This window comes from Exilibacterium tricleocarpae (assembly GCF_007004655.1).
GTDB classification, from domain to species: domain Bacteria; phylum Pseudomonadota; class Gammaproteobacteria; order Pseudomonadales; family Cellvibrionaceae; genus Exilibacterium; species Exilibacterium tricleocarpae.
The window spans coordinates 57672-115342 of record NZ_ML660098.1 but is presented as its reverse complement, the minus strand read 5'-3'; the positions used below and the strand labels follow the sequence as shown (position 1 = coordinate 115342).

Below are 57671 nucleotides of genomic sequence, written 5' to 3'. Positions count from 1 at the left end.
AGCCGTGGGGCTGGCCGAGGAAGTGGTGGACCTGTGTTTCGAAGGCACGCCCAGCCGCATCCAGGGGGCCCGCTTCGCCGACCTCCAGGACGATCAGGCGCGCCTCGCGGCAACGGCTTTCAAGGCCCGCAAACCGGTGAGTCCGGGCGGTCTGTTGAAGTTTGTGCACGGGCAGGAATACCACGCATTTAACCCCGATGTCGTGCAGGCGCTGCACAAGGCGGTCCAGGGCGGCGACTACGGCGCCTGGCGCGACTACGCGGCGCTGGTCAACGAGCGTCCGGTGGCAACGCTGCGCGACCTGCTGGCGCTGCGCGCCGATGTAACGCCGGTGGCGCTGGACCAGGTGGAGCCGGTGGATGTCATCGTCAAGCGCTTCGATTCGGCCGGCATGTCGCTCGGCGCCCTCTCCCCCGAGGCCCACGAGGCCCTGGCCGAAGCGATGAACCGTCTCGGCGGCCGCTCCAACAGCGGTGAGGGCGGCGAGGACCCGGCCCGCTACGGCACCGCCAAAGTCTCCAAGATCAAACAGGTGGCCTCCGGCCGCTTCGGCGTGACACCGGCCTATCTGGTCAATGCCGAAGTGCTGCAGATCAAGATTGCCCAGGGGGCCAAACCCGGTGAGGGCGGCCAATTGCCCGGCGGCAAGGTCAACGGCCTGATCGCCCGGTTGCGATACTCGGTGCCCGGTGTCACCCTGATTTCACCGCCGCCCCACCACGATATTTACTCCATCGAAGATCTGGCGCAGTTGATTTTCGATCTCAAACAGGTCAATCCCGATGCCCTGGTATCGGTGAAGTTGGTATCCCGGCCCGGTGTCGGCACTATCGCCGCCGGCGTCGCCAAGGCCTATGCCGACCTGATTACCATCTCCGGCTACGACGGCGGTACGGCGGCCAGCCCGCTCACCTCGATTCGCTACGCCGGTTCGCCCTGGGAGCTGGGGCTGGCGGAGACCCACCAGACCCTGCGCGCCAATGATTTGCGCGACAAGGTGAGAGTGCAGACCGATGGCGGTTTGAAAAGTGGTCTCGATGTGATCAAGGCGGCGATCCTCGGCGCCGAGAGCTTCGGCTTCGGCACCGCGCCCATGGTCGCACTTGGATGTAAGTACTTACGTATCTGTCACCTCAACAACTGCGCTACAGGTGTGGCGACACAGAATGATGGACTGCGCCGTGACCACTATATCGGCACAGTGGAAATGGCGATGAATTTTTTCCGCTTCGTGGCCGAGGAAACCCGTGAGTGGATGGCGCGACTCGGCGTGCGGCACCTTAGCGAACTGATCGGCCGCGTGGATTTGCTGCAGGTGCTCGAGGGTGAAACCCCCAAACAGCGCAATATCGACCTCAGCCCGCTGCTGCACACCGATGCGCTGCTGGCCGCCAAGCCGCAGCACTGCACTGTGCCGCGCAATGAGCCGTTCGACAAGGGGGAGACCGCCGAGCGTATGGTGGCGGCGGTACTGCCGGCGATCGAGGGCAAAACCGGCGGTGAGTTTGCGTTCACCATTACCAACTGCGATCGCTCCATCGGTGCCCGTATCAGTGGTGAAATCGCCAAGCGCCATGGCAATACCGGTATGAGCACAAGGCCGATCAAGCTCAAGTTGACCGGTATCGCCGGGCAGAGTTTCGGTGTCTGGAATGCCGGCGGCCTGGAAATGTACCTGCACGGCGACGCCAACGATTACGTCGGCAAGGGCATGGCCGGCGGCAAACTGGTGTTGCGGCCGCCGCCGGGCTCCAGCTTCAAGTCCAACGCCACCAGTATCATGGGTAATACCTGCCTTTACGGCGCTACCGGCGGCAAGCTGTTTGCCGCCGGGCGCGCCGGCGAGCGCTGCGGTGTGCGCAACTCGGGCGCCCACGTGGTGGTGGAGGGGGCCGGTGATCACTGCTGTGAATACATGACCGGCGGGATAGTGACGGTGCTCGGCCCCACCGGTGTCAACTTTGGCGCCGGCATGACCGGTGGCTTTGCCTATGTGCTGGATTTCGACAACAGCTTCGTCGATAAATACAACCGCGAGCTGGTGGAAATCTGCCGGGTTAACAATGAGTCCATGGAGGCTTACCGCAACCACCTGCGCGGGGTTATCGACGAGTTTGCGGTCGAAACCGAAAGCGCCTGGGGGCGCCAGTTGCTGGAGGACTTCAGCGATTACGTCGGCAGATTCTGGCTGGTCAAACCCAAGGCCGCCAATCTGGCCGGCCTGCTAAACAGCGTCACGCGGCGCGGCGAGTAAGCTCGCCGGTTGCGGTGTCTGCCATTGAATTGAGGCCATGCTATGACCGAACGCCTGCACAATGATTTTCAGTTTATCGACGTCGGCCGGCAGGACCCGGATAAAAAAAGTATCGATGTCCGGCGCCGGGATTTTGGGGAAATTTACGAGCCGTACACCGAAGACCAGGTGAAGAACCAGTCGCACCGTTGTCTGGAGTGCGGCAACCCCTATTGCGAGTGGAAGTGCCCGGTGCACAACTACATACCCAACTGGCTGAAGCTGGTGGCCGAGGGCAATATCATGGAGGCGGCCGACCTCTGCCACCAGACCAATACCCTGCCGGAAGTCTGCGGCCGGGTTTGCCCCCAGGACCGTCTCTGCGAGGGTGCCTGTACCCTCAATGACGGCTTTGGTGCGGTGACCATCGGCAGCACTGAAAAGTACATTACCGATACCGCTTTTGCGCTTGGCTGGAAGCCGGACATGTCGAAGGTGGTGTGGACGGACAAGAAAGTGGCCGTTATCGGCGCCGGTCCTGCCGGTCTCGGCTGCGCGGATGTGCTGGCGCGCAACGGCGTGCGGCCGGTGGTATTTGATCGCTACCCGGAGATCGGCGGCCTGCTGACTTTCGGTATCCCCGAATTCAAGCTGGAAAAGTCGGTGATGACGCGGCGCCGGGAAATATTTACCGCTATGGGTATCGAGTTCCGCCTCAACACGGAGGTGGGCACCGACATCACCATGGCGCAATTGATGGCGGATTACGACGCGGTGTTTATGGGTATGGGCACCTACACCTATATGAAGGGCGGCTTTCCCGGCGAAGACTTGCCGGGCGTATTCGATGCGCTGCCGTTTTTGGTGTCCAGCGTCAACCGCAACCTCGGCTTTGAAAAGGACCCCGGTGACTTTATCAGTGTGGCCGGCCAGCGCGTGGTGGTGCTTGGCGGCGGCGACACGGCGATGGACTGCAACCGCACCTCGATCCGCCAGGGTGCCGCCAGTGTCACCTGCGCCTATCGCCGCGACGAAGAGAATATGCCCGGCTCGCGTCGCGAAGTCGCCAACGCCAAGGAGGAGGGCGTACAGTTCCTGTTTAACCGCCAGCCCATTGCCATTGTCGGCGACAATCGGGTCGAGGGCGTCAAGGTGGTCACCACGCAACTGGGCGATGCGGATGAAAACGGCCGCCGCCGTCCCGAGCCGATACCCGGCAGCGAGGAAATCCTCCCGGCCGATCGGGTGCTGATTGCGTTCGGCTTTCGCCCGAGCCCGGCATCCTGGTTCGGGCAGCACGAGATTCGAATCAACGACTGGGGCGGTGTCGAGGCGCCGGAGCAGCAGCAATATAAATTCCAGACCAGTAACCCCAAGGTATTTGCCGGCGGCGACATGGTACGCGGCTCGGACCTGGTGGTGACCGCCATCTGGGAAGGGCGCGAGGCCGCTGACGGTATTTTGGACTATTTGGATGTTTAATCCGACATTTAAACTTGACGAGTGGTCAGGGTGACTCTTACTTTAGCGGAGGCGGACGAATTAACCGGTCCGGCTCCAATGGCGCTTCCTTAAGCAGCTATGTGCTAATTGACCGGTCTGGCTCTGGCTGAAGCCTTCAGAAACACGGGCTAGGCGCCCCCCTGATAAACCCATCCCTGGGAGCTTCCCGACAGCATCCCTGCTGTCGAGAGTTTCTGAAGGCTTCAGCCAGAGCCAGGCCCCCCTTCAGTACGCTTAATCGAGATTGATGTGACTTGGAAGGGATCGATAAACTGATGTAAATACACTTACGGAAGTGACATTGCGGTCTGCCGCCGGTATCTTTAATCAGGATCAATTTTGCTGCCAGCTCCTCTAACCAGGTTGTAACTATTGCTATGTCTGAATTAAAAAATGATCGGTTTCTGCGCGCGCTCCTGCGTCAACCCGTTGATGTTACACCGGTCTGGATGATGCGCCAGGCCGGTCGCTACCTGCCGGAGTACCGCGCGTCCCGGGAGCGGGCCGGCGACTTTATGGGTCTTTGCACCAACCCCGAGTTGGCCTGCGAGGTTACCCTGCAACCGCTGCAACGCTACCCGCTGGATGCCGCTATTTTATTTTCCGACATACTGACGATTCCCGACGCCATGGGCCTGGGCCTCTATTTCGAGGCCGGCGAGGGGCCGCGCTTTCGCAAAACCGTTAGCACCGAGGCGGATATCGAGGCCCTGCCGGTGGTAAAGCCCGAGCAGGATTTGCCTTACGTGGTGGACGCAGTCGCGACGATTCGCCGCGAACTCAACGGGCGGGTGCCCTTGATAGGCTTCTCCGGCAGCCCCTGGACACTGGCCACCTATATGGTGGAAGGTGGCTCCAGCAAAGACTTCCGGCGCACCAAACAGCTCGCCTACAATCAGCCCGAGCTGATGCACCGGCTGTTGGGCAAGCTGGCGGTGTCGGTAACCGACTACCTGAACGCCCAGATACGGGCCGGGGCGCAGGCCGTGCAAATCTTCGATACCTGGGGCGGGGCCCTGTCTCACGCCGCTTACGGGGAGTTTTCGCTGGCCTACATGGAGAAGATCGTCAGCGGCCTGATCGGCGAAAACGACGGTCGCCAGGTGCCGGTCATCCTGTTTACCAAAGGCGGCGGGCAGTGGCTGCCGCGTCTGGCCGCCACCGGTGCCCACTGCCTGGGGTTGGATTGGACCACTGACATAGGCGCGGCCCGCAGCCTGGTCGGTGACCGGGTCGCTTTGCAGGGCAATATGGACCCCGCCGTGCTCTACGCCGCGCCGGCGCGCATTCGCGCGGAGGTGGCGGCCATCCTCGCCAGTTACGGTAGAGGGCCGGGGCATATCTTCAATCTCGGACACGGTATCACGCCGCAAGTGGACCCGGCCCACGCCGGTGTGTTTATCGAGGCCGTCCACGAGCTTTCCGCCGCCTATCACGACAACGTTTAAATAGCTCCTGACCCGCTGCGGCGGGCCCGTATCAGCGGGCCTGCCGGCCCACCGTATTTGTGGAAAGAGCTAGAATTAGGTATAAGTAAGCGGTTATTTCGCGACCGGGCCCACTATTTTACGAACCGGACAATTATTTTTATGACTGGGATAACTCTTTTTTTTACGACCGGGATAACCATCTTACGATCGGGACAGCCATTTCGTGGCCGGGAAAATGTCGCAGCCTAGGGCCTGTCAGCACTGTTTCAGTTAGCTCTGTTGGGCCTGACAAAGCGCCAATCCAGTGGTGCGGCATCCCGACGCGAGGAGCGTGGTTTGGCAGAGCCAACTAAAATAGTGCTGACAGGCCCCGGTTATAATAAGCGACGGAGACTGTAAATTTGGGAATTAAGCAAGTTAAACTGGATGTCAACGAAGTGGCGATCGGCATGTTTGTGTCGGGGTTGGATCGCCCTTGGACGCAGACGCCCTTCCCGTTGCAGGGGTTCTATGTCAGGGACATGGAAGAAATAAAACAACTGAAGGCCCATTGCAGTCATGTCTACATCGATGTAATCAAAGGCCGCGGTCCGGTGGCCGCCAAATTAAATCCGCTCAGTAAACCGGGGCTCAAAGCCAAAGTGGCGGCCCGGGCGGCGAGGTCGGCGTCTGCCAATGTCGATGTGGCGCCGCTGAAAATCCGCCGCGATGTCTATAACGAAAAAGAACCGCTGCGCAAAGAAGTCAAAAAAGCCCAGCAGTTGCACCAGCAGGTGTATCGCGCCGTGGGCGAGGTCATGGATCAGCTCGAGCGCAGCGACAATGTGCCGGTCCACGCCACCAAGCGGGCGGCCAGCGATATGGTCGACAGCGTGGTGCGCAACCCCGACGCTTTCACCTGGTTGTCGCGAGTGCGGGAAAAGGATGAGTACACCTATAGCCACGCGGTGCGCTCTGCGGTCTGGGCAATTCTGTACGGCCGCCATATCGGGCTCACCAAAAAAGAGATGGACACTCTGGCGCTGGGCGTGTTGCTGAAGGATATCGGCAAGGCCCGCCTCGAAACCCAGGTGATCATCAAAAAAGACCGCACTGCGGCGCAGCAGCGGGAGTATGAAAAGTTTGTTGAATACAGTGTCGAATTGCTGCGCGCCACGCCCGGCGTCGAGGCGCGGGTCATTGCCGTGGTCAAGAGTCACTGCGAACGTTTGAACGGCAGTGGTTTTCCGCAACACCTCAAGGGCGATAAGATTCCGCTGTTGGCAAAAATCGCCGGTATCGTGACTTACTACGATGAAACCACCAATCCCCGCGGTGAGCAACACCCGCTGGCGCCGTCCAAGGCGGTGGCGAAACTCTACGAACTGCGCAATATAGAGTTTCAGGAAGAGTTGGTGGTCGAATTTATCCGGGCCATCGGGCTCTACCCGACCGGTACCCTGGTGGAGTTGAATACCGGCGAAGTGGGGGTGGTGGTCGAGCAGAATTTCGAGCGCCGTTTAAAGCCCAAGGTCATGCTGGTGTTGGATGCCTGCAAAAACCATTTGCGCAAACCGCTGCTGCTGGACCTGGCGGAAGACGAGAAGCGCAAGCAGGCGATGGTCGATTCCGGCAAGCGCCGCCCCGATGAAATAGAAAAAATTGAAATTGCCCAGGACCTCGAACCCGGGCGTTACGATGTTGATATCGGCGAAGTTCGCGATAACTACCTGTTTAAGAGCGAAAAGAAAAGTTTGCTGTCGATTCTGGGGTTGAACCGGGACTAGCCGAGTTTCAATGGCAGTTGCTTCGGGTGCTGTTCCTAATGGTAATTGCTTAAGAAAAACTGTGCCGGTTGATCGGCCTGCCGCTAGGTGGGGCTGTCAGAAACACGTCGTAGACCCCTCCCTGGGGACTTCCCGGCAGCATCCCTGCTGCCGAGAGTTTCTGACAGCCCCACCTAGCGGCAGGCCTACCCGCGGTATTCTTAAACTGGTTCGAGAGTGCTTGGAGGCTGATTAATTGCTCACATTTTCTTGAGTAAGCGCCATAGGTTACCAGCCCTGAATACCCCTACACCTCACCACCCAGTTTTTCCCCCATCCGTGTGGCTGCCCCGGTCCGGTAATCGTCGTCCCAGGCAATTTTTCCCGGACCAAAAAGTACTATCGCTGTAGAGCCCAGTTTGAAGCGCCCCATCTCGTCGCCCTTGGCAAACGAAAATTCCCGCAGATCCGGGTAGTGACTGGTGCGAATCTGCCTGCGGGTCGGTGCCACCACGCCCGCCCAGGTGGTTTCTATGCTGGCCACGATCATCGCGCCCACCAATACCACCGCCATCGGGCCGTGCTCGGTATCGAACAGCGCCGCCACCCGTTCGTTGCGGGCGAACAGGCGCGGCACCTGGTTGGCGGTGGCCTCGTTGACCGAAAACAGATCGCCGGGGATATGCACCATGGTTTTCAGCGTGCCGGCGGCGGGCATATGCACGCGGTGATAATCCTTCGGCGACAGGTAGATGGTGGCAAACTTGCCGCCCATAAAGGGCTCGGCCAGGGCGGTGTCGCCGCCGAGCAGTTCGATAGCGCTGAAGTCCTGCCCCTTGGCCTGGAAAATACGCCCGTGTTCGATATCGCCGATTTGGCTGATGGCGCCGTCGGCCGGGCAGACGACGCTGCCTTTCTCAGTGGCAACAGTCCTGGCGCCGGGCTTCAGGGCGCGGGTAAAAAAGGCGTTGAAGTTTTTATAGTGACTGGGGTCTTCCTGTTCCGCCTCGCTCATATCCACTTCATAGCGCTCGGCGAACCAGCGAATGAAAGAATCCTTGAGCCAGGCGGTCTCCGTTTCCGCCAGCCAGCCGGCCGCCCGCGACAGGGCGTGTTGCGGGAGCAGGTATTGCAAAGCGGCAAATAATTTTTCATTCATAGGGGCTGTGACTTTTTGTTGAAAGTGGTTGTGTTGTTGCAAGTGACCTTGGCGGCAAACAAACGTTAGCTAGGTTTCCACCGGAGTATCCGGGTGGTTGCCCCATTCGGCCCAGGAGCCGTCGTAGGCGCGAATGTCGAAGCCGAGGGTTTTCCCCACCAGGTAAGTCAGACCGGAGCGATGGTGGGTTTGGCAATGGGTGACAATGCGTTTGTCGCCGGTTAACCCGCGCGCCGCCAGATAGGCTTTGGCGTCGGCGCGGATGCGCAGTTGGCGCTGGTGATCCATCAGCTCGGTCCATTCGCAGTGAACGGCGCCGGGGATATGCCCGCCCTTTAATGCCAGGACTTTTTCGCCCCGGTATTCGTCGCCGCCGCGGGCATCCCAGATAGCAAAGGCGGGGTCCTGCAGGTTGGCCATGATGTAGTCGATATCCGCCACCGGGGCCGTGTCGATATGCAGGCTGACTTGCCGTGCCGGGGCGGCGCGGGGCCGGGTGTCCAGCGGCAGGCCCGCCGCCCGCCAGGCCAGTATGCCGCCGTTGAGGTAGGAATAACGGGTGTGGCCGATGACATCGAGGGTCCAGATCATGCGGCCGGCCCAGCCACCGCCCTCATCGTCGTAAACCACCACATGGGTATCGGGGGTCAGCCCCAGACGTGAAAACAATGCCTCCAGTTGTCCCTCGGCAGGCAGTTTTCCCGCTGCCGGCGGAATCCCGCAGATCAACTCCCGCGGTGTCACATGCACGGCGCCGGGCAGGTGGCCGGCGCGATAACTGCTTTCGCTGCATAAATCGACCAACAGCAGGTGCTCGTCGCCCAGTCGCGGCTGCAACTGTTCGGGTTCAATGACCAGGGCCAGGTCCATAGGGTATCTCTCTCAGCTCGGAGTAACGCATTCTATAGCTACCGGCGCCCGGCTGCCAGTGCGGGGCGCCAACGCCGCCGGCGCGCTGTCTGCCGGCGTTCCAGGGCCTGTTCAAAAGTCGGGAACAAGGTTTTAATCGGAAAAAGTCTACACGTTATCCGCTGTGATCGGGTGCGCCCGGCTGCCGGCGCCATCACCTGCGTGGCGCGGCTTGACCCCGACGTGAGGTGATGGATTTCAATAGTGTTTGGAGGTGGGACTATGAGTGGTTATAGCATCGGACAAGTCGCAAAAATGTCCGGCGTCAGTAAACGGACTCTTCATCATTACCACGCAATAGGTTTATTGGTGCCGGCCGGGTCCGGCGCATCGGGCTATCGGCTCTACAGCAGTCAAAACCTGCTGGTGCTCCAACAAATCTTATTGTACCTGCAGTGGGCATAACGGCCGGGACAATTCCGGTGTCGACAGATCTGCCGGGCGCTGTAGTGACCGCCTAAAAAGGTTGATCGGTTTCCAGCGAGTGCAGTATATGGCGGAAGCTGGCCAGGCGTGCGGAACTGATAGCGCCGCGCTCCACCGCTGCGGTGATTGCACAGCCGGGTTCGCGGCTGTGCCGGCAGTCCCGGAATTTACAGTGGCCGAGATAGGGGCGAAATTCGATAAAGCCCTCCAGCAATTGCGCGGGGCTGATATGCCAGAGGCCGAATTCGCGGATGCCGGGGGAGTCGATCAGTCGCCCGCCGTCGGGGAAGTGAAACAACTGTGCCGTGGTGGTGGTGTGGGTGCCCTTTTGGGTAGTGGGTGACAGTTCGCCGACTTTGATATTGGCAGTGGGCAACAAGGCGTTTACCAGCGATGACTTGCCGACCCCGGACTGACCGACGAACACACTGGTGAAATCCGCCAGATATTGACGCAGCGCCGCCAGGCCCTGGCGCGATTTCGTGGACGCTGTCAGGGTTTGATATCCGAGCTGCCGGTAGCTGGCCATGATTTCTGCAATGGTCGCGCGGTTGGAGACATCGAGGCGATCGGTTTTATTCAGCAGTAGCAGCGGTGTTATCTGCAAGGTTTCCGCCGCCACCAGGTAGCGGTCCACCAGATTGCTGTAAGGGGTGGGGTAAGGCGCAATCACCACCACCACCCGATCGATATTGGCGGCCACGGTTTTGACCTGGCCCTGGCTGTCGGGACGACTCAATTCACTGCGCCGGGGCAGCACGGCGACGATCACGCCGGCAGAGCTGCCGTCGCGCCACACCACTCTGTCCCCGGTCACCAGGGAACCCAGGTTGGCCCGCATATGGCAGCGCTTGGCGGGACCGGGAACGTCGGCGGGGCCGACGTCCACCTGGGTGCCGAAGTGAGCTACCACCAGCCCCTCCTGTTCCGGCCCCAACTCGCTGTCGTCGACTTGTTGTATCGCCTGGTGCTGGCGCTTGGCGGCCCGGGCGGCGCGTTCTTGCTGGATTTTTTCGATGCGCCAGGCCTGCCTCCGCGTCAGCTTGCGATTAGCCATGAAAACCGGGAGCGGGGGCCTGACTGCGGAAAAAATGGGTATACATGGAAAACGGGGTTATCCTTGTCGGTTACGAGAGCCTTATTGTAGTGGATATTGACAAAATGAGCAGTGAAAACAATTTGATCTGGATCGATCTGGAGATGACGGGTCTGAACCCGGATACGGATGTGATTATCGAGATCGCCACTATCGTCACCGACGCCGATCTCAATACCCTGGCGGAGGGGCCGGTGTTCGCCATTCACCAGCCGGACCCGGTGCTCGAGGGTATGGATGAATGGAACACTCGCCAGCACGGCCAGTCCGGGCTGACCCGGCGCGTGCGCGAGAGCAGCATCGATACCGCCCGCGCCGAAGCTGATACCCTGGCGTTTCTGCGCCACTGGGTGCCGGCGGGCAAGTCGCCCATCTGCGGCAACTCCATCTGCCAGGACCGGCGCTTTCTGGCCCGCCGGATGCCGGCGTTGGAGGCGTACTTTCACTATCGCAACCTGGATGTCAGCACGCTTAAGGAGCTGGCGTTGCGCTGGCGCCCGGAGGTGCTGGCGGGTGTCAAAAAAGCTGGAACGCATCTGGCGCTGGACGACATCCGCGATTCGATCGCCGAGTTAAAGCACTACCGGCAGGTGTTTATCAACCTGCCGGCCTGAAGCTGCGAGCACCTTAAGGGACGCCTGCAACTTAGCAACCGATTAAAATTGTAAGCTTAATTTGCTAAGTTGCAGGCGTCCCGAATGGCACTGCTTTAAGCAAAAGTGTGCTAGTTGGCCGGTTTACCGCTGGGTGGGGCTTTCAGAAACACATCGTGAACCCATCCCTGGGGATTTCCCGACAGCATCCCTGCTGTCGAGAGTTTCTGAAAGCCCCACCCAGCGGTAAACCTACTTCCGATATTCTTAACCAAGATCGTTAGGGATAGTGTGGAGGTCGATAAACTGCGCAAATTTGCTTAGAGCAGTGCCATTCCAGGCGTCCCTCACTATGCTCACTATGATTGAAACCTGAATTTACGGCGCATAGGTCGATCCGACATATCGGCAGTGTGCGGGCTATGGGCGGCTTGCAGTTTTGTCGTTGTTTTTGACTTTGCGCCGGCGCCGGCGGCCCGGGTTGCGCTGCTGCGCCAGGGCCCAGTCGATATGCTCGCGCACCATCGGTGAAACCTCGTCGCGGCGGCGCTCCAGGGCGGCGATGATGGCGCTGTCGGAAGGCGCGTTGCCGAGTCCCACCGCGAGATTGCGCAACCAGCCCGCGTAGCCGGTGCGGCGTATTGCCGAGCCGGCGGTGCGCTGTAAAAACGTCGCCTCGCTCCAGTTGAAAAGCTCCAGCAGATCGCGGTTGTCGAGCTGGTGGCGCGGCTGGAAATCGGGCTCCGCGGTGGGCCGGGCAAACTTATTCCAGGGGCAGATAGCCTGGCAATCGTCGCAGCCGAAAACGCGGTTGCCCATGGGCTCGCGAAACGCTTCCGGAATCGCGCCCTGGTTCTCGATGGTCAGGTAGGAGATACAGCGGCGCGCATCCAGCACATAGGGTTCGGGAAAAGCGTCGGTCGGGCAGACCTTGAGGCAGGCGTTGCAGTCGCCGCACAGATTTTCCTGTGGGTCGTCATCCACCGGCAGCGGCAGATCGGTAAGAATTTCGCCGAGGAAAAACCAACTGCCGGCCTGCCGGTTGATAACCAGGGTGTGTTTGCCGACCCAACCCAGGCCCGCCTTTGCCGCCAGCGGTCGCTCCAGCACCGGCGCGCTGTCGACAAACGGCCGCTGGTGCAGGGTTCGGCCCGCGGCCTGCTCGATTCTCACGGCCAGCAGTCGCAGCCGTTTGCGAATAAGTTTGTGGTAGTCGCGCCCGAGGGCGTAGCGCGAGAGATAGGCTTTGGCTGGGCTTTTCAGTATTTCGATCTGCCGGGTATCGCCGGGCAGATAGTCCATGCGGGCGGAAATCACCCGCAGGGTGCCGGGGTGCAGGCGGCCCGGATCGGTACGCATATCGGCACGGTTTTCCAGCCATTCCATGGTGCCGTGGTAGCCTCGCCGCAGCCACTCGGCGAGCCTGGGCTTTTCCCGGCTCAGGTCGGTATCGCAGATACCCACCTGCTGAAAGCCCAGCTCCCGTGCCCAGATTTTGATATTGCTAGCCAGTTCGGTAAGGTCGTCGTCCCGGTGTTTGGACATGGTGCGCGCGGGTCCTTTCTATGTAGTCGTGCAGACACGTTATTCAGTGATGCGGGCAGGTCAATGAGAGCGCAGTGTCGATTGAGGTTTCCCTCCCGTCAATCGTTAACTAGAAGCTGCGTTATCCCCGCCGGATAGCGAGGCGGGTGCCGGCGCCGTGGCGGCGCGGCGTCTGAAGCAATGGCCTGCCGGCCGGTGCTCAGGTTGTGATTGTAGGCCCAACTTGGCACTCAGCAAACCACCACTAACCTATTGACTGACGGGACATGACATGATGAAACTCAGAACCGCGTTGGCTGCCCTCGGCGTTGCGGCGTTGCTAACCGCCTGTGATGGCGGCGAGGCGCCGGCGGCCGAGCTGCCGCAGGCCGCCACCGACCAGTCTGCCGCCTTCCTCGCCATGACCGAAGAGCAGGCCAAAACCTTTCTGCGCCGGGCGCCACTGTTTGCCACCAGCCTTGGCGTTTCAGCGGACTATCTGGGGGAGAAGTTCAGCGATCGTCTCGGCGATTTCTCAGTGGCCGCTGTTGCTGAAAACAAAGCCGCCAATGCCGAGTTTCTGGCTGCCCTGGATAAGTTTGACAGCAGTCGACTGCAGGGCACTGCGGCGACCACCTACGACGTCTTGAAAACGTCCCTGCAGATGGCCGCTGAATTCAAGCCCTATGTGCATGGGGCATACAACCCTCTGGGGATTTTTTCCCCTTATCCGGTGACGCAGATTTCCGGTCCCCATATCAGTTTGCCGCGCGCGTTGCAGACCCAGCATCCGCTGACCAGCGAAGCCGATGCAGAGGATTACCTGACCCGTCTCGGCCAGATACAGCAGGCCCTGGCGGATACCGCGGCGGTGGTGCGGGCAGATGCCGACCAGGGCGTGCTGCCGCCCGGTTTTGCGCTGGAGGGCGCGATTAACACGATTGCGCAGATGACGGCGCCGGCGCCGGCCACGCACCCGCTGGTGGAATCCTTTGATCAGCGCCTGCAACAGGTGGACAGTGTGACCGCCGAGCGGCGCCGGCAGTTGGTGGCGCGCGCTGCGACCCTGGTGGAGACCGGTGTCTACCCGGGCTATGCGGCGCTGCGCGCGGCACTTGAGGAGCTGCGGCCCCGCGCCACCGATGATCCGGGCATCTGGGCGCTGCCGGACGGTGAAAAGCGCTACCAACTGGCCCTGGAGTCGTTTGGCGCCGCCGGCAAGACGGCTGCCGAAGTCCACGCCCTGGGGCAGCGGGAGGTCGAACGGATTCAGGCGGAGATGGACCGGATTCTGAAGGCGCAGGGTTACGCCGAGGGCAGTGTGATCGAGCGCTACATCGCCCTGTCCCAGGAGCCGCGGTTTATCTACCCCAATACCGATGCCGGGCGCCAGGAACTGCTGGCGGGGCTCAACGCGCAGATGGAACAAATCGCCGGTCTCTTGCCCGATATCCTCCTGACCCTGCCAAAAGCGGGGGTCGAGGTGCGGCGCATTGCCGAATATGAGCAGGACGGCGCGCCGGGCGGCTACTACACCGGACCCTCCCTCGATGGCAGCCGCCCGGGTATCTACTGGATCAATCTGAAAGACACCGCCGACTGGCCCAAGTTTACCCTTCCCACTCTGACTTACCACGAGGCCAGTCCGGGCCATCACCTGCAGGTTGCCATCGCCCAGGAAATCGACGATCTGCCGATGATCCGCAATATGCTCTGGTACAGCGAGTACGGCGAGGGCTGGGCGCTGTATGCGGAGGTGTTGGCGCAGGAGCTGGGCCTTTACGATGAGGACCCGTTCGGCGATCTGGGGCGCTTGCAGTCCGAGCTGTTTCGGGCCGCCCGACTGGTAGTGGATACCGGCCTGCACTACAAGAAGTGGACGCGCCAGCAGGCGATCGACTATCTGCACGGCGCCACCGGCGAGACCCTGGCGGCGGTGACCCGCGAGGTCGAGCGCTACGCCGTCTGGCCCGGGCAGGCCTGTTCCTACAAGCTCGGCCAGTTGAAGATTCTTGAGCTGCGGGCGCGGGCCCGGCAGCGACTGGGTGAGCGGTTCGATCTGCGGGCTTTCAACGATCAGTTATTGATTCGGGGTGCAGTGCCGCTGCCGGTATTGGAGGCCAATATCGAACAGTGGATTGACAGTGTGAAATCCTGAGGTAAAAGCTTACTGTCTACAGCTCACAGCTCACAGCTCACAGCTCACAGCTCACAGCTCACAGCTCACAGCTCACAGCTCACAGCTCACAGCTCACAGCTCACGAGGCCAACAGCACAAAGTGATGCTTGGGTTTGATCGAGTGTGAGCTGTGCGCTGCTGTTGGGGTATAATCCCGCCGCCAACACCGATTGCCGAGAATTGCTCATGCCCAACCCCCCCGACAGTTGCCTGCCCACTGCCCTTTACACGGCCGCCGAGGTAAGGGAACTGGATCGTATCGCCATTGAGGAACGCGACCTGGCGGGTATCAGGTTAATGAAGCGGGCCGGTCGTGCCGCGTTTAACACCCTCCTCGCCCGCTGGCCCGGAGTCGATCGACTCACTGTCTTTTGCGGCAGCGGCAACAACGCCGGCGACGGCTATATTATCGCCGCCCTGGCGGCGCAGCGGCGCCTGGCGGTGCAGGTGATTCAGGTCGGGGACAGCGCCCGCCTCGGCGGCGATGCCCTGAGCGCATTTGAGTTTGCCCGCCGCGAGGGCGTGCCCATGCAGCCGTTTGCCGCTGACCTGAAAGTCGACGGCGGTATCCTCGTGGATGCGCTATTGGGCACCGGTATGCGCGGCGAGGTGCGCGAGCCCTACGCGCAGGCTATAGCGCTGGTCAATGCCAGCGGGCTGCCGGTACTGGCGGTCGATATCCCGTCCGGTCTCTGCGCCGACACCGGTTCGGTGCTGGGGGTGGCAGTGGCCGCCGCCGTCACGGTCACGTTTATCGGACTCAAGCGCGGTCAGCTGACCGGGCGCGGGCCGGCGTTTACCGGAGAGTTGGTGTTTGACGATCTGCAGGTACCGGCCGAGATCTATGCCGAACAGCCCCCGCAGGTACGGCGGCTGAAACTGCCGCACCTGCTCGCGCAGCTACCGCCGCGACCGGCCGATGCCCACAAAGGGTTGTTCGGCCACGTGTTATTGATCGGTGGTGACCACGGCTATGGCGGTGCCATTGCCCTGGCGGCACAGGCGGCGGCGCGGATGGGGGCGGGCCTGGTAAGCGTGGCTACCCGACCCGAGCACGTCGCCGCTCTTATCGCCCGTTGCCCCGAAGTCATGGCCACCGGCGTGGCTTCGGGCCAGGCGCTGGCGCCGCTGCTGACGCGCCCGGACGTGGTGGTAATCGGACCGGGTCTGGGGCGCTCCGCCTGGTCCGAACAGATGCTGCAACAGGCCGCCAACGCGGTGCTGCCGTTGGTTATGGATGCCGATGCGCTCAATATCCTCAGCGCCGGGCGGGTGCTGCCCCAGACCCGGCGTGACGATTGGATATTGACCCCCCATCCGGGGGAGGCGGCGCGCCTGCTCGGTTGCGACAACGCGGTGATTCAGCGCGATCGCTTTGCTGCGGTCAGCAAGCTGCAAGCCGCCTTTGGCGGCGCCGTGGTGTTGAAGGGCGCCGGCAGTCTTGTCTGCACGACGGCGGGAGAAGTCGAGCTGGCGGATGTCGGCAACCCCGGTATGGCCAGTGGCGGCATGGGAGATGTGCTCAGCGGCGTGCTCGGTGGGTTGCTGGCCCAGGGGGTGGCGCCGCCACTGGCGACCCGCCTGGGTGTCTGCCTGCACGGCGCGGCGGCCGACAGGGCAGCCGCCGCCGGCGGCCAGCGGGGCCTGTTGGCCAGCGACCTGATTCCTTATCTGCGCGAGCTGCTCAATGCCGGGAACTGATAGCTTGCAGGTTCAGGTCGACGATGAGGCCGCCACCGTGCACCTTGGCGAAAAGCTCGGCGCCACGCTCACAGGGCTGCTGCAACGGCCGGGGACCGGGGGCACTGTGGTTTATCTAGAGGGGGATCTCGGCGCCGGTAAAACCACCCTGTGTCGGGGGATATTGCGGGCTTTCGGCTATTCAGGGGCGGTTAAGAGTCCCACCTATACCCTGGTCGAGCCTTACGAGCTTGGTGGTGTCACCGTCTATCATTTTGACCTCTATCGGCTCGCCGATCCCGAGGAGTTGGAATTCCTGGGGGTCAGAGATTATTTCGATGCCGGGAATCTTTGCCTGATCGAGTGGCCCAAACGGGGGCAGGGATTTTTGCCAGCGGCGGATTTGGCAGTTAAAGTTGAGGTATGCCTGCCCGGGCGTCGGGTTATCCTGACCGCCGGCGGCGCCGGCGAAGAGTGCGAATTTTGGGACGTTTTTTGCCGCAATTGGCGCAGCGATTGATCGTCTTGACGACTTGTCGCTCCAACGGGTCGCGGTAGAGAACCGCCGTTGGGTTGGAGAGTTTTTACTGAAGCTGGACAGTTTTTACTGAAGCTGGAGAGTTGCTACTTAGGCCGAAGAGTTGCTACTTAGGCCGAAGAGTTGCTACTTAGGCTGAAGAGTTGCTACTTAGGCCGAAGAGTTGTCATAGATGGGTTGAGTAGTGGGCTTGTTAGAGGGCTGCGAGATAGAGAGCTGCAGCAAACAACCGCTGTGAACAATTATCGTGAACCGGAATCGTCAGTTGGATTTAGGTATTGAACGCAAATCGGACTAAACGCATACTGGCGCCCCGCCTGCTGGCTGCTTTGGCGGCGTTGCTGGCGTTCCTGCCGGCCCTCGCCACTGCGGTTACCGTCGACGGCGTGCGGGTGTGGCGGGCTCCCGATCACACCCGCCTGGTGTTCGATTTGAGCGGCGCGGTCCAGCACCAGATCTTTACACTCAAACAGCCGTCGCGGCTGGTTATCGATATTGAAAAAACCGCGATGCGGGCAAGTCTGGCCAGCCTGGCGCTGGCCGACACGCCGATCAAAAGTATTCGCAGTGCGGCCCGCAACCGGTCCGATTTGCGGGTGGTGCTCGATCTTAGTGCCGCGGTCAAGCCGCGCAGTTTTTTTCTGCGTCGCCATGCCGGTAAGAGCGACCGCCTGGTGGTCGATCTCTACGACCGCGACACGACCACGGTAAAAACCGAAGCCAGCTACACCCAGCAGCGCCAGGCCCTGAGCGATATCATCATTGCCGTCGATGCCGGGCACGGCGGCGAGGACCCGGGTGCGCTGGGGCCAAAGCGGCGACTGCGGGAAAAAGATGTAGTGCTGGCGATCAGCAAAGAGCTGGCGAAGCTGATCAATGCCGAGAAAGGCTTTCGCGCTGAACTGGTACGCACCGGCGACTATTATATTCCACTGCAAAAACGTCGCGATATCGCCCGCGACAAGCGCGCCGACTTACTGGTATCGATTCACGCCGATGCGTTTAAGAATCCCCGCGCCCGGGGCGCTTCCGTGTTTGCGTTATCGCGCAGCGGCGCCACCAGTGAAACGGCGCGGTTTTTGGCCCAGAAAGAAAACGAGGCGGACCTGATCGGCGGTGTCGGCAGCGTCACCCTCGACGATAAAGAACAAGTGTTGCGCGGCGTGCTGGTGGATTTATCCATGACCGCTACCCTCAACTCCAGCCTGCAGGTAGGCGAGCAGGTGCTGGATTCCATGGGCAAGGTGGCACGGCTACACAAACCCCGGGTCGAGCAGGCCGGCTTCGTGGTGCTCAAATCGCCGGATGTGCCGTCGATTCTGGTGGAAACCGGCTTTATTTCCAATCCCGGTGAGGCTAAGAAACTGGCCTCGTCCCACTATCGTCGCCAGATGGCGAAATCGATCTTCAAAGGTATCAAGGCTTACTTCCACAAGTTGCCGCCCCCCGGGTCGTATATCGCCTGGCGCAAAAATGGCGGCACAGGCGGCGACTCTGGTTCCGGCAGCGGCGCCGCTCGCGATCACGTCATTGCCCGCGGCGATACCCTGTCGGCGATCGCCCGGCGTTACAATGTATCGGTCAACGACCTGCGCAAAGCCAACGGGCTGAGCAATTCCGTGATTAAAATTGGTCAAACACTGAAAATCCCGGCATCCTGATGGATGACCGCCCTCGTCGTCCCCGAATATTATGAACCTGATTAAATTACTCAGTCCGCGTTTGGCCAACCAGATCGCCGCCGGCGAGGTGGTGGAGCGACCGGCCTCGGTTGTCAAAGAAGTGCTGGAGAACAGCCTCGATGCCGGCGCCACCAAACTCGATATCGATGTGGACAACGGTGGCATCAAGCGTATCAGAGTGCGCGATAACGGCTGCGGTATCGGCAAGGATGATCTGCCGTTGGCGCTGAGCCGCCACGCCACCAGCAAAATCTACGATCTCGACGATCTGGAAGCGGTGGCCACCCTCGGCTTTCGCGGCGAGGCGCTCGCCAGTATCAGCTCGGTTGCACGGCTGGCACTTACCAGCAACACCCAAGCCAGCGGCCAGGGCTGGCAGGCCTGTGCCGAGGGGCGGGATATGGAGACCGAGGTGGCGCCGGCCGCGCACCCGCAGGGGACCACCGTGGAGGTGCGCGACCTGTTTTTCAATACACCGGCGCGGCGCAAGTTCCTGCGCACGGAAAAAACCGAATTCAATCGTATCGACGATGTGGTGAAGCGTATCTCGCTGTCGCGTTTCGATGTGGGCGTGACGCTGAATCACAACCAGCGTGCTATTTACAACATGCGCGCGGCGGACTCCCAGGCAGAACGGGAGCGCCGGGTCGCTCAGGTCTGCGGCCCGGCGTTTATGCAAAACGCGCTGCATATCGATATCGAGCGGGCGGGCCTGCGCCTGTGGGGCTGGGTGGCGCTGCCGGCCTTTTCCCGCAGCCAGGCGGACCTGCAGTACTTCTATGTGAACGGCCGCTCAATTCGCGACAAACTGGTGACCCACGCCGTGCGCCAGGCGTACCAGGATATCCTCTATCACGGGCGCCATCCCGCTTTTGTGTTGTACCTAGAGCTGGACCCGGCGGTAGTGGATGTGAACGTGCACCCGACCAAGCACGAAGTGCGCTTTCGCGATGGCCGCCTGGTGCACGACTTTTTGTTTCGCAGCCTGCACCACGCCCTGGCCGATGTAAAACCTGCCGATCAAATGCCGTCGTCACAGCAACCCCGTGAAGCGGCGACAGCGACCGCCGCGACGGGGCAGCACTATCAGCAACCCGTGCAACAACCCTTACAGCAACCCATGAGCCTGCGGCCACCGGCGCGGCCGGCGGTGACCGGCGTGCAGGAGCAGATGTCGGTCTACGCCCGCTTGCATGAGGGGATGCCCGAGACCGGCGCCGTTCCCGCAGCGGCCGCTGCCGGAGCGGATGAGGTGCCGCCGCTGGGCTATGCGGTCGCTCAACTCAAGGGCATTTACATCCTGGCGGAAAATGCCCAGGGGTTGATCGTAGTGGATATGCATGCGGCGCACGAGCGGGTGACCTACGAGCGTATGAAAACCGCACTGGCCCGCGAAGGTCTGAAAACACAACCGCTGCTGGTGCCGCGCAGCCTGGCGGTGAGCCAGAAAGAGGCCGACTGCGCCGAGCAACATGGCGACACCTTTCAATCATTGGGCTTTGAACTGCAGCGGGCCGGGCCGGAAACCATTCTGGTGCGGCAGGTGCCGGTCATTCTGCAACAGGCCGATGTGGAACTGCTGGTGCGCGATGTGCTGGCGGATTTGATTGAATACGGCAGCAGTGAACGGATCGGCCAACACATCAACGAGATTCTCAGCACCATGGCCTGTCACGGCTCGGTGCGCGCCAACCGCAAATTGACCGTGCCGGAAATGAACGCCCTGTTGCGCGATATGGAAGCCACCGAGCGCAGCGGCCAGTGCAACCACGGCCGCCCTACCTGGTCACTGCTCAGCCTCGACGAACTGGATAAGCTTTTTATGCGAGGGCAGTGATATGGATTTGCCCCCGGCTGTTTTTCTCATGGGGCCCACCGCATCCGGAAAAACCGATCTTGCCATCAGCCTGCGAAAAAAACTGCCGGTGGATATTATCAGCGTCGACTCGACGCTGGTTTACCGGGGCCTGGACATCGGCTCGGCCAAACCCTCGGCGGCGGAACTGGCCCTGGCACCCCATTGCCTGATCGACATTCGCGACCCGGCGCAACCCTATTCGGCGGCCGAGTTCTGCACCGATGCGATGCGGGAGATGCGCAGTATTGCCGCTGCCGGACGCATTCCCCTGCTGGTCGGTGGCACCATGTTGTATTTCAAAGCCCTGCTGGAGGGATTGGCGCCAATGCCCGGTGCCGATGGAGCGGTGCGGGCGGCGATCGAAGCCGAGGCCGAGCGTCACGGTTGGCCCTATATGCACCGCCAACTGGCAGCAGTGGATGCGGACTCTGCCGCCCGTATTCACCCCAATCACTCCCGGCGCCTGAGCCGGGCACTGGAGATTTATCGGGTGACGGGCAAAACCATGACCCAATTGCACCGCGAGCAGGCCGCCGCCGGCTGGTCACTGCAGCAGGAGTTCGCGGTGACGCAACTGGCGCTGCTGCCGAGAGACCGGGCGACGCTGCATCGGCGGATCGCCGTCCGCTTTGAGAAAATGTTGGAACAAGGTCTGGTTGAAGAGGTCACAGCTCTGTATCACCGCGGCGATCTCCATGCCGATCTCCCCGCTATACGCGCCGTTGGCTACCGCCAGGTGTGGGCGTTTTTAGCTGCAGAGCTGACCCGCACCGAAATGGTCGCACAGGGACAGGCCGCTACCCGGCAGTTGGCCAAGCGGCAACTGACCTGGTTGCGTACCTGGCAGGGACTGCAGCGGATATATACCGATGACGGTCATGGAAATCTGCTAAAAAGTGATGAAATTCTGGCGCAGGCCTTGAATTTTATGCCGGGAACAGCCATATAATGGGGGTATAACTTTAGTCAGTTATTGTATTTATTGCCACTTCTCTGCCGTTTGGCACTGTTTTTTACCACGGTTCAGAGTATTTCCATCTTGGTGGTTGTCTTCTGTTTTTGTTTTATTCATTTTTAAGGAGAATAACAATGTCAAAAGGGCATAGCTTACAAGACCCTTATTTGAATGTGTTACGTAAAGAACGTATCCCTGTATCCATTTACCTGGTGAATGGTATTAAGCTGCAGGGACAAATAGAATCATTTGATCAGTTTGTGGTGTTGTTGAAAAACACTGTCAGTCAAATGGTTTATAAGCACGCCATTTCCACCGTAGTACCGTCTCGTGCGGTGCGGGTGCCGATGCTCAATCCGGCGCCGGGAGAAGGCGCAGAAGGGGGTGAATAGACCCCCGGTGAGGTAACTCGTTGTTTTTTGATCGACCTGAATCCGGTGAACTGGCAGTATTGGTTCACCTGACCCTCTCCCAGGGAAGCGACCCAGACGATCCCCGCGAATTCGAAGAATTGGTGCTGTCCGCCGGTGGTGACCCGGTCGCTTTGCTGACCGGTCAGCGGTCTGCCCCCAATCCCAGATTCTTTCTCGGCACCGGCAAGGTGGAGGAATTGCGCGAGTTGGTGGCTCTGCACGGAGCGAAACTGGTGATTTTCAACCACGTCCTGTCTGCCGGCCAGGAGCGCAACCTGGAGAGAGAGCTGCAGTGTCGGGTCCTGGATCGCACCGGACTGATTCTCGATATCTTCGCCCAGCGGGCCCGTACCCACGAGGGCAAGTTGCAGGTCGAACTGGCTCAACTCAATCACATCTCCAGCCGCCTGATTCGCGGTTGGACTCACCTGGAGCGGCAAAAGGGCGGTATCGGTCTGCGCGGGCCGGGTGAGACCCAGTTGGAAACTGATCGCCGTTTACTGCGGGCGCGTATCAAATCCATCGAGAAGCGCCTGGGAAAAGTGCGCCGGCAACGTGACCAGGGACGGCGCTCACGTCAGCGCGCTGCGATCCCCACCGCGTCCCTGGTGGGCTACACCAATGCCGGCAAGTCCACCCTGTTCAACCGGGTTACCCGCGCCGGTGTCTACGCCGAGGATAAACTGTTTGCCACGCTGGACCCGACCATGCGCAGGATTGCCGTGCCGGATGTCGGGGCCGCGATTCTGGCCGATACGGTCGGGTTTATCAGCCACCTGCCCCATCGGCTGATAGAGGCGTTTCGCGCCACATTGGAAGAAGCCGCCAATGCTGACATACTTTTGCACGTGGTGGATGCGGCGGCACTGGAGCGCGAGCGCAATATCGACGAGGTCGAACAGGTGCTGGCGGAAATAGGCGCGCAGGATTTGCCCTGTTTGAAGGTTTACAACAAGATAGACCTGCTGCCGGACTGGCCCGCGCGCATTGACCGGGATGCCGAAGGGCGGCCGCTGGCAGTATGGCTGTCGGCACAAACCGGCGCCGGGGTGGAGCTGCTGTACGATGCCATGGCCGAGCTGTTGGGCGAGGCGGTCATTCAACAGCGGGTGCGCCTGCCGGCAGCACTGGGTCGCCTGCGCGCGCGGCTGTATCAGCAAAAGGCGGTCGTCGATGAGGTGTTTTGGGATGATGGTGGCAGCGAGCTCGAGCTGCGTATCCCGCAGGCGGATTTGCAGCGCCTGTTGAGCGCCGAGGCCATGACACTGGACGATTTGCACTGGGTCGATTTGGCGCCGCCGCAACAGCTAGCCGGCTGAGGTGGCGAGAAAATCTGAAACAAGCGTATTAATTCCCGGCCGAGCTTTGGTAAAATCCCTGCCGCGTTTCGTTTTGCCCGCGGATACCGATAGCGGGCAGTCAACCGCTGCTTAAAAAAGACGGGACTACCCATCGATTGGGCTGTCCAAAGAGTTAGCACACAGTACACTGTTCACATATTGGACAATGGAGACAATTTATGGCCTGGAACGAACCGGGTGGTAATAATCAAGACCCCTGGGGCGGTAAACGCAACAATGAGGGTCCGCCTGATCTCGATGAAGCTCTGAAAAAGTTTCAGGACAAACTCAACGGCCTGTTCGGCGGTGGCAAGTCAAAGGGTCCGGCCGGTAGCGGCCGCGGGATGAGCAGCACGGCGGTTGTCGTGGCGCTGGTGATACTGGCACTGGTCTACGGTTTTGCCGGTATCAATATCGTCAACGAGCAGGAGCGCGCCGTGGTGCTGCGGCTGGGGGTCTATCACACGACCTTCGAGCCCGGCCTCAACTGGGCGCCGCCGTTAATCGATCAGGTCTTCCCCGTCAACGTGACCAAGGTGCGGCTGCTCAGTAAAACCGGACAGATGCTCACCGAGGACCTGAATATTGTCGAAGTGAATGTGTCCGTCCAGTACAGTATTGCCGATGCGCGGGATTTCGTGCTGCAGGTACGGGACCCCGAAGGCAGCCTGGCTCAGGCCACCGAGAGCGCGTTGCGTCACGTGGCCGGCTCCTCGGAAATGCACGAGGTGCTGACCGAGGGACGTGAGCGGATCGCCGTGGACATCATGGGGCGGCTGCAGAATTATATCGATACCTATGATACGGGTATTCTTGTCGAGAAGGTCAACGTCGAGGAGACCAATCCGCCCCGGGATGTGCAGGAGGCGTTCGATGATGTAAACCGGGCGCGGGAAGACGAGGAGCGCAAGAAGAACGAGGCCGAGGCCTACGCCATGGACATCCTGCCGCGGGCCCGCGGTATGGCGCAGCGGGTGCTCGAAGAGGCCGCGGCCTACAAGGCCCAGGTGGTTGCCAGGGCCGAGGGTGAGGCCCAGCGTTTCGAGAAGTTGCTGGCCGAGTACAGCCGGGCGCCGGAAGTAACCCGCGAGCGTTTGTATCTGGATGCGGTGCAGGAGGTGATGGCCAATAGCTCCAAGGTGATGATCGATGTCGAGGGCGGTAACAATATGCTGTACATACCTCTGGACAAGATCGTACAGCAATCATCGGCGGCTGTCGGGCAGGGGGCGCCTATGACTGCGCGCGAGCTGGATAGCAAAATTTCGGAAATTGTCAGGCGCGAGATCAACAGCGGCCGCAGCCGCAGAGAGGGCCGTTAGTCATGAGTAACCGACTTATCATTCCGCTTTTGAGTATTGCGCTGCTGGTGATACTCGCTATGAACACACTGTTCATCGTGAAAGAAACCGAGCGCGCCGTCCTGCTGCAATTCGGCCGGGTGGTGGAGGCCGATATCCAGCCGGGGCTGCACTTGAAGTGGCCCATCGTCAACGAAGTGCGTATCTTCGATGCGCGGGTATTGACGGTCGATGCGCGTCCCGAGCGCTTCCTGACGGTGGAGAAGAAAGGCATGATCGTCGACTCCTTCGTCAAGTGGCGTATCGCCGATGTAGGCAAGTACTACACGGTTACCAACGGTGAGGAATCCCGCGCCGAGAGACTCCTGGCGCAGCGGGTCAACGAAGGCTTGCGCAACGCGGTGGCCGAGCGCTCGATGCAGGAAGTGGTCAGCGGTGAGCGGGACCAGTTGATGAATGAACTGACGAGCGGGTTAAACGGTTTCACCCAGGAAAGTCTCGGCATCGAAGTGGTGGATGTGCGCGTCAAGCGCATCGACCTGCCGGAGCAAGTGAGCGAGTCGGTGTTTTCCCGCATGAAGGCCGAGCGGGACCGCGAGGCGCGCGAACACCGCTCCAAGGGTGACGAGCAGGCCGAGATCATCACCGCCGATGCCGATCGGCAGCGTACTATCCTGGAGGCTGAGGCTTATCGGGATTCCGAGCTGTTGCGCGGTGAGGGAGATGCGGAAGCGGCGCGGATTTACGCCGAATCTTTTAACAAGAACCCGGAGTTCTACGCTTTCGTGCGCAGTCTCAACGCCTACAAAGAGACGTTCAAAGGCCGCGAGGATGTCTTGTTGATTGATCCGGAGAGTGAGTTTTTCCGCTATCTGAACGACCCCAGAGCAGGTAGACAATAGATTAAAGAAAGTACATATCACCGCGAAAGGTGATAGTATTTGTCAACCGGGCCTATGGCCCGGTTTTTTGTGCGGGTAGGAAATCTGCGGTGCCGGTGCTGCGGTACCGATAAAGCGCCTCGAGTGAGACGAGCTGGCTATGTGGGAAGAATTGGGTAGAGCATTCTGTTTGATGTTGGTCTTCGAGGGCATACTGCCTTTTCTATACCCCAATCGTTGGCGCGCCCTGGTGGCGGCGCTCGCCACCGGCACTGATCGTGAGCTGCGGGTCACGGGGTTGGTCAGCATGCTGGTGGGCACGGGCCTGCTGTTTGTTTTCACTTGAGGTTGACTCTTACCTTTACTTGGAGACTGGAAATCGACTATGTCCTATGCTGATCGCTGGTTGTTGCCGGATGGAGTGGAAGAAATACTGCCCGCTGAAGCCGAGCGCATAGAGCAGTTGCGGCGTCGGTTGTTGAACCTTTATCACCGCTGGGGCTACGACCTGGTCATCCCGCCGATGGTCGAGTTTACCGAGTCGCTGCTGATCGGACTGGGTCGCGATATCGACCTGCTGACGTTCAAGGTGACCGACCAACTGACCGGTCGCAGTATGGGTATTCGCGCCGATATTACCCCGCAAACCGCCCGCATGGATGCCCACAGCCTGAAGCGGCGCGGTCCCAACCGACTGTGTTATGCCGGCCATGTGCTGCACACCCTGCCGCGCAGCCCGCTGGCGACGCGTACGCCGATCCAGGTCGGGGTCGAACTCTACGGCGAAGCCGGCCTCGATGCCGATATTGAAGTGATTTCCCTGTTGCTGGAGACCCTCGGCGTCGCCGAATTGCCGCATCTGCACCTGGAGCTTGGGCACGTGGGTATCTATCGGGCACTGGCTGAGCAGGCGGGGCTGGCGGCGGGCCAGGAAGAGACGTTGTTTGAACTGCTGCAACGCAAGGCGACCACCGAGATTGCTGCCTGGGTCAACGACAATGTCAGCGACGGCGAACTGGCGGCGCTGTTTCTCGCCTTGCCCGCGCTGGCCGGCGACAGCACCGTGTTCGAGCGGGCACAGCAACTGTTTGCCGCCGGGTCTGCCGAGCTCCAGGCGGCGTTGGATGAGCTGAGCGGCGTCGCTGATGCCGTGCAGCGGCGCTACCCCGGCGTTGATTTCTACTTTGATTTGAGCGAACTGCGCGGTTATCACTACCATACCGGCCTGGTCTTTGCCGCCTATGCGCCGGGTCTGGGCAACGCCATCGCTACCGGTGGCCGCTATGACCATATCGGCGAGGTGTTTGGCCGCGGGCGCCCGGCGACCGGCTTCGCCGCCGACCTGATCGCACTGAACCGCCTGCGGGCGCCGGAGGCGGCCGAGCGCGCCGGTATTTATGCCGAGGCCAGCGACGATGCCGGACAGTGGCGCGCTATTCAGCAGTTGCGCGACAGTGGCGAGCGGGTGGTGTGTGGTTTGTCCGGGCAGGCGTTACAGTGCGACGAAAGCAAGTGCGATCGCCACCTGGTGTTGGAAGGCGGCGAATATGTGGTCAGGCCGTTTGCCGATCCGGATGAGGCCGAGCCCCGGTAACGGCTTTTTGCCAGGGTTGCAAAGCGGGATTGTTGTTAACAAGTCGCGTGACACTCGAACTGCACGGGTGAGTTTTCAAGTTAAGCCACTGTATCTGCGCCAAACAAAACAGTGGTTTGTGGATGGGTATGACTAGAGAGTTTTGTGAACATGGGTAAAAACGTCGTGGTATTGGGCACCCAGTGGGGTGACGAGGGCAAGGGCAAGATTGTCGACCTGCTGACCGATCAGGTGGCATTGGTGGCGCGCTTTCAGGGTGGACACAATGCCGGGCACACCCTGGTGATTGAGGGCGAGAAGACAGTATTACACCTGATCCCCTCCGGAATTCTGCGCGAGGAGGTGACCTGCCTGATCGGCAACGGCGTAGTCCTGGCCCCGGACGCGTTGCTGAAAGAAATCGAACAACTGGAACAAAAAGGGGTGCCGGTGCGCGACCGCCTGCGCCTGTCGCCGGCCTGTCCCCTGATACTGCCGTTTCATGTAGCGCTGGACCAGGCGCGGGAGCGGGCCCGGGGCAAGTCCAAGATCGGCACCACCGGGCGCGGTATAGGTCCCGCCTATGAGGACAAGGTGGCCCGCCGCGGCCTGCGACTGGGCGACCTGTTCAATCGCGAGGGTTTTGAAGACAAGCTCAAACAGGTACTCGACTACCACAACTTTACCCTGACCCACTACCACCAGACGCAAGCCTGCGATTTCGACCGGGTTCTGGCCGACTGCCGGGCCTGGGCCGAACAACTGCGACCGATGCTGGCGGACGTTACCGAGGCGCTGCACCAGGCCCGGGAAACCGGTCGCAATATTTTGTTTGAAGGGGCGCAGGGTTCACTGCTGGATATCGATCACGGCACCTACCCCTATGTCACCTCGTCCAATACCACCGCCGGCGGTACCGCCACAGGCTCCGGTTTTGGCCCGCTGTACCTCGACTACGTACTGGGTATTACCAAGGCCTATACAACGCGGGTGGGTTCCGGTCCGTTTCCGACGGAACTGTCCTGTGACGTGGGCCGCCATCTCGGTGAAAAGGGCCATGAATTTGGCGCCACCACCGGGCGCCAGCGCCGCACCGGCTGGTTTGACGCTGTGGCTGTGCGCCACGCCATCCGCATCAACAGTATTTCGGGCTTGTGTCTGACCAAACTGGATGTGTTGGATGGTCTGGAGCGCGTCTGTGTTTGTGTCGGTTATCAGGACGGCAACGGCAAGTCGGTGGGGGTGCCGTTTGATACCGAGGGCTGGGAGGACATCCAGCCTATCTATGAAGAATTGCCCGGCTGGAGCGAATCCACCGTGGGCGTGGAAACCCTGGCGGGCCTGCCGGAAAATGCCAGGGCCTATATCAAGCGGTTGGAAGTCCTGGTCGGGGCTCCGGTCGATATCATTTCCACCGGTCCCGATCGGGTGCAAACGATTGTGCTGCGGCATCCGTTTGACTGACCGCTACCCGCCTGGCTCGTACCAGCCAAACAAACGCAGGGTCCAAAAAAAGAAACCCGCTCATATGAGCGGGCATTTGTTGCAAGCAAAGTTTCTAAAGAAGATCGATAAAACAGAAGTACACGTTAACTGACTATTCCTGGCAAGTCGTATGTTTGCCCGAACTTGCGGTCACCATACGCCAATCTCTGATATGCATGTAATGGTTTAGATTCACAGGCATTGTGAATTTGATTCATAGCAGGTTGCTGATCGGCTCTCCAGTGGTTCCGGCAAACTTGACAGCGACGCTGACACCCCACAAAAAAAGCCCGCTGGGTGCGGGCTAACGGGCTGTTCGAGTAGAGACTCGAGGAGAGAGTTCAGGAGTATTCACCGAACTTGCGCCAGTATAAAAAAACTGCTGGTATTCATCTAATGGTTTACAATTATGCGCTAAATGAACTGGGTTCATATCACTGCCGGGAGGAGGCACCATGGATACCCGCCGAGTTGCGCGTCTGGATCTCAATTTGCTGGTGGCACTGCAGGTCCTGTTGGAGGAGCGCAATGTTTCCAAAGCGGCCGAGCGATTGTTTGTCACCCAGTCGGCAATGAGTAAAACCCTGGGCCGCCTGCGCGATATGTTCGGCGATCCGCTGTTTACCCGTACCTCCCACGGTATGGTACCCACGCCCCGGGCCAAGGAGTTGCAGGCCAGCCTGTTAGAGATACTGCAGGGTGTCGAGCAACTGGTGTCGGCACGGGCGTTTGACCCGCGCAACTTCAAAGGTGAATTTACCATTGCCGTGGCCGAATACCTGGGGATCGGCATACTGCCGGCGCTGATGGAGATTCTGCAACGCGAAGCGCCTCATATCCGCATCCAGACCATTAGCCGGATCGAAAATCAACTGGACCAGCTGGCCGAAGGCAATTTGGATTTTGCCCTCCATATCCAGCGCACGCGCTACGGGGCTGATTTCAATGTCACCCATCTGGGGGGTATGCCGCCGGTGCTGCTGGCCCGGCAGGGGCACCCCCTGCGGCAGCAGGGCGCCATCACCTGGAAGGACATCAGCGCTTATCCGCAGATCAGTCTGTATATTCCCGATATCGAAGAGCTGGAGTTTATGCGCCAGACCCGCGGCGTGTTTGCCGAACACGAGCAGCAGCTCGAAGATGTGTTTGAGACATCGCATTTGTTCACGGCCATGGAGGTGTTGCGGCGCACCGATTGCCTGATGCCCGGGCCGCCGTTTTTGAGTCAGCACCCGCAGATCAGCGGCGGGGTGGTCGGGCTGCCGTTACCGCTCGATACGGCGGTAAAGATCAACTATATGCTGGTGAGTCACAAGCGCACCGACAACTCGCCGGCGCACCAGTGGTTGCAGCAAAAGATTCTGGAGATTGTCGAGACTTTCAGCAAGGAGAGAAAGCGACGCCTGGAAGATGCCCGTCACGCCTACCAGACAGATCAACTGGTGGGCGTGCTGCGCTCGGGGTACTGACAGTGATCCGGGGGCGCCCCGATTATTTATTGTTGGTCCAGTAGCGTTGCATCTCGATATACATAAACGATGCCGTCCAGCCGATCAGCACCAGACCGGTCAGTGATTCCAGCCCCGCCAGGTAGCGAATTTTGCCGATTGGCTCCACATCCCCGAGTCCGAGAGATGTGTAGGTGGTGAAGGAAAAATAGGCGCAGTCGAGCAGAGTGTTGGCAGTGTTGCCTTGTAACAAACCGAAATCACCCTCTTGGATCAGCAGATAATAGCCCAGGGCGAAGGCCCAGATTTCGACAACATGGGCGGCCAGTGAGCCGAAAATACCGAATAAAATTTTGAATCGGCGTCGATCCGGCAGGCGCGGCAGGATATTGGAAATGCAGGTCAGGGCCTCAAAGTGAATAATGACAACTGCTGCTATCAACAGGCTGTTGATCAATAAAATATCAAGCATGGTGGGATGGTAGAAAGGGCTTTACCAATGCCGCCAGCGCTGCAATATGATCATCGCCGTCATTGAGCGCGGGTATATAATCATAGCGGCTGCCGCCGGCGTCGAGAAAAATTTCCCGATTTTGAATGGCGATCTCCTCCAGGGTTTCCAGGCAGTCGACGCTGAATGCGGGGCAGGCGATGGCGACGCTTTTCACACCATCCTGCGCCAGCGTCTCCAGGGTCTTATCGGTGTAAGGCTGCAACCACTCCGCTTTGCCGAAGCGCGATTGGAAGCAGGTGATAACCCGGTCTTCGTCGAGCCCGAGTTGCTCCCGCAGCAAGCGGGTGGTTTTGAGGCTGTGGCAGTAGTAGGGGTCGCCACTGAGGAGAAACTGCTTTGGCATACCGTGATAGGACAGTAGCAGTCGGTCCGGCATACCGTGGCTGTCGATATACGTGGCAATACTTTTACCCAGTGCGTCGATGTAGGCGGGGCTGTCAAAATAACTATTGATAAAGTGCAACTGCGGCACCCGGCGCCAGCGGCGCAGCTCCCCGGCAACGGCATCGAAGGTGGCGCCCGTGGTGGGGCCGCCGTACTGCGGGTAGAGCGGCAGCACCACGACGCGGTCAATGCCCTCGGCCTGAAATTCCCGCAACGCTGTGGCAATGGCCGGATTGCCGTAACGCATCCCCAGTTTTACCACGGCAGCGTCGCCGAGCTGCTGCTGTAGTTTTTCGCGCTGGCGGCTGCTGATCACCAGCAGCGGCGAGCCCTTTTCCCACCATATCTGGCGATAGAGCGCGGCGGATTTGCGCGGTCGGATGCGCAGGATGATACCGTGCAGAATACACAGCCAAAGCAGGCGCGGAATCTCCACTACGCGGGGGTCGGCGAGGAACTCGGCCAGGTAGCGTCGCAGCGCCGCTGGTGTGGGCGCATCAGGGGTGCCGAGATTGGTGATCAGGATTCCGGTTCGTGTCGCGTTTTGTTTGAGTTTGCTGTGCAGTTGATCGTGGTTTTTGTCGCTGAGTGCGCTGTATCGGGCCATGATAGTTGATGCAATCCCCGGTTACAGTTTGTTTAACAGCATGAGTTCTTTCGGGTGTGGTTGCATGTAAAAAGATTCCTCTATGTAGGTATTGGGGTTTTTGCGAAAGTGATGGCGCAACAGGGTAATCGGCACGATCAGGGGCAACAGCCCCAGGCGATACTGCTCAATAGATTCGGACAGCTCTTTTTTGTCGTCTTTGTCCAATTCTCTTTTCAGGTAACCCTGGATATGCTGGAGCACATTGACGTGATTTTTGCGGCTGGCCCTGATTTTCAGTATCTCCGTCAAGCGTGCCCCGTATTCTTGGCACAACTCGTCGAGCGCCAGGTCCGCCGCCTCCGACAGAAACCGGCCCAGTGCCCGTGCCATCTCCTGGTTGCGGCTCATGAGAATCATCTTGTGCTGTGCGTGAAACCGGCACAGGGCATCGTGAGTGGCGCCGCTTGCCAGCAGTGTCTGCCAGCGGTAGTAGATAAAAATCCGCTGGACGAAATTTTCCCGCAAGACGGCGTCCCCGAGCCGGCCTTCTTCCTCCACCGGTAAGTTCGGGAAGTTGCGCATCAGCCGTTGTGCATACATCCCCACGGCATCGCGTTCGGCATGTTGGCCCCGGTAGAGCTTGACCCGCTCCATCCCGCAACTGGGGGAGTCCTTTTTCAAAATGTAGCCATAAATTTCGCGGTGCCAGGTTTGTTGCTCATCGGCGCATTTGATCAGGCTGTCAGTGACATCGAGCGTGGCATCCTTGGTACCGACGCAACGGATATCCTCACCCTGGCGCACCAGTCGCACCGGTTCGCGGGGAACACCCATGCCGATGGCCACTTCGGGGCAGAAGGGCCGAAACGCGAAATAATCGCCGAGGGTCTGGACGATGTAGGCGTTGCGTTTGTGGCCGCCGTTGTATCTCACCTCTTCGCCGAGCAGGCAACTGCTGATACCGACGGGAATCTTGGGCGCTGTCGTGTTAGTGTTCATGCCGGTATCAATCCAGGTTATGCGTTCGACCGGTACAGCCTAGCTGAAAGTGTAGCCGCTGGTACGCAGTTGGTGCTAATCCGGACCACAGCGGTGTACGTATACCCGCCGGGGTGTAATGTGCCCGCGGTCTTCCTGGTAACTGTGTCATTTCGTCGAGTAGTGGAGAGTGTAGTGAAGCAACCGATTATATACTGGTTTCGCCAGGATCTCAGGCTGCATGATAACCCCGGTTTACGGGCGGCGGTCAAAACCGGGCATCCCATTCTCGCTGTCTACGTGCTCGACGATGAGACGCCGGGTCAGTGGTGCCACGGTGGGGCGGCCCGCTGGTGGTTGCATCACAGCCTGGCGGCATTGCAGCAGACGCTGAAGGACAGAGGCGGTCGCCTGATACTGCGGCGGGGTGCGGCGCAGGCTGAACTGCTGCGCCTGGTGGACGAAGTTGACGCCTGCGGCGTGTATTTTTCACGCCAGTACGAGCCCTTTGCCGCGCAGGTTGAACAGGGTCTGCATGCCGAATTGTCGGCCCGTGGTATTGAAGTCAAGCGCTTCGGCGGCTATCTGTTGTTCGAGCCGGAACAGTTGCGCACCCAGGCCGGTGAGCCGTTCAAGGTGTTTACGCCATATTGGAAGGCCTGCTTACAACAACCGGCTCCCGGCCCGGCCCGGCAGGTGCCGCGGCATATCGAGTTCTGCCGGCGCCGCCTGAGTGCCGGCCGGTTGCGGGATTGGGACCTGTTGCCCACGGCACCGGATTGGGCCGGCGGTTTGCGCGAGAGCTGGACCCCGGGCGAGGCCGGCGCCCAGCAGCGGCTGCGTGATTTTTTGCACGAGGGGCTTATCGGTTACAAAGTGGGCCGCGACCAACCCGCCCGGGCCTCCACCTCGCGCCTTTCGCCCCATCTGCACTTTGGCGAGATTTCAGCCCGGCAAATCTGGCACACGCTGCAGCGCGAGGCGGTGACGACTCCGGGGGCTCAGGACGATGCCGGGCATTTTTTGCGCGAAATGGGGTGGCGGGAATTCTCCTATCATCTGTTGCACCACTGGCCGAGCCTGCCCAGCCAGCCGTTTCGGCGGCAGTTTGACGCCTTTCCCTGGCGCAGTGACCGCCCTGCGCTGGCGGCCTGGCAGCGGGGTAAGACAGGTTATCCCCTGGTCGATGCCGGTATGCGCGAGCTTTGGCATACGGGTTGGATGCACAACCGGGTGCGCATGATCGTCGCCTCGCTGCTGGTGAAAAACATGCTGGTGCCCTGGCAGGAGGGCGAGGCCTGGTTCTGGGATACGCTGGTGGATGCCGACCTGGCCAACAACGCCGCCAGTTGGCAGTGGGTGGCGGGCAGTGGTGCCGATGCCGCGCCTTATTTCCGCATCTTCAATCCGGTGACTCAATCGCAGAAGTTCGATGCTGAAGGGCAGTATATCCGCCGCTGGGTGCCGGAACTGGTTCAGTTACCGGATAAGTATATTCACGCGCCCTGGGAGGCGCCTGCAGAGGTGCTGGCGGCGGCCGGGGTCAATCTGGGTGGGAACTACCCGGCGCCGGTGTTGGATTTGAAAGCGACCCGGCAACAGGCACTGGATGCTTATGCGGCTATTCGTTCGCAATAGCGCAAGCTCCGGTAATGACGGATTCGCCGCTACAGGGTGCCTTGATGACCCCTGATAGAGGGGCTGTCTCTATTTTTCCTCGTTGTTACTCGAAGCTGACACTTGCGGTGGCAGGGTGCGGGGACGTAACTTCAGTTGCGTCCCCCTCGAGAGGGTCCACTCCCCTGTGCTAACAGCACCGCTCGCAGAATACTGCAGGAGTGGTTCTAGCATAGGGTAGTGGCACCATTCTACGGGGACGCAACTGAAGTTACGTCCCCGCACCCTGCCGCCGGAAGAGGTGCCGGTTGGCGGTAACGGGATTCCCCGCGCTGACCCTGCACCAGACCCGCTCTGCCGGCGACCGTCGCAGTCTCGCAACAATCACAGTCAATCACCAAGCCCCAAAAAAGCCCCGGCAACTTTTAGCGCTGGACAGGGGCGAATCATCGATTTAGTATAGATATAAACATATGTCAATATGTTATTAAGGCTAAATGGTAGTAGTTACTAAAAAGACTAATTAACAATAAATCACAGCACAGTTGCAGCGGGCCGGTATCAGGCCGGACCACAGGGGCGGCAGCACTTTGCGGGAGGTAGCGACATGAGCGACACTTTTCAAAAAACGGTATTGATATCCTCAATGACACTGGCGATGGCCGCTGCCCACAGTGTGGTTATGGCGCAGACCGGGGAGGGACTGCGCTCCGAACTGGAGGAGATCACCGTGACGTCCCAGCGCCGGGAGGCCTCTTTACAAGAGGTCCCGGTCGCCGTCACCGCACTGGGTCCCGAGGATATGGAATTAAAGCAGGTGGCCAATGTGCGCGATCTGCAATACCAGGTACCCAATATCAGTATCGCCACCAACACCGGTACCGCCAGCGGCGCCCGGGTATTTCTGCGCGGTGTGGGTGAGGACGAATCGAGAGTCTCCGCCGATCCCGCGGTTGGCATCTACGTAGACGGCGTCTATGTAGGCCGCCAGGTGGGTGCCCTGTTCGATCTGGTGGACCTTGAGCGCATCGAGGTGTTGCGGGGACCGCAGGGCACGCTGTACGGCCGCAACTCCAACGGCGGCGCCATCAAGCTGGTCAGCAAAGCGCCGCAGATGGCGGAAAACACGCTCGAACTGAAAGCCACCGTGGGCAGCGACGATCGCATCGACGGCCGCCTGACCGGCAACCTGGCCCTGTCCGACAGTACCGCGGTCAGGGCGACGCTGCTGAGTAAGAGTCGCGACGGTTTCCATACCCTCAACCCCAACGGCGCCCTCGCCGATCGGGCCGGGACCAATGTCGGTGAAGTGGATATGCAAGCGTTCAGAGTGGCGCTGTTGCACGATTTTGACAGTGGCTGGAGCGCCAATCTCGCCCTCGACTACACCGGCGACGACTCGGACCCGGTGCCCGACAGTATCGCGCGGTCTGCCGATGCCGATAACGATTTGTTTACCATCGAACCCCTGCCCGGTGAAGACAATGTCTGCGCAGCCGATTCCACCACCCTCGGCTGCTTTACGGGTTACTCCAGTGAGGTCGAAACCCGTGGTGTGACACTGAATATTGCCGGTGAAATTGGCGAGTACTCGCTGTCGCTGCTGACCGGGTACCGGCAGATGGAGGATGATCTGGCCAGCAGAATTGGCGCTCTCTACCTGCAGGAGACCGATCAGGACCAGCTCAGCCAGGAGATAACCCTGACCTCCAACGCCAGCGGGCCGTTCAACTTCGTGGCCGGCCTGTATTACTTTACTGAAGATGTGCAGTTGGATTCAGTCTTTTTCCTGCCGTTTGCGTTGGGGGTTGAGACCGACGCCTTTGCGGTTTTTTATAAAGGCACTTACGCGATCTCCGACACGCTGACCGCAGGCGCCGGAGTGCGCTACACGGACGAGAGCAAGGACCTGGATGCGGCCAACCTGGGCATCCCCGGTTTTACCCGCAACGAATCGGTCGATTTTACCAACACCACCTTCACGCTTACCCTGGACCAACAGTTTAGTGAACAGGTCATGGGGTATTTGTCCTATTCCACCGGGTTTAAAAGCGGTGGCTGGTCACCGGACTGCTTCTCCGCCACCGCCTGTTTTCTACCGGTCGACGAGGAGGAACTGGATTCGTTCGAAGTCGGTATCAGAAGCGACCTGTTCGATAACCGCTTGCGCCTGAACGCCACCTATTTTTTCAATCAGTACGATAATCTGCAGATTGCCGGCACCGTTCCCGGGCTCGGCTTTACCCGTTTTAATGTTGACGAGACGGAAATCAGCGGCCTGGAGTTGGAGCTGGTGTTCAAGGCCACCCAAAACCTGACACTGAACGCCACCCTCGGCACCCTCGATGCCGAATACACCAAACTGACCGCGGGGCAGGCGTCGGGTTTGACCAATGCCGGTACCAGCCCCGGTTGCCGCAATGTGCCGGCGGTGGGCGAGCCGGGCCGCGATGCCGGACTGATCGCCTGCGCCCGCGACCTGGATTTAAAAAATGCGCCGGAGCTCAAGGGAACGGTGGGGCTGGTCTACACCGCAGCCGTAGCCGGTGGCGTTTTGACGGCGGGACTGGACCTGGCGTTTGAAGACGAGTCGTTCAACCTGGTCGCCAACGCACCGCCGCATGCCGAGGTTGATGTCGATACTCTGGTCGACGCCCGCATTGCCTATGAGCCCGCCAGTGGCGCCTGGCAGTTGGCTATCTGGGGTAAGAATCTCACCGATGAGGAGTATGCCCGCGCCGCCACCGCCCCGTCGTTTTCGCAGTATGCCGCCGATCCCCTGACCTGGGGCGTCGACTTCGGCTATCGTTTCTAAGGCCGTCGGGCATGGCTGCCGCCGGCGTGCGCCGGTGTTTTGTCGACGGGGAATACGGCCAGCTGCACCTGCGGGTAGCCGGTCGGGCGACAGCCAAACCGGCCATCGTCTGCCTGCATATGGTGCCCAAGTCGGGTCGCTCGTTTGCCAATGTCATGCCGCTGCTGGCGCGCGACCGCCTGGTGTTGGCGCCGGACTATCCCGGTTACGGCGAGTCCGACCATCCGCCCGCAGCGCCCGAAGTCAGTATCGAAGACTATGCCCGGGCCGTCTGGCAGGTGGTCGATCACTGGCGGCCGGGGGCGGTCGATTTTGTCGGTTATCACACCGGTTCCATGGTGGCGTTGGCCGCTGCCCGCCAGCGGCCGGGGGCGGTGGCGAAGATAATCAATATCTCCGCGCCGATCTTCACCGCGGCGGAACTCGAACAGTACCGCCGCTACTTTGCCCCCATAGCGCTGGATACCGGCGGCGAGCGTTTCCGCGTTATGTGGGAGCGCATCATGCACTACCGCGGTCCCGGTATGACGCTGGCAATGGCGGCCGATTCGATGGCGGAAAACCTGCGCGGCGGCGATCACTACGAGTGGGGCCACCGCGCGGCCTTCAACCACGCCGAGGCCTACGTCCGCCACCTGCGCGAGCTGCAACAGCCGCTGCTGGTGATGAATATCAACGACGATCTCTACGCGCACAGCCGCCGCGTGGATACGCTGTTGAATAACGGCGAGCGCCGTGACTTTCCGGATTGGGGTAATGGCTTTCTCGATGTCCGGCCCGAGCCGGTGGCGGCGACGATGCTCAATTTTTTCGATGCGGCGTTTTCCAGGCGGAGTAAAGGCAATGACTAATCCCTTGCAAGATCTGATGCCGTCGGTGCTGGCGCATGCCGGTACCTGGGTGGGCAGTTATCGGCATATCGACAGCGACGGCAACACCCTCGACTTTCACCGCAGTCGGGTCGAATGCGTGTTTCCGGAGCGCGGCCCGGTGGTGTACCTGCAGAAAAATCAGTTTACCTGGGAAGACGGACGCTGCTATCGGGTCGAGTTTGGCGGCGTGTTGCGGGACGGTCGAATATACTGGGATACGGAGACATTCCGGGGTTGTGGGTGGGCTGCCGGTGCGCAGGTCTTTTTACTCGATCTGGAAAGGAAGGACGAGCCCGGGGCCCGATTCTATGAAACCATCGTCATGGACGCCGGCCAAGCGTCCCGCGCCCGCACCTGGCACTGGTTTAAAGACGGCCGCTGTTACAAACGCACGCTCTGCGATGAGCGGCGGCTAGACTGACTTGGCGGCACCACGGAGGCGAGAGAAGTAAAATGAAACGTTATTTTCCCTGGATCATGGCGCTGGTGGCCTGCCTGGCGCTGTGGATCAGCAACGGGCTGAGTATCTCCGGTCTGTCGGTGTTCGACGAGGCGTTGATCAACGAGTTTGGCTGGGACCGCGGTGCGCTCAAGCTCAACGGTTTTATCACCCTGGCGGTGGCCGGGCTGGTGGCCCCGTTTGCCGGCATACTGATCGACCGCTACGGCGTGCGTATCTGTATGATCATCGGCTGGAGCTTGCTCGCCGGTGCTTTCTACTTTTACAGCATGATCACGTCGCTGGCCGGTCTCTATGCCATCCATGTGGTGTTGGGGATTGTGCTCACGCTCTGCGGTCTCAACGCCGCTGTGATCCTGGTGTCGCAGTGGTTCGTCAAGCACCGGGGCCTGGCTATTGGCATAGCGCTGGTCGGCACCAGCCTGGGCGGGGCGATAATGCCGCAGTATGGCACCTACCTGCTGACCAAAATGGAGTGGCGGCAGGCGTTTCAGGCGGAAATCGTGTTTCCGGTGCTGATGCTGCTGGTGACGATCTTTATTGTGCGCAACAATACTGGCGGCAGTGACGCCGGTGTCAGCGCTGCCGGTAGCAGCAACGTCGATACCAACAGCGCCAGCGAGAATATCAGCAGCAACTCCAGCAACTCCAGCAAAAACACGACTACTAACATCAGTGACACCCCTGTTCGCGCGGGTGAGGCCGGGAACAATACTGCGGGCGTCGCCACCGGCATGTCCTATGGCGAGGCGTTGCGCACCCGCACCTTCTGGGCCATCACCGCGGTCGCCATGACCACCTTTTATACGGTGCTGGGGGCCCAGGCTCACTTGTTTTTGCATATGCGTGACCTCGGTTTCACCGCGGCACTGGCCACCCATGCGCTGTCGGTGTTTTTCGGTTGCGCGCTGGTGGGCAAGTTTATCTTCGGGTTGCTGGCCGACCACCTGGACGGCAGGAGGGTACTCCTGGGTAACTTTATTGTCATGATTGGCGGTGCCGTATGCCTGGCCACGCTGCAGGCATCGCTGATCTGGGTGGCGGTGGCAGCTTTCGGCTTCGGCTGGGGCGGCGTCTACACCCTGATCCAGCTCAACGTCGTCAATGCCTTCGGTCTGAAAGCCGCCGGTAAGATACTGGGCACCATAACGGTGCTCGATGCGCTGGGTGGCGGCCTCGGTATTTGGTTGACGGGAGTGATGTACGAGGTCTATGGTTCCTACGACCTGGCTTTCAAGCTCTTTGTGGTGTTGATTGCCCTGGCCATGGTGGCCATGACGCAGATGAAAATCCAAGCGCCCAAGCAGGCGACATTGGCGCCCGCCGCCTGAGGTCGTTTGCGGCTGTTGGCCGCCACTGTTCTGCCGGCACTGATTTTTGTATAGAATCGCCGGCTTTCACTCGGTGGTAAGTTAACGGCTATGACAAGTTATTCGGCGTTTCGCCAGGTTGCCCTGGTCAAGGAAGTGGAGTCCCCGGAAAACCCGGGCGCATTGGAGCGGCGCGTGGCCCTGGTGCCGGCGGATGTCGAGCGGTTGTGTCGGGCCGGGCTCAGTCTCTATGTAGAGCACGGTGCGGGCGCCGGCGTCGGTTTCGACGACGCCGACTATCAGGCGGCCGGCGCGATACTGCAGGACAGCGACGCCATCTACGCCGACAAAGACCTGGTGATCAAGTTCAAGGGGCCGTCGCTGGACGCCATCGATCGCATGCGCCCCGGCAGTACGCTGTTTTGCATGGCCCATTTCCACTCCTATCCCGATCGCGCCGAACGCCTGCAGCGGCGCCGTATCAATGTGATTGCCATGGAAGAAGTGCTGGAGTCGCCGAAACACACCAGCGACGCCACCATTCTCAGTCGCACCGCCATGGCGGCGGCACTGCAGCCGTTTATCGCCAACGGTACCATTCAATACCTGGATGTCAGAGTCATCGGTTGGACGTCGGCACTGGCCGGTTGTATCCGCCGGGCCGGCAACCGCAGCCCCGCCACCCTGCAGGTGCTCAGCCGCCGCTTCGATATCAGTGATGCGGATGTCAAAGGGCCGACGGCGCTGTACTTCTACGATTCCGAGAGCTTCGACGATGCCGGGGGTGTGTTGGCCGAACTCAGGGATGCCGGTTGTCGTGTGGTGGACCGGGCCGACTTTGTCGCCACCGAGGGGGCGGCGGCCATCGAAAAATACCGTGCCACCCACCCGCCCCATGAATTCGGCCTGCGCCGGATTCAATGCTTGCACGAAACCGGCCAGGCCGGTGCCCGCTACGGCTTTGAACTGCTGCGCCGGAGCAAACCGGGGCTGACGCCGGCGCAGGCCAAGGTGGTAGTGCTGGGCTATGGCAATGTCGGTAGCGGCGCCATCCGCGAAGCCTATGATCAGGGAGCCGAACGGGTACATATACTGGGTCGCCGCCACACCGCCCGCGGCGCTATCGAGCACTACCTGCGCGATGCGGACTTGATTATCAACGGTGCCGAACAGCCGCCGGAGCTGCGTGGCAAGAATTTCCTGATCAGCCGCGCTCACGTTAGCGACCTGATTCCCAAGGGATCGGTCATCATCGACCTGGTGGGGGGGAGTCCCACCAATCGCAGTCCGGTGGAAAGCGTCGTCAGTTGCACTTTTCTGACCGATCCCTATTTCGAGGAGGCGGGTGTGCTGATCTCGTCGCTGTGGGGTTGGCCCATGATGGGCATGATGCGCGAGACCGCCGTGCGTTACAGCAGCCAGATTACCGAGGTGCTGATCGGCCGCGAGCAGTTGGTAGCCGGCGGCCTCGATGCCCTGGCGCCGGGGGTGGCGGTGGCGCTGGTATGCGGACCCTTCAGCGCGACCTGAGCGCCAACTGCCGCTCGATCCAGGCCTCCGACGCCCGTGCCCGTTGCCACTGCGAGTATTCCAACCGCAGGCGCAGCTTTGAGGTAAGGCGGTGCCGGTCTGTGTCGATGCACTTGCCGGCGGCGCAGGTAATCATATGGCGTCCCCCTGCATAGTCCTGCTTTACGATCCAGATTGCCGGCCGCAATCCCGCCAGCCGCAGGCGCCCGTAGGCGGCAAATGCCAGATCATCGCAATCACCGCTAAAGGGTGCAAAACCGCTGGCCAGTCGCGGCCTGTCATTACTGCCTTGTCTGATAAAGGTGAAATTGGTGCGCAGATCAGCGTGCACAGAGGCCAGTGTCTCCAGCGGGCCGGCCCCGGCCGGCGACGCTGTCAGGGCAACCACCACTGCAGTGACTGCCAGGGCGACCAGCATTGCTGCCGATCCAGTGACGTTTTTGGAGATGGGGGTCACGATTAATGGGAGGACGGTTTGTCGCCAGGTCTGCCCAGAGCCGATATGGCTGCGTAAATAGCTCATAAGTGTCTCCCTCCGATAGATTGTGGGAATCGTTGTAGAGCTTTATATTTCCGCAATGGGGCTGCTCTGACCATCCTGATAAATAGATATATAAGCGAGTTTTTCTCATGAATAGATATTCGGCCAAAGCGCTGCGGGTACAGCAGTGCTCCGCCCAAATTGCGGCGGTGCTGGCAAGCGGCAGTTTCTCGAAGGCGGCGGAGCTGTTGGGTCTGCACCAGAGTGCGGTCAGTCACCGGGTCAAGGCGCTCGAAGCGGCGCTTGGTTACCGCCTGTTCGAGCGCACCACCCGCCAGCTGCGGCCGACGCGGGCGGGCCAGTTGCTGGGCACGGCAGCGGCGGCGGCCCTGGCGGAGGTAACCGCAATCCTGGAGCAGATCGAAGCGGACAGGGAGGGGGCTGCGCTACGGGTGTCGGCGCTGGCATCGGTGACAATGAAGTGGTTGATTCCGCGTCTCGGGCCCGACAGCGGTTGCGATCTACAGATCTCCCTGTACGCTCAGGATCAGGTCGTCGACCTCCTTGGCGGTGAGGCGGATGTGGCGCTGCGCTTCTCTGCCGAGCCGCCGGCCGGTCTCTACGCGCAGCGCCTGACCCACTGTTGGCTGCGCCCGGTGGCGAGCCCGAGCTATATTGAGACCCATCGCCTCAACCGCCAACAGCCACAACTGGCGGGTCTGCACCTGTTGGCCGATCGCGGCGACGAGGTGCTGACAGATCAATACGGCTGGCAGGCGTGGGGCGCAGCCCATGGCTTCGCACCTGACAGCGCGGCATCCGTCACTTACTTCGATCGCGCCGATCTGATGCTGCAGGCGGCTATTGCCGGCTCCGGCGTGGCGCTGGGCAGGACCCTGTTGGTGGAAGACGATATCGAGCGGGGGTTTTTGGTTTACCTGGGTGCCGAGCTGCCGGTGGCATTTTCTTACTGGATTATCTGCACTTATGAAACAGCTGAGACACGTTCTTTCCAGGCGCTGGCGCGTTGGCTCGTGCAACAGGCCGGATCGGTTGCGAGGTAAATGCGGGTCCGCGTTTCTGTTGGCGCGATTTATTTTATCATCACATCTGTTTGGCAAAACTTTTACGCGCCACCGTTTAATTGCTAATCTGAAACGGTTGCATATTGCCCGGTGGCTGCGCAAAATGAGTGGCCTGAAAAGAGTCGAGGCTTAAATGATGAGAGGAATCTGGCCGGTGACAGCCTGTCGTTTTATTTTGTTAGTGCTTGTGACCGTGCTGCTGCCGGCTTGCGAGAGCGCCTATTATGGTGCCATGGAGAAAGTTGGCGTACACAAGCGGGATATTCTCGCCGAGCGCATCGAAACCGCTCGCGATGCACAGGTGGACGCCAAGGATCAGTTTCGCTCCGCCCTGGAGCAATTTCTTGCCACCGTGTCTGTCGATGGCGGCGAGCTGCAAAAAAAGTATGAGACACTGAACAGTGCTTTCGAAGACAGCCGCGAGAGTGCCGAGACAGTGCGCCAGCGCATCGAAGCGGTGGAATCTGTGGCCGAGGCGCTGTTTGATGAGTGGCAGGACGAACTGGCGTTGTATAGCGACGGTTCGCTAAAACGCGACAGTGAACGAAAAATGCGCCAAACCCGTTCCCGCTATCGACAGATGTTGACGGCCATGCATTCGGCAGAGGAAAAAATGGCGCCGGTGCTGGAAACTTTCCAAGACCAGGTGTTGTATCTGAAACACAACTTAAACGCCCGTGCTATTGCGGCGATAAAAACGGAGTTCGGCAGTCTGCAAAATGAGGTGCGCGTCCTGATTACCCGAATGGAATCCTCGATCAAAGAAGCTGAGGCATTTATCGATACACTCTCCGAATGAACCGCGTGTATCCGCAGACAGAATTCGCGCGCGGCGGTTTGAACACTCGGAGACCCCCATAAATTTTTACTGATGTCAGGGAGAATGATATGACTACCACATGCACACGCAACCTGCGCGGGGCCCTGTGCCTCGCATTGGCGACCGCTCTCAGCGGCCCGACGCTCGCCGCCGATCATCAGGCCGAATTGCAACTGGGCATCGGGCGCTACTTTTTTGACAGCGACCGCGATCTCGACGATGCCAACCATATTAACCTGGGACTGGGTTACGTGCTGAATCGGGACTGGATGCTTGAGGGACGCCTGGTTGATTTTGACGCCGATGCGGAGCGCGGCGGTATCGACTTCGACGGCCGTCACTACCACCTGGACGCGCTTTATCACTTCTCGCCTACCGGTAAATGGCGGCCGTTTATCATCGGCGGTCTCGGCGCTGTGGAATTCGATCCCGACAACGGCAGCGCGATTGAGGAAACCCTGCTCAACCTGGGCGTCGGGGTCAAATATGCACTGAGTGAACGCTGGCAACTGCGCGGCGATGCACGTCTTTACAACAGCCTCGATGAGGAAACCCTCGATTACGGCCTCAACCTGGGCTTGAGCTATCTGTTCGGTGTCAAACCCAGAGCACCGGCGCGGCCGCCGGCGCCGGCCGATGCCGACGGCGACGGCGTTTATGACAGCGTTGATGCCTGTCCCGGCACCGCGCCCGGTGTGCGGGTGGACGGGCGCGGCTGTGAGGTGGTGAGACCGGTCGACAGTGACGGCGACGGTGTCTACGATCGGCGCGACCGCTGCCCCGACACGGCGCCGCGTTTGAAAGTGGACGGCAGTGGTTGTCCCATTACATTGACAGACACGGTATCGATCGACTTGCGAGTCAACTTCGATACCAACAGCAGTGTGGTCAAACCGGAATTCTATGCAGAAATCAAACAGGTGGCGGACTTTATGGCGCAATACGCCAATACCGTGGTCACTATTGAAGGGCATACTGACAATCGCGGTGCCGCGTCATACAACCAGGCGCTGTCGCAGCGCCGTGCCGAGGCTGTCGCCAGGGTGTTGACCGAGCAGTTTGCGGTGGGTGCCGAGCGGGTTCGCGCGCTGGGTTATGGCGAGGCGCAACCGATTGCCGACAACGATACGGCCGCAGGACAGTTGGCCAACCGGCGGGTGGTGGCAAAAATCAGCGCCGAGGTGGAAACCCAGCAATTGCGTTAATGGTCGCCCCCGCCCTTGTGTTTGGGGTGGGGGTGAGCCAAAATAAAGTCGATAAGATTCTTCATTTTTTTACTTACCGTGAGTTCCTACCTGAAGGTTAACATGATGAAAAGATGTATATCGGTTTTAAACCGACTGGTTGTGTTGAGTACGTTTGTGGGTTTTGCCGCGATGTCCGGCGTAGCGGTTGCGGGCGACGCCGCCGCCGGCAAAGCGAAGTCGGGGACATGCGTTGCCTGCCATGGCCCCAAAGGCATCAGCCCCAATGATATCTGGCCCAACCTGGCGGGGCAGAAGAAGGGCTACCTGGTAAAACAGATGAAAGCGTTCAGAGACGGTCAACGCAAAGACCCCGTCATGTCGCCGATGGCGGCCGGCCTGTCCGATAAGGATATCGAAAACCTGGCGGCTTACTATTCCGAAATGAAGTAAATAAATAACACCCGTGGCCCGGTCCTTCGTCGCGGACGCGGGCCGATCCGGGCACCCCCGCGTGCCGGCCAAGTTTACTTATCCAGCCTGCTATGAATGAATCCGGCAATTCTATTGAGGGCGTTATCTTCGACCTCGACGGCACCCTGGCCGATACCAAGCTGGATTTCGCAGCCATGTGCGAGCAATTGCAGGTACCGGCCAGCACTCCCCTGCTCGAGCATATAGAGGGCCTGACGGATCGCCGCCAGTCCGAAATTGCCCGCGACCTGCTGGAGCAGCACGAAATGTCGGGCGCCGCCTGCGCCGAGTGGATGCCCGGCGCGCAGCAGATGCTGGAGCGGCTGCATGCGGCAAATATGCCCATGGGCATAGTGACGCGCAATATGCGCGCCGCGGCGATGCTCACCATCGAGCGCCTGGGCATTCCCATCGACGTGGTGATTACCCGGGAGGACTGCCAGCCAAAGCCCCACCCGGAGGGGCTGCTGAAAATCTCGTCACACTGGTCCATTGCCGCGGAAAATATTGCCTATGTGGGCGACTACAAATTCGATCTGCTCGCCGCCAACAGCGCCAATATGCTCGCCTGCCTGATTGCCAATGGCAGGAATGCCAAGTTTGCAGCGCTGGCGGACTGGGTGATCACGGATTTCTGCGAGTTTACCGAGCGGGTGTTGGCCCGGGAGTCGATATGATTGATATCAACGGCATTGCCCATACACAGTTGACAGTCAACGATATGGCGCGCAGCAGGGTGTTTTATCGAAAACTGTTGCATGAAACCTTCGGCATGACCATTCAATATGATGACGCCCAGGTTTTTTACTGTATCGGCGGACGCACCGGGCTGGTGATCACCCCGGCGGAAGAGCAGTACCGGGGCGAGCGCTTCAAGCAGCGGCGGGTCGGTCTGCACCACCTGTGTTTTCGGGTGCGGGCGCGGGAGGATATCGACAAGTTGTACCAGGTGCTGATCGATATGGAGGCAACCATCGTGCACCCGCCGGAGGCGGGGCACTGGGCGCCCGGTTACTATTCCGTGCTGTTTGAGGACCCGGACGGTATTCGGCTGGAGGCGAACTATGTACCGGGCCGGGGTAACCTCGATGTTATCGACGGCGAGCCGCTGCCGGTGCCCGACGATATGGGTGGTGACCCCAGTCGTTAACTATCGAGGCACCGGCTTTTATACGCCGAGAAAAGGCGCCAGCGAAATATAGGCGATCAGGGCGACCAGCCCCAGGTAGACCAGCGCGCGCAGCGGCTCTTTTTTCCATCGGTCCCAGAGCGTTTCCGGCCCGTCGCGGTCCAGTTGTTCACGGTATTCGGCGCGCACGCGCAGCAGGCGTTCCTGTTGGTAGTTGTCCAATAGCGCCTTGGCGGTATCCAGTTGATCGGCGTGCTGCAGCCAGATAGCGGCCAGGGATACGCCCCAGTTACCGGCGGAGGTCTCGTAGTAGTCGATATTGTTTGCGGCCAGCAGGTTGCGGATATCGTCGGCCTCGTCGTCGGGTACGCCGTTAAGCTTGATTAATAATGTGCTCATGAGGTTCTGCTTTTTGTTGTCGGCATAGACTTGAACCGGGTTGCTGCGGGACTGGCGACCCTGCGGACGATCGGGATTCGGTGGCTATTTTAACCTGAATCGCGGTTCAGGGAATAAAGAAGACTGGCGCCGGCGAAACGCCGGCGTGGTTTTTCCGGGAGACAGATAACAAACGACCCGGCCGCTGCCGCAGGCAGGCCGGGCTGTTTAGTGCTTTTCTGTTAGGTAGATGTCAGTTCAGATAATCAGAACCGGCGACCGATAAAGATGCTGTAAACGAACGGATCAATATCGATATCGACATCAAGCTTGTTGCCGTTGTCGAAGTCTATGTCCGCAGTCGTCTCGATATCGATCCACCTGATCGATGCGTTGACCAGCCACTTGTCATCGATCTCATAGTCCACACCGAATTGCAGCGCCACACCCACAGAGTTATCCAGGTCCACATCGCCGCCGGTCAGTCCCAAATCGGCGAGCGCCGCGTCGGCGGAGCTGGTGAGGTCCTCCTCGAAAAAGAGCGTATAGTTCAGACCGGCCCCTACATAAGGGGTGAAAGCCGTGCCGGTGTCAAAGTGGTAGACAGCACTCAAGGTGGGTGGCAGGTGATCGAGTTCGACGATATTCAGGCCGTTCAGCGCACCCTTGCCCGATGCCGTATGGGTAAAAGGTGTTGCGGCAAGCAGTTCCACGCCCCAGTTACTGGTGAGCATATAGGTCGCTGTGATACCGAGTTGGGTATCGTCATCGACCTCCACCTTCGAGGTGTTGCCACCGAGCACCAGCGTATCGCCGTTGAGTTTTATATTGGAGCTGCTCTCGTCAGGGGCCACCATGGTAGCGCCGAGCTTTACGATCCACTCACCGGGTTCATAGGCGCCGGCCTGGGCAATAAACAGCGACAGCGTCGCCGCAGATACAACACCAAGTGCTTTACTGGTTACTTTCATACATTTCCCCACATCTTTGTCATGTCTATAGCAGGCTTTATTAAACCGTGAATCCCGGGCCCGGTTATTGATCTGGATTAAGTAAAACGTGCCGTCGGCAACGCGGCAGCGAGGATGCATGACAAATTTGCACAGGTGTACCGGTTGAATCTGCCATGGCGGCAGCCGCTGGTGAGGTGAGAGGGTTCGCGGGGTTGCTGCACGGCTTCCAGGCGGCGCTGGCTTTTTGAGCGGGCTGATGCCTATAATCCGTGGCATGAAATCAAACAGCTCAAACAATGACGAACAGGCCCTGCCTTTGACGGGGTTGGACAGCACGGACGTGCGGATTCTGGAGATACTGCAGGCCGACGGCCGTATTTCCAACGCGGACCTGGCCGAAGCGATTGGCCTGTCCCCCTCGCCGTGCCTGCGCCGGGTCAAACGGCTGGAGAAAGAGGGCATTATCGCCGCCTACAGCGCCCGCCTGGACACCAAAAAGCTGGGTTGGCATGTGTCGGCATTCGTCAGTATCAGCCTCGGGCAGCACGGCCAGCCCGATGTCGACCGCTTTCAGGCGGGCATTGCAGAGCTGCCGCAGGTCACCTGGTGTTATGCGCTGTCCGGCTCCAACGATCTGCTGCTGAGGATCGTGGCCGAGGACCTGGACGGCCTGTACCGGCTGATGGTCGAACTCGGCGCGCTGCCCGGCGTTAAAGATATCCAGAGCAGCGTCGCTATCCAGGAGCTGAAAAACAGCCGCAGTTTACCGTTGGGCGGTGCGGTGTAAACTAGTGCTTTGACCAATAAAGATTTTCACCCAAAATGGGTTTTGGTGTCTTAGCCGACGCGGTCTCGATCAGGGGGGGCGCCTAGCCCATAGCCCTTCGGGACACGGGCTAGGCGCCCCCCCGGTGAATACCCGCAAGCGGGCCCGGCCCTAAATTATAGATTTCGGGCGTTCCGCGGGGCGAAGCAGTGCTTCGCTGATTCCCGCTCCACCCCTGTAGGCTCTGCGCCAGCATCCCTGCTGGCGAAGGTCCCGAAGGGCTATGGGCTAGGCGCCCCCCCTGATCGGGACCTCAGTGCCACCGAAGTGAAAATGTCTTCTGGTCGAAGCACTGAAACCGGAAAGATGCACTGAAACTGAGCGTGTCTGTTTCGGTGTTTGTGAGCGTATTGTCAACGCTTATATGTCCCACACCTGTAAGAGTGAGCAGACGTTTTGCCCTGAGGGCAAATTGATTTTATCACCGCTGGTGCGAAAGGCGCGATCGGGGTTCGGGCCGGGCAGTGCAGTGCGCCTCCGGCCCGGTTGTCGATGCTGGTGTTAAAAAGCGATTTCGAATAGGAGCTTCACGGTGAAGTTGGCGGCAAGGTTGACTATTGTGTTAATCGCATTGTTGCTTTTTGTGCCAGTCGCGTCGGCGAGGACGAAAGAGTGTGTGATTTTACTGCACGGTCTGGCGCGAACGGAAAATTCGATGAACAAGCTGGCACGGGCGCTGGACGCCGCCGGTTACCACACTGTCAACCAGCCATATGAGTCCACTCAACACCGGATCGCCGACCTGGCCGCCGCGGCTATTCCCGAGGCCCTGGCCCGGTGCCCCCGCCATGCAAAAGTGCACTTCGTGACCCATTCACTCGGCGGCATACTGGTGCGCCAACATTTGCGTGTCGACACGATCGAGGATCTCGGTCGGGTAGTGATGTTGGGGCCGCCCAATAAGGGCAGCGAGGTGGTGGACAAGCTGCACCGGGTACCCGGGTTTAAGCTGATCAACGGCCCGGCCGGTATGCAACTGGGAACCGGCGTGCTCAGTGTGCCCAACAACCTGGGACCGGCCAAGTTCGAGTTGGGTATAATCGCCGGCACGCGCAGTATCAACCTGATGCTCTCTAACCTGCTGCCCAACCCTGACGACGGCAAGGTATCGGTGGCCAGTACCAAACTCGAGGGTATGGCCGATCATATTACCTTGCCGGTTACTCATTCTTTTATGATGAGAAACCAAAAGGTTATTGAGCAGGTGCTTTACTTTTTGGAGAACGGTTTTTTTGAAGACACTGGCAGTCAATAAGCTTGCGTGGAAAAAGTGTGTAATGATCGAGTTGATGGTGGCTCCAGGTAAACAGAAATCTAGATAGTGAGTAGATAAAGGAAGCTTCAGTATTTTTATTGAGCTGCCAAGTGCAACCACCTTTAAACCTGGAGAGAGATAAGCGAGGAAAAATAAATTGAAACCCCTGGTTCTAAATCCAAAAGAAGGTCGTGCTTATCCTATGGGTCGAATGACCGCTGTCTTTAAAGCCGATCTCGAAGAGACAAATTCGACGCTATCCGTATCCGAATGGTGGCTCGAGCCAAATACAGAGGGTCCTCATATTCACAAGCATCCTGAAGCCCATCTCTTTTATGTTATAGAAGGCCGTCTGACGGTCTATCTTCAAGGAAAAGACTGGCTTGAAACAGAAAGTGGCTCGTACATCTATATACCCGGTGAAACTGAGCATGGCTTTGAAAACCGAAGCAGTAACAAGGTTGGTTTTATATCTATCAATACACCCGGTGGTTTCGAGCAGAGCATCCCTGGTATTGTGAATTACTTTAACGAGAATCCACTTGGTGATACAAAAGCCAGCACTTAAAGTCGAATCGGTAGGGCATTTTAGCTGTTGTGTTGCAGCAAAAGGGTCTCTTCATTAAACGTTAAGTACTAAAGGAGGCGGGACAGTTGATGCGAGGGGAATGTAATTGCGGGGCGGTGTCCTTTGAGATAAGTGCAACGATTTCAGACGTTTATATTTGTCATTGCTCCATTTGTCGCCGTTCTACCGGCAGTGCGGGAATAGCCGTCGGTATCGTGAGTAAAGATGAATTTAAGTGGGTGACAGGTAAAGACAATATAGGCCTATGGTCCAAGCCGGGTCATGATTGGCAGACAAGCTTTTGTGTTACCTGCGGTTCTCCACTCCCTGGAAAAAACGATGACAAGACTATATATGTTCCAGTTAGCCTGTTAACAACAGGGGTAAGTGAACTCAAGGTTGCACATCATTTGTTTGTTGGCTCCAAAGCAGACTGGGAAGAAATCGGTGATACAGGTAAACAGCACATTGAGGGTTATAGTGAGTAAATCGCTTGACAAGGTCAGTCAGGGCGGTCACGAAATCCTTCGCTTCCCTCTTTTTTGCAAAGCTAAGATCTGTGCTTATATGATGAAAAAATGCATATTGGTACTATCGATATTGATTTCAAATTACGCGCTATCCTGGGATACAGTGGAATGCCGCGGCCAGCAACATGATCGTGTACTGGCATTAAATGAATTAGGGTTGCGGGTATTAGCTTTCATAAGAGATAACGGTAAATTACCCGATTTGTGTCGTAACCATTTTCTTAATCGAGATCAGTTAATTCCTAAAGAGCTTAAGTCTTATCTGGTTTGTGGTGGCTCAGAAAACGATTCTGTAGGGTATTGGTGTTGGAAGGACCACTCGAACATCAAAAAAGTCCAAGAGGTTTGCAAGTTCACGTTAAGCACGGGCAATATGGAGTGCCGAAATCTGGTGGCTACTTATGATAGAGAAAGAAACTGACAAAAATCATGGTGTTGCCGCACGGCCTGAGCCGAACCCTTTGAGGGGCGCCTTCAGCTTAGCAACTCATAAAAATTTTCTGCGTTGTGTAAGCCTGCCGATTTATGCTTAAGTTGCACAGTTGCAGGCGTCCCTCAAGGAGTACAAGGTAGCGACTACCATATATGGTTTGACATTAGTTTTTGCATGCGATGGAATAAACGCCGGGATAATACTGTCGTTTCATTGTTTTTAAACCTACTAAGAGGAAAAAACATGAACCACATTTTTTATTTACCTTTGGTGACAAGAACTGAGTTTTACAATCACGTCACGCCTCATGATAAGTACTTCAATAATTTTAATGCGACAATAGACGACGGTGAAAAGAAATTTCTTGGCGAGTTACATGGCCAAGGCGGCGAGTATGGGGTCTTATACATAACTGGACATGGCGGTTTAAATACCACTTTGAGTCTGCGTGAACCGCTTGATGCAAGAGTAATCAGTCCAGATCAGCTAGGGGCGCATCTATTGGGAAAAATTGATGTAAATCTACCTGACTTTTTGCAGCAATACCAAGGCATTCGATTGCTTTCCCATAGGATTAGGAAGGTTAAAGTCTTCGCGTGCTTTTCCGGGGTTGCTCCGGACGATGGAATCAGCTCTTTTGCCCATGAGCTGGCTGTTTATTTCCGTGTCAACCATTGCCATGTTCCAGTCTATGGATATACGGGCCTGACTAAATTTGAAGGGGGGAGAAAATACATTGACGGGGGATTTGGAGTACAGCCAAAACGTGCGAAAAGCCGGCGTGCTAAATTCTGTCAACATAACCCGAACGAAAAGTTTACGCTCACTCAAGAAGCAAGACAGGATTGGCAAGACGGAGATAACTGGTGGGTCTTCGACAAAGCTTCTATTGAGAAATGGCGTCAAGGCTGATATCTCCGGCAATAGTAGGCCGAGTAGAGGGGTCGTAGTGCTTGCTTTTTATACTGCGTAACCTCGGCTGTCGGAAACTTGATGGAGGATTTGGTTAATCGATCAATTTCCAAGCACTACGACCCCAGCTACAATGATGGCTCCCGGAAAAGGCATGCCGTGAAGAAGTACCTTGACTTACTGGAAGAGCTGGGAATGGATCGTGCAGCAGCGAAGCACTGGCATCGCTCCCAAAGACAGTTCCGCCTGAAGAGATTTGTAACGCGATCGGAGTCAACATGGGTTAGCTGTTTAACGGCACCAAGAGTAGTCGCTATAGACCAGGCTCTTAAGAGGCGACGGAGCTATCAAGTCGCTTGACTGTAATTGCAGTGTGGTTATAGTGTCGTTGCTAGCTATCTAAGGTTTGAATGGGATGAGAAGAAGAGTACTTCCAAAAAGAGTACTTCCAAGAAGAAGCATGACGTCACCTTTGACGAAACCAAGACAGTTTTTACTGATCAATTTGCCCGTTTAATTTCCGATCCCGATCATTCTGATGATGAATGATAGATTCATTCTTCTAGGCACCAGTATCCATTCGAGATTGTCAATCGTATGCCATTGTATAAAAGTGAATGATTCAATCCGTATTATCTCTGCCAGAAAAGCAGACAAAAAAGAACGTGAAATATATGTATGAAGGTTATCGCGATCTGCTGATGAAAAAGCAGCCGTAGTTGATTTTCCGACAGGTAAAGTAAAAATTCGTTTGAATACAATAACTAATGACTCAGGTGTAATCGATTGGCATATGCATATGCCGGATTGTCACATTGAAGTAGTGCACTCTAGAGTCTCAAAGCTTTCAAATGGAAATAGCTTGTATATTTCCGTATTAAATGCGCCGCCGGTACCAGATGAGGAAGTCGGAGATGCATTAAAGGCACAAAAAGAACTTGTCACCAAGGCGCTAAGCAACCTTGGGGAGGTTCCTGGTTAATAGTGCACAACAAATTAAACAAGACGGATGCGCTAATGCGCACCTTTTCTTGAGACTTTAAACGCGACCAGGGAGATCGAGGTGATTTATTACCGACCCGCGAAAACCACCGATGCTGCGGCGATTTCCAAATTAATTTTGGATACCCAGAGTCAATTTTCGGTTGAAAATTTCTCCCCGGAGGGAGAGCGCTTATTGGCCAAGGTCTGCTCGGCGGAGGCAATAGAGGGTTATCTGGAAAGCGGCTACATCTATTTCGTTGCAGAGGATGAGGCGACTATTGTTGGCGTTATAGGTGTGAGAGACCGCTGCCACATTGAGCACAACTTTGTCCGAGGCGACTACCATAGACAAGGAATATCATCGCAATTATGGCGTCTGGCCAAAGAGAGCTGCCTACAGCAGGGCAATAAAGGTGAATTCGAACTCCGGGCTTCGACTTTCGCCATTCCCATTTATGAGCGCTGGGGATTTGTTAAAGAGGGGGAAAAACAAAGTATTGGGGGGATAATATTCACACCCATGCGGCTCAAGCTGGGGTCTTTAGACTGAACATATCCTCTGTTAACAAAACCTGTTTCTGGGGTAAACTTCCGCATACTCACCCTTGTTAAGACGGCTCTGTTATGGGTTACTAACGCAACATAAGGGGCGACAGCTCACCGGTATTGAGGTTGGATAAACCAAAAGAGCCTATCTGCAATATCCCATTGACATCGATGCGCGAACACGCCAGCTTCGAGCCCTGGGCGAGAATTTTTTGTTGAGCGGATAATCAGGGTGCCTAACCGACCCTGCAACGAAAGTTAGCAACACGGCGCCCAAACCAAACAACCGACAAGAGGAATTGGCAATGAAAACGAGAGCAGCCGTCGCCCTGGCGGCGGGACAGCCGCTAACGGTGACCGAAGTGGACCTCGGCGGTCCCAAAGCCGGCGAGGTTTTGGTTGAAATCAAGGCCACGGGGGTTTGCCATACCGACGCTTTTACCCTGTCCGGCGATGATCCGGAGGGTGCCTTTCCGGCCATTCTCGGCCACGAGGGGGCCGGAGTGGTGGTGGAGGTGGGCGCCGGGGTCAAGAGTCTCAAGCCGGGCGACCATGTGATTCCCCTGTATACCGCCGAGTGTCGCGAGTGCGATTTCTGCCTTAACCCCAAGACCAACCTGTGCCAGGCCGTGCGCGCCACCCAGGGACAGGGGCTGATGCCGGACGGCAGCAGCCGCTTCTCCCTCGACGGCAAGCCGATTCTGCATTATATGGGCTGCTCGACCTTCTCAAATTTTACGGTGCTGCCGGAGATTTCGCTGGCCAAAGTGCGCGAAGACGCCCCCTTTGACAAGATTTGCTATATCGGTTGCGGCGTTACCACCGGCATCGGCGCGGTGGCCTTTACCATGCAGGTGGAACCGGGCTCCACCGTGGCAGTATTCGGCCTCGGCGGTATCGGCCTCAATGTGATTCAAGGGGCGAAGATGGTGGGGGCCACCCGCATTATCGGTATCGACCTCAACCCCGCCAAGGTATCCCTGGCCCGGCAGTTCGGCATGACTGACTTCGTCAATCCCAACGACGTTGAAAACCTGGTGGATCATCTGATCGATATGACCGGCGGCGGCGTGGACTACAGCTTTGAATGCATCGGTAATGTGAATGTCATGCGCCAGGCCCTGGAGTGCTGCCACAAAGGCTGGGGGGAAAGCTGTATCGTCGGTGTCGCCGGCGCCGGCCAGGAGATTTCGACCCGCCCGTTTCAGTTGGTTACCGGACGCTCCTGGCGCGGCACGGCCTTTGGCGGTGCCCGCGGGCGCACCGATGTGCCGAAGATTGTCGACTGGTATATGGAGGGCAAGATCAATATCGACGATCTGATTACCCACACCATGCCGCTCGACGAAATCAATAAGGCGTTTGACCTGATGCATGCCGGAGAGAGTATCCGCTCGGTAGTGTTGTACTGAGACGATAACATCGAAGCGAAAAATCCAAGGAGACGAAACCGAACCATGAAACAAGTCGTTGAAAACAAGTGTTTTGGCGGTCGCCAACTGCGCTTTACCCACAGCTCTGAGGTGCTTGACTGCGATATGCATTTCTCGGTTTACCTGCCGCCCCGGGCTGAGACGGCACCGGTGCCGGTGTTGTACTGGCTGTCCGGGCTGACCTGTACCGATGAAAACTTTGTCGCCAAAGCCGGCGCCCAGCAGTTTGCCGCCCGGGAAGGCGTCGCTTTAGTGGCCCCGGACACCAGCCCCCGGGGAGCGGATGTCCCCGATGATCCCGCGGGTGCCTATGACTTCGGCCTGGGGGCCGGCTTCTATGTCAACGCCACCGAGCCGCCCTGGAACCGCCACTACCGCATGTATGATTATGTCGTCGATGAGCTGCCGGCGCTGCTCGCCCGGGCGCTGCCACTGGACAACGGGCGGGCCGGTATCTGCGGGCATTCCATGGGCGGGCACGGTGCCCTGATCATCGCGCTGAAGAACCCGGACCGCTATCGATCGGTGTCGGCGTTTGCGCCGATTTGTTCGCCGTTGAACTGTCCCTGGGGTGAAAAAGCGCTGGGCGGTTATCTCGGCACTGATCGCCGGCAGTGGGAAGCCAACGATACCACCGCCCTGGTGCGGGCGGCCACCGAGCGTCTGCCGATCCTGGTCGATCAGGGCGAGGCCGATGAGTTTCTGGCCGAGCAATTGAGAACTGAACTATTGGTTGCGGCCAGTGCCGAGGCGCAGTACCCGATGGAAATTCGCCGGCAGCCCGGTTACGACCACAGTTATTTTTTTATTGCGTCGTTTATCGGCGATCATCTCAGGTTTCACGGTCAGTATTTGAATAAATAGGTTTAGGGCCGAATGGCACTTAGTTAAGCGTATTTGCATCAGTCTATCGGCCACCGCTCCGGTCACATCGATCTCGATTAAATGTACCGAAGGTAGGTCTGGCCCTGGCTGAAGCCTCCAGAAACTCTCGACAGCAGGGATGCTGTCGGGAAGTCTCCATGGATGGATTCACGACGTGTTTCTGGAGGCTTCAGCCAGGGCCAGACCGGTCATAGCACAACTTTTCTTAAGGCAGTGCCGTTGAGGCCAGGGTCTTTTAACACTAATTGAGCAGAGCAACTCAATAAGTATCAGACCCTAGCGCCGTGACCGACTGTGCAGCGTGGGGATGTTGAGGCCGGGTGCGGCCAGTTGTCGCGGAAAGGCCATGGTGAACTCGGTAAACTGGTCGAGCGTGCTTTTAAGGCCGATGGTGCCGCCGTACTTCTCCACCGTCGATTTGATCACGTCCAGACCGACGCCCCGGCCGGCGTGTTGAGTGACTGTCTTGGCGGTGGATACACCGGGCCGGAACATGGCGTTGAGGAGCTGTGTCTTATTCCAGCGCCGCACCTGGTCGGCGGTGAAAAATTTGGAAGCGAAGGCCGCATTGCGAATTTTCTCCGGGTCGATGCCGTAGCCGTCGTCGCGCATGGCGACGATCAACTTGCCCTTCTCATGTCGCACACTGATATGCAGGCAACCGTAAGGGGTCTTGCCGCGCCGGCGCCGGGTTTGCGGGTCTTCGATACCGTGAATCACCGCATTTCTGGCCAGTTGTGTCACCAGGCCGTTGATCACCCGGCGCAGGTGTGCGGGAATCGCTGAATCGGTGTAGCCGTCATCGACGATAATCACGCGCTTCTTGCTGTCCATCTCCAGGCGTTTCACCAGGTATTGGAGACGGCGCATCATCGTGTTGGCGCCGCCTTCGGGGCTGTCGCTCCAGCCGCCTTCGACAATCTTCTCAAACAGCTCTTTGACTTCCTTGACCGCACCGATAATGGCCTTCAGCGGTGAAATCAGCCGCCGCAGGTCTTTTGTCGACAGGGTCTTTCTCATGCTCAGGTCGGACAGCAGGTTCTCGAACTGGTGAGCCTGGTCGCTGATGGACTTCAGGTTCAGAATGGCGGCATCCCCTTTCATCTGATGCACGCTGCCAAAGATACTTTCGATTTTTTTCTTGATCTGGGGCGTGGTCAAAGGGCGTGTCGACAGGTTGGCCAGAATGTCTTTCAGGGTTGTCGTCGTGCCCTCAAGGTACTCTTTGATCAGATCTTTTTCAAACTGCAACAGACTCATCACAGTACTTATTTTCTGCTCGGCTTTTTGGTTGGAGCGCTTTATCAGTTTCGATATTCTGATCGACTTTGAAATATCCCGAATCGTAACGGTCCACTTGCCATAGTGTTCGAAACTGTCGCTTCTGCCGAATTCGCAGCGGATGTACTTGACGATACTGCGTCCCTTGGGGCTGCGGATTTTTATTTTCAGGCAATCAAAGGGATTGTGCTTGATAACGGGCTTGATGATATTGCGCTGTTTTACCAGCTTGTTCAGCACCAACAGGGCTTTTTTACCGTCCTCGGGCGCTGTGCGGCTTCTGATGATGCGGGCGAAGCTCTTGCCGACCAGCGGACTTTCACCCAGCAGTGACTCCAATACCCGCGAGTGGGATTTCCTGATGATAAAGTCACTGTCTATCTCCAGCAGGCCGGCGTTGATCTGGCTGACCTGCCGCGTGCCCTTGGTGGAAAAGTGGCTGGCGAGAAAATTCCCGAATTGAACTAGTGACATCGTACAGTCCTTCTAACGAG

Annotated in this window: 53 protein-coding genes (1 of these 53 only partly in view); 42 read left to right on the top strand and 11 right to left on the bottom strand. The window is 58.8% G+C overall.

Annotation, left to right across the window (positions count from 1 at the left end; genetic code table 11):
* The 4 genes from gltB to FKG94_RS18315 form a co-directional block, all read left to right on the top strand.
* On the top strand, positions 1 to 2254 hold the 3' portion of the coding sequence (gltB, locus tag FKG94_RS18330) for a glutamate synthase large subunit (RefSeq protein WP_142928379.1). The gene continues 2195 nt to the left of window position 1, outside the view; only the last 2254 of its 4449 coding nucleotides appear in the window; the start codon falls outside the window, past its left edge; the stop codon is at positions 2252 to 2254.
* 42 nt (positions 2255 to 2296) lie between these two features.
* Entirely contained in the window at positions 2297 to 3715 is a 1419-nt protein-coding gene (locus tag FKG94_RS18325; RefSeq protein WP_142928378.1) for an FAD-dependent oxidoreductase, read from the top strand.
* Positions 3716 to 4113: 398 nt separating this feature from the next.
* A complete protein-coding gene (gene hemE, locus FKG94_RS18320) occupies positions 4114 to 5184 on the top strand; it encodes a uroporphyrinogen decarboxylase (protein ID WP_142928377.1) in 1071 nt (356 codons plus the stop codon).
* Positions 5185 to 5567: 383 nt separating this feature from the next.
* The gene (locus tag FKG94_RS18315) at positions 5568 to 6932 is read left to right on the top strand and encodes a cyclic di-GMP phosphodiesterase (protein WP_142928376.1); all 1365 of its coding nucleotides are present in this window, start codon (positions 5568 to 5570) and stop codon (positions 6930 to 6932) included.
* Positions 6933 to 7218: 286 nt separating this feature from the next.
* On the opposite strand, the gene asd is transcribed toward FKG94_RS18315, so the two are convergent.
* Positions 7219 to 8070 (bottom strand): archaetidylserine decarboxylase, encoded by an 852-nt coding sequence (gene asd, locus FKG94_RS18310; protein WP_142928375.1) that lies wholly within the window; start codon positions 8068 to 8070, stop codon positions 7219 to 7221.
* 69 nt (positions 8071 to 8139) lie between these two features.
* Positions 8140 to 8940: a rhodanese-like domain-containing protein gene (locus tag FKG94_RS18305; RefSeq protein WP_142928374.1), complete on the bottom strand. Its 801-nt coding sequence runs from the start codon at positions 8938 to 8940 to the stop codon at positions 8140 to 8142.
* Positions 8941 to 9201: 261 nt separating this feature from the next.
* Between FKG94_RS18305 and FKG94_RS29595 the strand changes: the two genes are divergently transcribed.
* Positions 9202 to 9384, top strand: coding sequence for a MerR family transcriptional regulator (locus tag FKG94_RS29595; RefSeq protein ID WP_142928373.1), 183 nt, complete (start codon positions 9202 to 9204; stop codon positions 9382 to 9384).
* 52 nt (positions 9385 to 9436) lie between these two features.
* On the opposite strand, the gene rsgA is transcribed toward FKG94_RS29595, so the two are convergent.
* On the bottom strand, positions 9437 to 10462 hold the full coding sequence (gene rsgA / locus FKG94_RS18295; protein WP_142928372.1) for a small ribosomal subunit biogenesis GTPase RsgA: 1026 nt from the start codon (positions 10460 to 10462) through the stop codon (positions 9437 to 9439).
* Between the two features lie 104 nt (positions 10463 to 10566).
* On the opposite strand from rsgA, the gene orn reads away from it, so the two are divergent.
* Positions 10567 to 11115: an oligoribonuclease gene (orn, locus tag FKG94_RS18290; protein WP_142928470.1), complete on the top strand. Its 549-nt coding sequence runs from the start codon at positions 10567 to 10569 to the stop codon at positions 11113 to 11115.
* A gap of 399 nt (positions 11116 to 11514) precedes the next feature.
* Here orn and queG read toward each other — a convergent pair whose 3' ends face one another.
* Complete coding sequence (queG, locus tag FKG94_RS18285; protein WP_142928371.1) at positions 11515 to 12639, bottom strand: tRNA epoxyqueuosine(34) reductase QueG; 1125 nt, start codon at positions 12637 to 12639, stop codon at positions 11515 to 11517.
* A gap of 271 nt (positions 12640 to 12910) precedes the next feature.
* Between queG and FKG94_RS18280 the strand changes: the two genes are divergently transcribed.
* The 14 genes from FKG94_RS18280 (at position 12911) to FKG94_RS18215 (ending at position 29972) form a co-directional block, all read left to right on the top strand.
* Entirely contained in the window at positions 12911 to 14776 is a 1866-nt protein-coding gene (locus tag FKG94_RS18280) for a DUF885 domain-containing protein (protein WP_142928370.1), read from the top strand.
* Between the two features lie 207 nt (positions 14777 to 14983).
* Complete coding sequence (locus tag FKG94_RS18275) at positions 14984 to 16498, top strand: NAD(P)H-hydrate dehydratase (protein WP_142928369.1); 1515 nt, start codon at positions 14984 to 14986, stop codon at positions 16496 to 16498.
* Entirely contained in the window at positions 16485 to 16997 is a 513-nt protein-coding gene (gene tsaE, locus FKG94_RS18270; protein WP_142928368.1) for a tRNA (adenosine(37)-N6)-threonylcarbamoyltransferase complex ATPase subunit type 1 TsaE, read from the top strand. The genes FKG94_RS18275 and tsaE overlap by 14 nt, the downstream gene beginning before the upstream one ends.
* A 296-nt stretch (positions 16998 to 17293) precedes the next feature.
* Complete coding sequence (locus FKG94_RS18265) at positions 17294 to 18676, top strand: N-acetylmuramoyl-L-alanine amidase (RefSeq protein WP_425460055.1); 1383 nt, start codon at positions 17294 to 17296, stop codon at positions 18674 to 18676.
* Between the two features lie 31 nt (positions 18677 to 18707).
* A complete protein-coding gene (gene mutL, locus FKG94_RS18260) occupies positions 18708 to 20534 on the top strand; it encodes a DNA mismatch repair endonuclease MutL (protein WP_142928367.1) in 1827 nt (608 codons plus the stop codon).
* Between the two features lies 1 nt (position 20535).
* Complete coding sequence (gene miaA, locus FKG94_RS18255; RefSeq protein WP_142928366.1) at positions 20536 to 21504, top strand: tRNA (adenosine(37)-N6)-dimethylallyltransferase MiaA; 969 nt, start codon at positions 20536 to 20538, stop codon at positions 21502 to 21504.
* A gap of 140 nt (positions 21505 to 21644) precedes the next feature.
* Positions 21645 to 21902, top strand: coding sequence for an RNA chaperone Hfq (hfq, locus tag FKG94_RS18250; protein WP_142928365.1), 258 nt, complete (start codon positions 21645 to 21647; stop codon positions 21900 to 21902).
* Positions 21903 to 21922: 20 nt separating this feature from the next.
* Positions 21923 to 23242: a ribosome rescue GTPase HflX gene (gene hflX, locus FKG94_RS18245; protein ID WP_142928364.1), complete on the top strand. Its 1320-nt coding sequence runs from the start codon at positions 21923 to 21925 to the stop codon at positions 23240 to 23242.
* 200 nt (positions 23243 to 23442) lie between these two features.
* Positions 23443 to 24585, top strand: coding sequence for an FtsH protease activity modulator HflK (gene hflK, locus FKG94_RS18240; RefSeq protein ID WP_142928363.1), 1143 nt, complete (start codon positions 23443 to 23445; stop codon positions 24583 to 24585).
* Between the two features lie 2 nt (positions 24586 to 24587).
* Positions 24588 to 25466, top strand: coding sequence for a protease modulator HflC (hflC, locus tag FKG94_RS18235; protein ID WP_142928362.1), 879 nt, complete (start codon positions 24588 to 24590; stop codon positions 25464 to 25466).
* Positions 25467 to 25605: 139 nt separating this feature from the next.
* Positions 25606 to 25791 (top strand): DUF2065 domain-containing protein, encoded by a 186-nt coding sequence (locus FKG94_RS18230; RefSeq protein WP_142928361.1) that lies wholly within the window; start codon positions 25606 to 25608, stop codon positions 25789 to 25791.
* Between the two features lie 39 nt (positions 25792 to 25830).
* Positions 25831 to 27039, top strand: coding sequence for an ATP phosphoribosyltransferase regulatory subunit (locus FKG94_RS18225; protein ID WP_142928360.1), 1209 nt, complete (start codon positions 25831 to 25833; stop codon positions 27037 to 27039).
* 150 nt (positions 27040 to 27189) lie between these two features.
* Positions 27190 to 28482, top strand: coding sequence for an adenylosuccinate synthase (locus FKG94_RS18220; protein ID WP_142928359.1), 1293 nt, complete (start codon positions 27190 to 27192; stop codon positions 28480 to 28482).
* A gap of 476 nt (positions 28483 to 28958) precedes the next feature.
* Complete coding sequence (locus FKG94_RS18215) at positions 28959 to 29972, top strand: LysR family transcriptional regulator (protein ID WP_142928358.1); 1014 nt, start codon at positions 28959 to 28961, stop codon at positions 29970 to 29972.
* 22 nt (positions 29973 to 29994) lie between these two features.
* Here FKG94_RS18215 and FKG94_RS18210 read toward each other — a convergent pair whose 3' ends face one another.
* Genes FKG94_RS18210 through FKG94_RS18200 form a run of 3 tightly spaced genes read right to left on the bottom strand, consistent with a single transcriptional unit; the run spans position 29995 to position 32437 of the window.
* Positions 29995 to 30423 (bottom strand): potassium channel family protein, encoded by a 429-nt coding sequence (locus FKG94_RS18210; RefSeq protein WP_142928357.1) that lies wholly within the window; start codon positions 30421 to 30423, stop codon positions 29995 to 29997.
* Positions 30416 to 31456, bottom strand: a complete 1041-nt coding sequence (hemH, locus tag FKG94_RS18205) for a ferrochelatase (RefSeq protein ID WP_142928356.1) — start codon at positions 31454 to 31456, stop codon at positions 30416 to 30418. Before hemH ends, FKG94_RS18210 begins: the two co-directional genes overlap by 8 nt.
* A 21-nt stretch (positions 31457 to 31477) precedes the next feature.
* Positions 31478 to 32437 (bottom strand): YbgA family protein, encoded by a 960-nt coding sequence (locus tag FKG94_RS18200; protein WP_142928355.1) that lies wholly within the window; start codon positions 32435 to 32437, stop codon positions 31478 to 31480.
* 174 nt (positions 32438 to 32611) lie between these two features.
* Between FKG94_RS18200 and FKG94_RS18195 the strand changes: the two genes are divergently transcribed.
* From FKG94_RS18195 to FKG94_RS18170, 6 genes are all read left to right on the top strand, one after another.
* On the top strand, positions 32612 to 34054 hold the full coding sequence (locus FKG94_RS18195; protein WP_142928354.1) for a cryptochrome/photolyase family protein: 1443 nt from the start codon (positions 32612 to 32614) through the stop codon (positions 34052 to 34054).
* A 586-nt stretch (positions 34055 to 34640) separates the two neighbouring features.
* Entirely contained in the window at positions 34641 to 36848 is a 2208-nt protein-coding gene (locus FKG94_RS18190) for a TonB-dependent receptor (protein WP_142928353.1), read from the top strand.
* An 11-nt stretch (positions 36849 to 36859) separates the two neighbouring features.
* Positions 36860 to 37699 (top strand): alpha/beta fold hydrolase, encoded by an 840-nt coding sequence (locus FKG94_RS18185; RefSeq protein WP_142928352.1) that lies wholly within the window; start codon positions 36860 to 36862, stop codon positions 37697 to 37699.
* A complete protein-coding gene (locus FKG94_RS18180; protein WP_142928351.1) occupies positions 37692 to 38141 on the top strand; it encodes a hypothetical protein in 450 nt (149 codons plus the stop codon). Before FKG94_RS18185 ends, FKG94_RS18180 begins: the two co-directional genes overlap by 8 nt.
* 32 nt (positions 38142 to 38173) lie before the next feature.
* Complete coding sequence (locus tag FKG94_RS18175) at positions 38174 to 39511, top strand: MFS transporter (RefSeq protein ID WP_142928350.1); 1338 nt, start codon at positions 38174 to 38176, stop codon at positions 39509 to 39511.
* A gap of 90 nt (positions 39512 to 39601) precedes the next feature.
* A complete protein-coding gene (locus FKG94_RS18170) occupies positions 39602 to 41020 on the top strand; it encodes an alanine dehydrogenase (protein WP_142928349.1) in 1419 nt (472 codons plus the stop codon).
* Here the strand turns inward: FKG94_RS18170 and FKG94_RS18165 are convergent.
* Positions 41007 to 41543, bottom strand: a complete 537-nt coding sequence (locus FKG94_RS18165; protein WP_142928348.1) for a hypothetical protein — start codon at positions 41541 to 41543, stop codon at positions 41007 to 41009. The two genes, FKG94_RS18170 and FKG94_RS18165, sit on opposite strands and share 14 nt — an antisense overlap.
* A 107-nt stretch (positions 41544 to 41650) precedes the next feature.
* Here FKG94_RS18165 and FKG94_RS18160 point away from each other — a divergent pair, with 107 nt between their 5' ends.
* From FKG94_RS18160 to FKG94_RS18135, 6 genes are all read left to right on the top strand, one after another.
* Positions 41651 to 42565, top strand: a complete 915-nt coding sequence (locus tag FKG94_RS18160; RefSeq protein WP_142928347.1) for a LysR substrate-binding domain-containing protein — start codon at positions 41651 to 41653, stop codon at positions 42563 to 42565.
* A 154-nt stretch (positions 42566 to 42719) separates the two neighbouring features.
* The gene (locus tag FKG94_RS18155) at positions 42720 to 43385 is read left to right on the top strand and encodes a DUF2959 domain-containing protein (RefSeq protein ID WP_246125238.1); all 666 of its coding nucleotides are present in this window, start codon (positions 42720 to 42722) and stop codon (positions 43383 to 43385) included.
* A gap of 89 nt (positions 43386 to 43474) precedes the next feature.
* The gene (locus tag FKG94_RS18150; protein ID WP_142928346.1) at positions 43475 to 44611 is read left to right on the top strand and encodes an OmpA family protein; all 1137 of its coding nucleotides are present in this window, start codon (positions 43475 to 43477) and stop codon (positions 44609 to 44611) included.
* Positions 44612 to 44716: 105 nt separating this feature from the next.
* Positions 44717 to 45043, top strand: a complete 327-nt coding sequence (locus tag FKG94_RS18145; RefSeq protein ID WP_218943577.1) for a c-type cytochrome — start codon at positions 44717 to 44719, stop codon at positions 45041 to 45043.
* Between the two features lie 92 nt (positions 45044 to 45135).
* Positions 45136 to 45741: an HAD family hydrolase gene (locus FKG94_RS18140; protein ID WP_142928344.1), complete on the top strand. Its 606-nt coding sequence runs from the start codon at positions 45136 to 45138 to the stop codon at positions 45739 to 45741.
* A complete protein-coding gene (locus FKG94_RS18135) occupies positions 45738 to 46214 on the top strand; it encodes a VOC family protein (RefSeq protein WP_142928343.1) in 477 nt (158 codons plus the stop codon). Before FKG94_RS18140 ends, FKG94_RS18135 begins: the two co-directional genes overlap by 4 nt.
* Positions 46215 to 46232: 18 nt before the next feature.
* On the opposite strand, the gene FKG94_RS18130 is transcribed toward FKG94_RS18135, so the two are convergent.
* The gene (locus FKG94_RS18130) at positions 46233 to 46592 is read right to left on the bottom strand and encodes a DUF6164 family protein (RefSeq protein ID WP_142928342.1); all 360 of its coding nucleotides are present in this window, start codon (positions 46590 to 46592) and stop codon (positions 46233 to 46235) included.
* A 245-nt stretch (positions 46593 to 46837) separates the two neighbouring features.
* On the bottom strand, positions 46838 to 47542 hold the full coding sequence (locus FKG94_RS18125) for an OmpW/AlkL family protein (RefSeq protein ID WP_142928341.1): 705 nt from the start codon (positions 47540 to 47542) through the stop codon (positions 46838 to 46840).
* A 256-nt stretch (positions 47543 to 47798) separates the two neighbouring features.
* Between FKG94_RS18125 and FKG94_RS18120 the strand changes: the two genes are divergently transcribed.
* The 10 genes from FKG94_RS18120 (at position 47799) to fghA (ending at position 55875) form a co-directional block, all read left to right on the top strand.
* The gene (locus FKG94_RS18120; RefSeq protein ID WP_142928340.1) at positions 47799 to 48311 is read left to right on the top strand and encodes an Lrp/AsnC family transcriptional regulator; all 513 of its coding nucleotides are present in this window, start codon (positions 47799 to 47801) and stop codon (positions 48309 to 48311) included.
* 571 nt (positions 48312 to 48882) lie between these two features.
* Positions 48883 to 49605, top strand: a complete 723-nt coding sequence (locus FKG94_RS18115; RefSeq protein WP_342779098.1) for an esterase/lipase family protein — start codon at positions 48883 to 48885, stop codon at positions 49603 to 49605.
* 157 nt (positions 49606 to 49762) lie between these two features.
* A complete protein-coding gene (locus FKG94_RS18110) occupies positions 49763 to 50173 on the top strand; it encodes a cupin domain-containing protein (protein ID WP_218943575.1) in 411 nt (136 codons plus the stop codon).
* Positions 50174 to 50262: 89 nt separating this feature from the next.
* Positions 50263 to 50661, top strand: coding sequence for a GFA family protein (locus FKG94_RS18105; protein ID WP_142928465.1), 399 nt, complete (start codon positions 50263 to 50265; stop codon positions 50659 to 50661).
* Positions 50654 to 51124: a hypothetical protein gene (locus tag FKG94_RS18100; protein ID WP_142928339.1), complete on the top strand. Its 471-nt coding sequence runs from the start codon at positions 50654 to 50656 to the stop codon at positions 51122 to 51124. Before FKG94_RS18105 ends, FKG94_RS18100 begins: the two co-directional genes overlap by 8 nt.
* Positions 51125 to 51379: 255 nt before the next feature.
* Entirely contained in the window at positions 51380 to 52048 is a 669-nt protein-coding gene (locus tag FKG94_RS18095) for a hypothetical protein (protein ID WP_142928338.1), read from the top strand.
* 538 nt (positions 52049 to 52586) lie between these two features.
* On the top strand, positions 52587 to 52730 hold the full coding sequence (locus FKG94_RS29590) for a BrnT family toxin (protein ID WP_218943574.1): 144 nt from the start codon (positions 52587 to 52589) through the stop codon (positions 52728 to 52730).
* A 381-nt stretch (positions 52731 to 53111) separates the two neighbouring features.
* The gene (locus tag FKG94_RS18085; protein ID WP_179957703.1) at positions 53112 to 53582 is read left to right on the top strand and encodes a GNAT family N-acetyltransferase; all 471 of its coding nucleotides are present in this window, start codon (positions 53112 to 53114) and stop codon (positions 53580 to 53582) included.
* Between the two features lie 301 nt (positions 53583 to 53883).
* On the top strand, positions 53884 to 54990 hold the full coding sequence (locus FKG94_RS18080) for an S-(hydroxymethyl)glutathione dehydrogenase/class III alcohol dehydrogenase (protein ID WP_142928336.1): 1107 nt from the start codon (positions 53884 to 53886) through the stop codon (positions 54988 to 54990).
* A 45-nt stretch (positions 54991 to 55035) separates the two neighbouring features.
* The gene (fghA, locus tag FKG94_RS18075) at positions 55036 to 55875 is read left to right on the top strand and encodes an S-formylglutathione hydrolase (RefSeq protein WP_142928335.1); all 840 of its coding nucleotides are present in this window, start codon (positions 55036 to 55038) and stop codon (positions 55873 to 55875) included.
* A 297-nt stretch (positions 55876 to 56172) separates the two neighbouring features.
* Here the strand turns inward: fghA and FKG94_RS18070 are convergent, their stop codons facing one another.
* Positions 56173 to 57651 carry an Hpt domain-containing protein gene (locus FKG94_RS18070; protein WP_142928334.1) on the bottom strand — a complete coding sequence of 493 codons (1479 nt, stop codon included), beginning with the start codon at positions 57649 to 57651 and terminating at the stop codon, positions 56173 to 56175.
* Between the last annotated feature and the right edge of the window lie 20 nt (positions 57652 to 57671).

What these genes read in the sequence shown, in the direction of transcription:
- queG (WP_142928371.1), bottom strand. Translation starts at nt 12,639, where the DNA reads ATGTCCAAACACCGGGACGACGACCTTACCGAACTGGCTAGCAATATC.
- hemE (WP_142928377.1), top strand. Translation starts at nt 4,114, where the DNA reads ATGTCTGAATTAAAAAATGATCGGTTTCTGCGCGCGCTCCTGCGTCAA.
- FKG94_RS29595 (WP_142928373.1), top strand. Translation starts at nt 9,202, where the DNA reads ATGAGTGGTTATAGCATCGGACAAGTCGCAAAAATGTCCGGCGTCAGT.
- orn (WP_142928470.1), top strand. Translation starts at nt 10,567, where the DNA reads ATGAGCAGTGAAAACAATTTGATCTGGATCGATCTGGAGATGACGGGT.
- FKG94_RS18280 (WP_142928370.1), top strand. Translation starts at nt 12,911, where the DNA reads ATGATGAAACTCAGAACCGCGTTGGCTGCCCTCGGCGTTGCGGCGTTG.
- tsaE (WP_142928368.1), top strand. Translation starts at nt 16,485, where the DNA reads ATGCCGGGAACTGATAGCTTGCAGGTTCAGGTCGACGATGAGGCCGCC.
- FKG94_RS18150 (WP_142928346.1), top strand. Translation starts at nt 43,475, where the DNA reads ATGACTACCACATGCACACGCAACCTGCGCGGGGCCCTGTGCCTCGCA.
- FKG94_RS18095 (WP_142928338.1), top strand. Translation starts at nt 51,380, where the DNA reads ATGAACCACATTTTTTATTTACCTTTGGTGACAAGAACTGAGTTTTAC.
- FKG94_RS18175 (WP_142928350.1), top strand. Translation starts at nt 38,174, where the DNA reads ATGAAACGTTATTTTCCCTGGATCATGGCGCTGGTGGCCTGCCTGGCG.
- FKG94_RS18225 (WP_142928360.1), top strand. Translation starts at nt 25,831, where the DNA reads ATGTCCTATGCTGATCGCTGGTTGTTGCCGGATGGAGTGGAAGAAATA.
- FKG94_RS18070 (WP_142928334.1), bottom strand. Translation starts at nt 57,651, where the DNA reads ATGTCACTAGTTCAATTCGGGAATTTTCTCGCCAGCCACTTTTCCACC.
- FKG94_RS18180 (WP_142928351.1), top strand. Translation starts at nt 37,692, where the DNA reads ATGACTAATCCCTTGCAAGATCTGATGCCGTCGGTGCTGGCGCATGCC.
- FKG94_RS18160 (WP_142928347.1), top strand. Translation starts at nt 41,651, where the DNA reads ATGAATAGATATTCGGCCAAAGCGCTGCGGGTACAGCAGTGCTCCGCC.
- hemH (WP_142928356.1), bottom strand. Translation starts at nt 31,456, where the DNA reads ATGGCCCGATACAGCGCACTCAGCGACAAAAACCACGATCAACTGCAC.
- FKG94_RS18230 (WP_142928361.1), top strand. Translation starts at nt 25,606, where the DNA reads ATGTGGGAAGAATTGGGTAGAGCATTCTGTTTGATGTTGGTCTTCGAG.
- FKG94_RS18120 (WP_142928340.1), top strand. Translation starts at nt 47,799, where the DNA reads ATGAAATCAAACAGCTCAAACAATGACGAACAGGCCCTGCCTTTGACG.
- FKG94_RS18135 (WP_142928343.1), top strand. Translation starts at nt 45,738, where the DNA reads ATGATTGATATCAACGGCATTGCCCATACACAGTTGACAGTCAACGAT.
- FKG94_RS18210 (WP_142928357.1), bottom strand. Translation starts at nt 30,423, where the DNA reads ATGCTTGATATTTTATTGATCAACAGCCTGTTGATAGCAGCAGTTGTC.
- FKG94_RS18140 (WP_142928344.1), top strand. Translation starts at nt 45,136, where the DNA reads ATGAATGAATCCGGCAATTCTATTGAGGGCGTTATCTTCGACCTCGAC.
- FKG94_RS18305 (WP_142928374.1), bottom strand. Translation starts at nt 8,940, where the DNA reads ATGGACCTGGCCCTGGTCATTGAACCCGAACAGTTGCAGCCGCGACTG.
- FKG94_RS18215 (WP_142928358.1), top strand. Translation starts at nt 28,959, where the DNA reads ATGGATACCCGCCGAGTTGCGCGTCTGGATCTCAATTTGCTGGTGGCA.
- FKG94_RS18190 (WP_142928353.1), top strand. Translation starts at nt 34,641, where the DNA reads ATGAGCGACACTTTTCAAAAAACGGTATTGATATCCTCAATGACACTG.
- FKG94_RS29590 (WP_218943574.1), top strand. Translation starts at nt 52,587, where the DNA reads ATGATGAATGATAGATTCATTCTTCTAGGCACCAGTATCCATTCGAGA.
- FKG94_RS18105 (WP_142928465.1), top strand. Translation starts at nt 50,263, where the DNA reads ATGCGAGGGGAATGTAATTGCGGGGCGGTGTCCTTTGAGATAAGTGCA.
- FKG94_RS18125 (WP_142928341.1), bottom strand. Translation starts at nt 47,542, where the DNA reads ATGAAAGTAACCAGTAAAGCACTTGGTGTTGTATCTGCGGCGACGCTG.
- fghA (WP_142928335.1), top strand. Translation starts at nt 55,036, where the DNA reads ATGAAACAAGTCGTTGAAAACAAGTGTTTTGGCGGTCGCCAACTGCGC.
- FKG94_RS18325 (WP_142928378.1), top strand. Translation starts at nt 2,297, where the DNA reads ATGACCGAACGCCTGCACAATGATTTTCAGTTTATCGACGTCGGCCGG.
- asd (WP_142928375.1), bottom strand. Translation starts at nt 8,070, where the DNA reads ATGAATGAAAAATTATTTGCCGCTTTGCAATACCTGCTCCCGCAACAC.
- FKG94_RS18155 (WP_246125238.1), top strand. Translation starts at nt 42,720, where the DNA reads ATGATGAGAGGAATCTGGCCGGTGACAGCCTGTCGTTTTATTTTGTTA.
- FKG94_RS18080 (WP_142928336.1), top strand. Translation starts at nt 53,884, where the DNA reads ATGAAAACGAGAGCAGCCGTCGCCCTGGCGGCGGGACAGCCGCTAACG.
- FKG94_RS18220 (WP_142928359.1), top strand. Translation starts at nt 27,190, where the DNA reads ATGGGTAAAAACGTCGTGGTATTGGGCACCCAGTGGGGTGACGAGGGC.
- FKG94_RS18185 (WP_142928352.1), top strand. Translation starts at nt 36,860, where the DNA reads ATGGCTGCCGCCGGCGTGCGCCGGTGTTTTGTCGACGGGGAATACGGC.
- FKG94_RS18170 (WP_142928349.1), top strand. Translation starts at nt 39,602, where the DNA reads ATGACAAGTTATTCGGCGTTTCGCCAGGTTGCCCTGGTCAAGGAAGTG.
- hflK (WP_142928363.1), top strand. Translation starts at nt 23,443, where the DNA reads ATGGCCTGGAACGAACCGGGTGGTAATAATCAAGACCCCTGGGGCGGT.
- hflC (WP_142928362.1), top strand. Translation starts at nt 24,588, where the DNA reads ATGAGTAACCGACTTATCATTCCGCTTTTGAGTATTGCGCTGCTGGTG.
- hfq (WP_142928365.1), top strand. Translation starts at nt 21,645, where the DNA reads ATGTCAAAAGGGCATAGCTTACAAGACCCTTATTTGAATGTGTTACGT.
- FKG94_RS18200 (WP_142928355.1), bottom strand. Translation starts at nt 32,437, where the DNA reads ATGAACACTAACACGACAGCGCCCAAGATTCCCGTCGGTATCAGCAGT.
- FKG94_RS18130 (WP_142928342.1), bottom strand. Translation starts at nt 46,592, where the DNA reads ATGAGCACATTATTAATCAAGCTTAACGGCGTACCCGACGACGAGGCC.
- mutL (WP_142928367.1), top strand. Translation starts at nt 18,708, where the DNA reads ATGAACCTGATTAAATTACTCAGTCCGCGTTTGGCCAACCAGATCGCC.
- rsgA (WP_142928372.1), bottom strand. Translation starts at nt 10,462, where the DNA reads ATGGCTAATCGCAAGCTGACGCGGAGGCAGGCCTGGCGCATCGAAAAA.
- FKG94_RS18145 (WP_218943577.1), top strand. Translation starts at nt 44,717, where the DNA reads ATGAAAAGATGTATATCGGTTTTAAACCGACTGGTTGTGTTGAGTACG.
- FKG94_RS18165 (WP_142928348.1), bottom strand. Translation starts at nt 41,543, where the DNA reads ATGAGCTATTTACGCAGCCATATCGGCTCTGGGCAGACCTGGCGACAA.
- FKG94_RS18275 (WP_142928369.1), top strand. Translation starts at nt 14,984, where the DNA reads ATGCCCAACCCCCCCGACAGTTGCCTGCCCACTGCCCTTTACACGGCC.
- miaA (WP_142928366.1), top strand. Translation starts at nt 20,536, where the DNA reads ATGGATTTGCCCCCGGCTGTTTTTCTCATGGGGCCCACCGCATCCGGA.